The 54906-nt window shown below is 56.6% G+C and carries 59 protein-coding genes and 1 tRNA gene; 30 read left to right on the plus strand and 30 right to left on the minus strand.

Features of this window, described 5'->3' with window-relative positions:
• Positions 1-241 precede the first annotated feature (241 nt).
• The 6 genes from AC5EFR_RS10405 to AC5EFR_RS10430 all read left to right on the plus strand — a co-directional run bounded on the left by AC5EFR_RS10405 (position 242) and on the right by AC5EFR_RS10430 (position 4469).
• Positions 242-649 carry a DUF3859 domain-containing protein gene (locus AC5EFR_RS10405; protein ID WP_493575762.1) on the plus strand — a complete coding sequence of 136 codons (408 nt, stop codon included), beginning with the start codon at positions 242-244 and terminating at the stop codon, positions 647-649.
• Between the two features lie 85 nt (positions 650-734).
• Entirely contained in the window at positions 735-1259 is a 525-nt protein-coding gene (locus tag AC5EFR_RS10410; RefSeq protein ID WP_493575763.1) for a DUF3859 domain-containing protein, read from the plus strand.
• Positions 1260-1479: 220 nt separating this feature from the next.
• The gene (locus tag AC5EFR_RS10415) at positions 1480-1980 is read left to right on the plus strand and encodes a type III secretion system chaperone family protein (RefSeq protein ID WP_493575764.1); all 501 of its coding nucleotides are present in this window, start codon (positions 1480-1482) and stop codon (positions 1978-1980) included.
• Between the two features lie 148 nt (positions 1981-2128).
• Positions 2129-2944 carry a pyrroline-5-carboxylate reductase gene (proC, locus tag AC5EFR_RS10420; protein WP_493575765.1) on the plus strand — a complete coding sequence of 272 codons (816 nt, stop codon included), beginning with the start codon at positions 2129-2131 and terminating at the stop codon, positions 2942-2944.
• Positions 2937-3275: a tRNA-binding protein gene (locus tag AC5EFR_RS10425; protein WP_493575766.1), complete on the plus strand. Its 339-nt coding sequence runs from the start codon at positions 2937-2939 to the stop codon at positions 3273-3275. The genes proC and AC5EFR_RS10425 overlap by 8 nt, the downstream gene beginning before the upstream one ends.
• 75 nt (positions 3276-3350) lie before the next feature.
• Entirely contained in the window at positions 3351-4469 is a 1119-nt protein-coding gene (locus AC5EFR_RS10430) for a beta-ketoacyl-ACP synthase III (protein ID WP_493575767.1), read from the plus strand.
• Positions 4470-4475: 6 nt separating this feature from the next.
• Here AC5EFR_RS10430 and AC5EFR_RS10435 read toward each other — a convergent pair whose 3' ends face one another.
• Complete coding sequence (locus AC5EFR_RS10435) at positions 4476-5645, minus strand: benzoate/H(+) symporter BenE family transporter (RefSeq protein WP_493575768.1); 1170 nt, start codon at positions 5643-5645, stop codon at positions 4476-4478.
• Positions 5646-5651: 6 nt separating this feature from the next.
• A complete protein-coding gene (locus tag AC5EFR_RS10440) occupies positions 5652-6236 on the minus strand; it encodes a thymidine kinase (RefSeq protein ID WP_493575769.1) in 585 nt (194 codons plus the stop codon).
• A gap of 331 nt (positions 6237-6567) precedes the next feature.
• Between AC5EFR_RS10440 and AC5EFR_RS10445 the strand changes: the two genes are divergently transcribed.
• Entirely contained in the window at positions 6568-7026 is a 459-nt protein-coding gene (locus tag AC5EFR_RS10445) for a hypothetical protein (RefSeq protein WP_299929746.1), read from the plus strand.
• On the opposite strand, the gene AC5EFR_RS10450 is transcribed toward AC5EFR_RS10445, so the two are convergent.
• The 3 genes from AC5EFR_RS10450 to AC5EFR_RS10460 form a co-directional block, all read right to left on the minus strand.
• Complete coding sequence (locus AC5EFR_RS10450; RefSeq protein WP_493575770.1) at positions 7023-7871, minus strand: hypothetical protein; 849 nt, start codon at positions 7869-7871, stop codon at positions 7023-7025. The two genes, AC5EFR_RS10445 and AC5EFR_RS10450, sit on opposite strands and share 4 nt — an antisense overlap.
• A 128-nt stretch (positions 7872-7999) precedes the next feature.
• Positions 8000-9370 (minus strand): 30S ribosomal protein S12 methylthiotransferase RimO, encoded by a 1371-nt coding sequence (gene rimO / locus AC5EFR_RS10455; protein WP_493575771.1) that lies wholly within the window; start codon positions 9368-9370, stop codon positions 8000-8002.
• Positions 9371-9412: 42 nt separating this feature from the next.
• The gene (locus AC5EFR_RS10460; protein ID WP_493575772.1) at positions 9413-10009 is read right to left on the minus strand and encodes a LysE family translocator; all 597 of its coding nucleotides are present in this window, start codon (positions 10007-10009) and stop codon (positions 9413-9415) included.
• Between the two features lie 93 nt (positions 10010-10102).
• Between AC5EFR_RS10460 and AC5EFR_RS10465 the strand changes: the two genes are divergently transcribed.
• Positions 10103-10996, plus strand: coding sequence for a LysR family transcriptional regulator (locus AC5EFR_RS10465; RefSeq protein ID WP_493575773.1), 894 nt, complete (start codon positions 10103-10105; stop codon positions 10994-10996).
• A gap of 51 nt (positions 10997-11047) precedes the next feature.
• On the opposite strand, the gene AC5EFR_RS10470 is transcribed toward AC5EFR_RS10465, so the two are convergent.
• The gene (locus AC5EFR_RS10470; RefSeq protein WP_493575774.1) at positions 11048-11644 is read right to left on the minus strand and encodes a GcrA family cell cycle regulator; all 597 of its coding nucleotides are present in this window, start codon (positions 11642-11644) and stop codon (positions 11048-11050) included.
• Positions 11645-11759: 115 nt separating this feature from the next.
• Here AC5EFR_RS10470 and AC5EFR_RS10475 point away from each other — a divergent pair, with 115 nt between their 5' ends.
• Positions 11760-12581: an ABC transporter permease gene (locus AC5EFR_RS10475; protein WP_493575775.1), complete on the plus strand. Its 822-nt coding sequence runs from the start codon at positions 11760-11762 to the stop codon at positions 12579-12581.
• Here AC5EFR_RS10475 and AC5EFR_RS10480 read toward each other — a convergent pair.
• The gene (locus AC5EFR_RS10480; protein ID WP_493575776.1) at positions 12571-13455 is read right to left on the minus strand and encodes a LysR family transcriptional regulator; all 885 of its coding nucleotides are present in this window, start codon (positions 13453-13455) and stop codon (positions 12571-12573) included. The two genes, AC5EFR_RS10475 and AC5EFR_RS10480, sit on opposite strands and share 11 nt — an antisense overlap.
• Positions 13456-13555: 100 nt before the next feature.
• Between AC5EFR_RS10480 and AC5EFR_RS10485 the strand changes: the two genes are divergently transcribed.
• Positions 13556-14770, plus strand: coding sequence for an acyl-CoA dehydrogenase (locus AC5EFR_RS10485; protein ID WP_493575777.1), 1215 nt, complete (start codon positions 13556-13558; stop codon positions 14768-14770).
• A gap of 116 nt (positions 14771-14886) precedes the next feature.
• On the opposite strand, the gene AC5EFR_RS10490 is transcribed toward AC5EFR_RS10485, so the two are convergent.
• From AC5EFR_RS10490 to AC5EFR_RS10510, 5 genes are all read right to left on the minus strand, one after another.
• Positions 14887-16182, minus strand: coding sequence for an amylo-alpha-1,6-glucosidase (locus AC5EFR_RS10490; protein WP_493575778.1), 1296 nt, complete (start codon positions 16180-16182; stop codon positions 14887-14889).
• Positions 16179-17219 (minus strand): ABC transporter ATP-binding protein, encoded by a 1041-nt coding sequence (locus AC5EFR_RS10495; protein ID WP_493575779.1) that lies wholly within the window; start codon positions 17217-17219, stop codon positions 16179-16181. The genes AC5EFR_RS10490 and AC5EFR_RS10495 overlap by 4 nt, the downstream gene beginning before the upstream one ends.
• A 25-nt stretch (positions 17220-17244) precedes the next feature.
• Positions 17245-18060, minus strand: coding sequence for a carbohydrate ABC transporter permease (locus AC5EFR_RS10500; protein WP_493575780.1), 816 nt, complete (start codon positions 18058-18060; stop codon positions 17245-17247).
• Positions 18057-18902 carry a carbohydrate ABC transporter permease gene (locus AC5EFR_RS10505; RefSeq protein WP_493575781.1) on the minus strand — a complete coding sequence of 282 codons (846 nt, stop codon included), beginning with the start codon at positions 18900-18902 and terminating at the stop codon, positions 18057-18059. Before AC5EFR_RS10505 ends, AC5EFR_RS10500 begins: the two co-directional genes overlap by 4 nt.
• An 80-nt stretch (positions 18903-18982) precedes the next feature.
• On the minus strand, positions 18983-20248 hold the full coding sequence (locus tag AC5EFR_RS10510) for an ABC transporter substrate-binding protein (protein WP_493575782.1): 1266 nt from the start codon (positions 20246-20248) through the stop codon (positions 18983-18985).
• A 233-nt stretch (positions 20249-20481) separates the two neighbouring features.
• Here AC5EFR_RS10510 and AC5EFR_RS10515 point away from each other — a divergent pair, with 233 nt between their 5' ends.
• Complete coding sequence (locus tag AC5EFR_RS10515; protein WP_493575783.1) at positions 20482-21495, plus strand: LacI family DNA-binding transcriptional regulator; 1014 nt, start codon at positions 20482-20484, stop codon at positions 21493-21495.
• On the opposite strand, the gene AC5EFR_RS10520 is transcribed toward AC5EFR_RS10515, so the two are convergent.
• Complete coding sequence (locus tag AC5EFR_RS10520; RefSeq protein ID WP_493575784.1) at positions 21492-22514, minus strand: AraC family transcriptional regulator; 1023 nt, start codon at positions 22512-22514, stop codon at positions 21492-21494. The genes AC5EFR_RS10515 and AC5EFR_RS10520 overlap by 4 nt on opposite strands.
• Positions 22515-22630: 116 nt before the next feature.
• Here AC5EFR_RS10520 and AC5EFR_RS10525 point away from each other — a divergent pair, with 116 nt between their 5' ends.
• Together AC5EFR_RS10525 and AC5EFR_RS10530 are read left to right on the plus strand one after the other, a co-directional pair.
• Positions 22631-24388: an acyl-CoA dehydrogenase gene (locus AC5EFR_RS10525; RefSeq protein ID WP_493575785.1), complete on the plus strand. Its 1758-nt coding sequence runs from the start codon at positions 22631-22633 to the stop codon at positions 24386-24388.
• A 19-nt stretch (positions 24389-24407) separates the two neighbouring features.
• The gene (locus AC5EFR_RS10530) at positions 24408-25214 is read left to right on the plus strand and encodes a crotonase/enoyl-CoA hydratase family protein (RefSeq protein WP_299929695.1); all 807 of its coding nucleotides are present in this window, start codon (positions 24408-24410) and stop codon (positions 25212-25214) included.
• Between the two features lie 16 nt (positions 25215-25230).
• On the opposite strand, the gene AC5EFR_RS10535 is transcribed toward AC5EFR_RS10530, so the two are convergent.
• The 11 genes from AC5EFR_RS10535 to AC5EFR_RS10585 form a co-directional block, all read right to left on the minus strand.
• On the minus strand, positions 25231-26142 hold the full coding sequence (locus tag AC5EFR_RS10535) for a LysR family transcriptional regulator (protein WP_299929692.1): 912 nt from the start codon (positions 26140-26142) through the stop codon (positions 25231-25233).
• 85 nt (positions 26143-26227) lie between these two features.
• Entirely contained in the window at positions 26228-27268 is a 1041-nt protein-coding gene (locus AC5EFR_RS10540) for an ABC transporter ATP-binding protein (RefSeq protein WP_493575786.1), read from the minus strand.
• Entirely contained in the window at positions 27265-28257 is a 993-nt protein-coding gene (locus AC5EFR_RS10545; RefSeq protein WP_299929686.1) for an ABC transporter ATP-binding protein, read from the minus strand. The genes AC5EFR_RS10540 and AC5EFR_RS10545 overlap by 4 nt, the downstream gene beginning before the upstream one ends.
• A 5-nt stretch (positions 28258-28262) precedes the next feature.
• On the minus strand, positions 28263-29207 hold the full coding sequence (locus tag AC5EFR_RS10550) for an ABC transporter permease (RefSeq protein ID WP_493575787.1): 945 nt from the start codon (positions 29205-29207) through the stop codon (positions 28263-28265).
• The gene (locus tag AC5EFR_RS10555; protein WP_493575788.1) at positions 29204-30184 is read right to left on the minus strand and encodes an ABC transporter permease; all 981 of its coding nucleotides are present in this window, start codon (positions 30182-30184) and stop codon (positions 29204-29206) included. The genes AC5EFR_RS10550 and AC5EFR_RS10555 overlap by 4 nt, the downstream gene beginning before the upstream one ends.
• A 158-nt stretch (positions 30185-30342) precedes the next feature.
• Positions 30343-31899, minus strand: a complete 1557-nt coding sequence (locus AC5EFR_RS10560; protein ID WP_493575789.1) for an ABC transporter substrate-binding protein — start codon at positions 31897-31899, stop codon at positions 30343-30345.
• 1109 nt (positions 31900-33008) lie between these two features.
• Positions 33009-33470, minus strand: a complete 462-nt coding sequence (queF, locus tag AC5EFR_RS10565; protein ID WP_493575790.1) for a preQ(1) synthase — start codon at positions 33468-33470, stop codon at positions 33009-33011.
• A gap of 19 nt (positions 33471-33489) precedes the next feature.
• Positions 33490-34200 (minus strand): 7-carboxy-7-deazaguanine synthase QueE, encoded by a 711-nt coding sequence (gene queE, locus AC5EFR_RS10570; RefSeq protein WP_493575791.1) that lies wholly within the window; start codon positions 34198-34200, stop codon positions 33490-33492.
• A complete protein-coding gene (gene queD, locus AC5EFR_RS10575; protein ID WP_493575792.1) occupies positions 34197-34550 on the minus strand; it encodes a 6-carboxytetrahydropterin synthase QueD in 354 nt (117 codons plus the stop codon). Before queD ends, queE begins: the two co-directional genes overlap by 4 nt.
• Positions 34550-35251 carry a 7-cyano-7-deazaguanine synthase QueC gene (gene queC / locus AC5EFR_RS10580; protein WP_493575793.1) on the minus strand — a complete coding sequence of 234 codons (702 nt, stop codon included), beginning with the start codon at positions 35249-35251 and terminating at the stop codon, positions 34550-34552. The genes queD and queC overlap by 1 nt, the downstream gene beginning before the upstream one ends.
• A 986-nt stretch (positions 35252-36237) precedes the next feature.
• Positions 36238-36313 (minus strand) — tRNA-Lys (locus tag AC5EFR_RS10585).
• A 180-nt stretch (positions 36314-36493) separates the two neighbouring features.
• On the opposite strand from AC5EFR_RS10585, the gene dapF reads away from it, so the two are divergent.
• The 5 genes from dapF to AC5EFR_RS10610 all read left to right on the plus strand — a co-directional run bounded on the left by dapF (position 36494) and on the right by AC5EFR_RS10610 (position 40742).
• Complete coding sequence (gene dapF, locus AC5EFR_RS10590) at positions 36494-37294, plus strand: diaminopimelate epimerase (protein ID WP_493575794.1); 801 nt, start codon at positions 36494-36496, stop codon at positions 37292-37294.
• 11 nt (positions 37295-37305) lie between these two features.
• Positions 37306-38559, plus strand: coding sequence for a tRNA (N(6)-L-threonylcarbamoyladenosine(37)-C(2))-methylthiotransferase MtaB (mtaB, locus tag AC5EFR_RS10595; protein WP_493575814.1), 1254 nt, complete (start codon positions 37306-37308; stop codon positions 38557-38559).
• Positions 38560-38598: 39 nt separating this feature from the next.
• Positions 38599-39291, plus strand: a complete 693-nt coding sequence (locus AC5EFR_RS10600) for a CDP-alcohol phosphatidyltransferase family protein (RefSeq protein WP_493575795.1) — start codon at positions 38599-38601, stop codon at positions 39289-39291.
• Between the two features lie 25 nt (positions 39292-39316).
• On the plus strand, positions 39317-39757 hold the full coding sequence (rpiB, locus tag AC5EFR_RS10605; protein ID WP_493575796.1) for a ribose 5-phosphate isomerase B: 441 nt from the start codon (positions 39317-39319) through the stop codon (positions 39755-39757).
• 79 nt (positions 39758-39836) lie between these two features.
• The gene (locus AC5EFR_RS10610) at positions 39837-40742 is read left to right on the plus strand and encodes an EamA family transporter (protein ID WP_493575797.1); all 906 of its coding nucleotides are present in this window, start codon (positions 39837-39839) and stop codon (positions 40740-40742) included.
• 65 nt (positions 40743-40807) lie between these two features.
• Here the strand turns inward: AC5EFR_RS10610 and AC5EFR_RS10615 are convergent, their stop codons facing one another.
• Positions 40808-41053: an accessory factor UbiK family protein gene (locus AC5EFR_RS10615; RefSeq protein ID WP_493575798.1), complete on the minus strand. Its 246-nt coding sequence runs from the start codon at positions 41051-41053 to the stop codon at positions 40808-40810.
• Positions 41054-41249: 196 nt separating this feature from the next.
• Here AC5EFR_RS10615 and lgt point away from each other — a divergent pair, with 196 nt between their 5' ends.
• From lgt to AC5EFR_RS10645, 6 genes are all read left to right on the plus strand, one after another.
• Complete coding sequence (lgt, locus tag AC5EFR_RS10620) at positions 41250-42137, plus strand: prolipoprotein diacylglyceryl transferase (protein WP_493575799.1); 888 nt, start codon at positions 41250-41252, stop codon at positions 42135-42137.
• Positions 42134-43198 (plus strand): class I SAM-dependent methyltransferase, encoded by a 1065-nt coding sequence (locus AC5EFR_RS10625; RefSeq protein WP_493575800.1) that lies wholly within the window; start codon positions 42134-42136, stop codon positions 43196-43198. The genes lgt and AC5EFR_RS10625 overlap by 4 nt, the downstream gene beginning before the upstream one ends.
• On the plus strand, positions 43195-43947 hold the full coding sequence (gene pgeF / locus AC5EFR_RS10630) for a peptidoglycan editing factor PgeF (RefSeq protein ID WP_493575801.1): 753 nt from the start codon (positions 43195-43197) through the stop codon (positions 43945-43947). The genes AC5EFR_RS10625 and pgeF overlap by 4 nt, the downstream gene beginning before the upstream one ends.
• 135 nt (positions 43948-44082) lie before the next feature.
• A complete protein-coding gene (locus tag AC5EFR_RS10635) occupies positions 44083-44241 on the plus strand; it encodes a hypothetical protein (RefSeq protein WP_299935593.1) in 159 nt (52 codons plus the stop codon).
• Positions 44242-44602: 361 nt separating this feature from the next.
• A complete protein-coding gene (locus AC5EFR_RS10640) occupies positions 44603-45283 on the plus strand; it encodes a Hint domain-containing protein (RefSeq protein WP_493575802.1) in 681 nt (226 codons plus the stop codon).
• 67 nt (positions 45284-45350) lie between these two features.
• Entirely contained in the window at positions 45351-46097 is a 747-nt protein-coding gene (locus AC5EFR_RS10645; RefSeq protein ID WP_493575803.1) for a class I SAM-dependent methyltransferase, read from the plus strand.
• 149 nt (positions 46098-46246) lie between these two features.
• Here AC5EFR_RS10645 and AC5EFR_RS10650 read toward each other — a convergent pair whose 3' ends face one another.
• Positions 46247-46672 (minus strand): hypothetical protein, encoded by a 426-nt coding sequence (locus tag AC5EFR_RS10650; RefSeq protein ID WP_493575804.1) that lies wholly within the window; start codon positions 46670-46672, stop codon positions 46247-46249.
• Positions 46673-46923: 251 nt separating this feature from the next.
• Here AC5EFR_RS10650 and AC5EFR_RS10655 point away from each other — a divergent pair, with 251 nt between their 5' ends.
• Positions 46924-47826, plus strand: coding sequence for a glutaminase (locus AC5EFR_RS10655; RefSeq protein ID WP_493575805.1), 903 nt, complete (start codon positions 46924-46926; stop codon positions 47824-47826).
• A 67-nt stretch (positions 47827-47893) separates the two neighbouring features.
• Here AC5EFR_RS10655 and AC5EFR_RS10660 read toward each other — a convergent pair whose 3' ends face one another.
• The 3 genes from AC5EFR_RS10660 to AC5EFR_RS10670 form a co-directional block, all read right to left on the minus strand.
• Entirely contained in the window at positions 47894-48394 is a 501-nt protein-coding gene (locus AC5EFR_RS10660) for an Lrp/AsnC family transcriptional regulator (protein WP_493575806.1), read from the minus strand.
• A 206-nt stretch (positions 48395-48600) separates the two neighbouring features.
• A complete protein-coding gene (locus AC5EFR_RS10665; RefSeq protein WP_493575807.1) occupies positions 48601-48957 on the minus strand; it encodes an antibiotic biosynthesis monooxygenase family protein in 357 nt (118 codons plus the stop codon).
• Positions 48954-49292: an NIPSNAP family protein gene (locus tag AC5EFR_RS10670; RefSeq protein ID WP_493575808.1), complete on the minus strand. Its 339-nt coding sequence runs from the start codon at positions 49290-49292 to the stop codon at positions 48954-48956. Before AC5EFR_RS10670 ends, AC5EFR_RS10665 begins: the two co-directional genes overlap by 4 nt.
• 71 nt (positions 49293-49363) lie before the next feature.
• On the opposite strand from AC5EFR_RS10670, the gene AC5EFR_RS10675 reads away from it, so the two are divergent.
• From AC5EFR_RS10675 to AC5EFR_RS10690, 4 genes are all read left to right on the plus strand, one after another.
• Entirely contained in the window at positions 49364-50044 is a 681-nt protein-coding gene (locus tag AC5EFR_RS10675; protein ID WP_493575809.1) for an ArsR/SmtB family transcription factor, read from the plus strand.
• Between the two features lie 86 nt (positions 50045-50130).
• On the plus strand, positions 50131-51072 hold the full coding sequence (gene trxB, locus AC5EFR_RS10680; RefSeq protein ID WP_493575810.1) for a thioredoxin-disulfide reductase: 942 nt from the start codon (positions 50131-50133) through the stop codon (positions 51070-51072).
• A complete protein-coding gene (locus tag AC5EFR_RS10685; RefSeq protein WP_493575811.1) occupies positions 51069-51569 on the plus strand; it encodes an RES family NAD+ phosphorylase in 501 nt (166 codons plus the stop codon). Before trxB ends, AC5EFR_RS10685 begins: the two co-directional genes overlap by 4 nt.
• A gap of 78 nt (positions 51570-51647) precedes the next feature.
• Entirely contained in the window at positions 51648-51980 is a 333-nt protein-coding gene (locus AC5EFR_RS10690) for a ribonuclease E inhibitor RraB (protein ID WP_299926414.1), read from the plus strand.
• A gap of 35 nt (positions 51981-52015) precedes the next feature.
• On the opposite strand, the gene AC5EFR_RS10695 is transcribed toward AC5EFR_RS10690, so the two are convergent.
• Complete coding sequence (locus AC5EFR_RS10695; RefSeq protein ID WP_493575812.1) at positions 52016-52522, minus strand: GNAT family N-acetyltransferase; 507 nt, start codon at positions 52520-52522, stop codon at positions 52016-52018.
• 193 nt (positions 52523-52715) lie between these two features.
• On the opposite strand from AC5EFR_RS10695, the gene AC5EFR_RS10700 reads away from it, so the two are divergent.
• Positions 52716-54791 carry a bifunctional sulfate adenylyltransferase/adenylylsulfate kinase gene (locus AC5EFR_RS10700; protein ID WP_493575813.1) on the plus strand — a complete coding sequence of 692 codons (2076 nt, stop codon included), beginning with the start codon at positions 52716-52718 and terminating at the stop codon, positions 54789-54791.
• Positions 54792-54906: the final 115 nt, after the last annotated feature.

Here is a 54906-nt window from a genome sequence, read left to right on the forward strand (position 1 = left end):
ACCCACGCAAGACGTGGGACGACAAAGAAGCCTATGACGCGCAGGCCGCCAAGCTGGTTGAGATGTTCTCCAACAACTTCGAGCAGTATGTTCCCTACATCGACGAAGATGTAAAAGCAGTGGCTATTGGTTAATGCGTAAAGCAGTTTTGATGTTTGTAGCGGCCTTCCCTGCCTATGCAGGGTAGGTCGATTTCGTTTTCCCCTATGTCAAAGAAGTAAGTCACGGGGTGGTCTGCGACATGGGACCGGGTGTGTTGGAATCCGGCCATGACACAATTGACGGTGAAGTGATCTCACGCACCACAATGCCAGATTTTAATGTTGCAACCCGCACCATCCCGGCCGAAATCCCCCGCACCTTTGGCGCAATTGTCGAGGTTTCGGCACCACCCACGAGCGGGTTATATCTTGCCAGCGTCACACATCCGCCTATGGGGGCCAAAGGGCGAACGGTGCAGACCTGGCCAAGTTTGCAGACACACGGCCTTACCCTGGTTGGATACACATTTGAGGACAGCTTCGAACTGGTGCCCGGCACATGGATATTTCGGCTTACCGATGGCGACCTTGTTGTCTATCAACAAAGCTATAGTGTGGTAGACGCCCAGCAAGCCACAGAGGTCTCCGCTGCCTGCGCATTGAAGTAAGGTTTTGTTGCTCCTAGCGGTCTTGGGCTTATAAACTCCCTTTCCCATGCTTATATCATGGGAACGCGTTTCCAAGGGGCGGGCCATGTTCAAGCTTGCACTACCGTTTATTGTTCTCGTACCGCTCTCGGCATGGGCAGAGACGACTTCTCCTATCGAGTTGATGGATCACGGGGTGATTTGCGATGTGACCTTGACCGGCACCGAGGCCGCGCCTGAAACCGCGTCGGGGGTGATCAACCTGATTGATCAGACCCGCGTGATAGACGTGACCACCCAATTCGTGCCTGCCCATATCGGGTTAAGCTTTGGTCTTCGCACTAAAATGAGCGACAATGTGGTGCTCGATGGCGCACGGATGCGGGTTATTCATCCGCCGATGGGCGCGAGCGGGATCACCGAACAAAGCTGGGCCGCGCCGATGCAAACTGGCGAAGCCGCGCTGAACCTTTATACGTTCGAACAAGACGACGAACTGCTTTTGGGTGTTTGGACGTTTCAGGTGATCTTTGCGGACAAGGTCTTGATCGAACAGCGTTTTGAGGTTGTACCCCAAGGAACCGTGCCGGTGGTTCAGCAGGTTTGTTTTGGGGCAAGCCTCACGTCCTGAACCCTTGTGCTCTCAAGCTGTGGATAACTCTATATTCTGTGGACAAGTCCAATCCATCCACAACTTACTGTGTGGACACGTAAAATATTGCTTTACTTACCCCCCTCGGCACATGCACCATATCTGGTAAGGGTCGCGGGCTACAACGCAGACCCTAGAGCAGTCAGCAAGCGTTGGCAGAAATCGGCCCCTGTAACGCTATAACAAAAGAGGTGACGGCATGTCCCTGTCCGAGCATTACCTTGAAGAAGACCTGCACCCGATCGATATTGTTGAGCACATCGCGGTTCACAATGACTGGGAATTTGAGCGTTTGGCGGATGACCAAATCGCCATGGCAGTCGAAGGGCAATGGCGCACCTATTCGATCACACTGGCGTGGTCGGGTGGCGATGAAACACTGCGGATGATCTGTACTTTCGATATGGACCCGCCGTCGGACAAGGTGGATGTGCTGCACGAGGGGTTGAACCTTGTGAATGACCAATGCTGGGCCGGATCGTTCAGCTATTGGGCCGCGCAAAAGCTGATGGTTTACAAATACGGGTTGGTGCTCGCGGGTGGCAATGTTGCTTCGCCCGAACAAATCGACACGATGATCAACGCCGCCGTGATGAGCGCCGAACGCTATTACCCGGCCTTTCAATTGATGGTCTGGACCGACAAAAGCGCCAAGGCCGCGATGCAGGTGGCCATTGCCGAGGCCTATGGTCGGGCCTGACACAGGGGCCTGAACCGGGTTTGGGGGCGCTGCCCCCGTTGCCACGGCGACTCCCCCGCGATACTTTCGGAAAGAAGAAACCAAGGGTGCCATTGCGGTACCCTTTTTCTTTGCGTAGCTGTTGGGAAGTTTGATTTTGGGGGATGTGATGCAAGACAGCGAAATCGCGAAACGTGGGTTGGTGTTGTTGGGATGCGGCAAAATGGGCTCGGCCATGTTGGAAGGATGGCTGGCGCGGGGATTGCCCAGCGGGTCGGTCTGGGTCACAGACCCTTACCCATCGGAATGGTTGAGCGCGCAAGGCGTGCATTTGAACGAGGCCCTGCCCGCCAATCCGGCGATTGTTTTGGTCGCCGTCAAGCCACAGATGATGACCGAGGCATTGCCGTCGCTACAGGCGCTTGGCAACGGTGAGACCTTGTTCCTGTCGGTGGCCGCCGGGGTGACCATTGCCAATTACGAGGCGATTTTGGGCGCTGAGACCCCGATCATTCGCGCCATGCCCAACACGCCCGCCGCCATTGGTCAGGGGATCACGGCCATAGCAGGCAACGCCCGCGCCACATCCCACCACATGGATATGTCGCAAGATTTGCTATCGGCGGTTGGCGAAGTTGTGCGTTTGGACAACGAAGGCCAGATTGATGCGGTGACCGGGGTGAGCGGCTCTGGGCCGGCCTATGTGTTTCACATGATTGAATGCCTTGCCGCCGCCGGAGAAGCACAGGGCCTTGCGCCCGAGATGGCGATGCAACTGGCCCAAGCGACCGTCGCCGGAGCGGGCGCATTAGCGCAACAAAGCGATGAAAGCGCCGCGCAACTACGCCGCAATGTGACCTCGCCCAATGGTACAACGCAGGCCGGGCTTGAGGTTTTGATGAAGGACGAGGGCGGTTTACCCGGCCTGATCAAAGCAACAGTGGCCGCCGCAACGGATCGATCTAAGGAGTTGGCCAATGGCTGAGATCACATTTGACGATTTCCTGTCCGTGGATATTCGAGTGGGCACGGTTGCCCGCGCCGAACCCTTTCCTGAGGCCCGCAAACCCGCCATCAAACTTTGGATCGATTTCGGCCAAGAGATTGGCGAAAAGAAATCATCGGCTCAGATCACCGTGCATTATGCGCCCGAGGACCTTGTTGGAAAACAGGTGATGGCCGTGGTCAATTTCCCACCACGTCAAATCGGGCCGTTTATGTCCGAGGTTCTGGTGCTTGGCTACTCCGACGACAACGGCGATATCGTTCTGGCCCGCCCCGATAAGCCGGTTCCCGCCGGTTCACGCCTGCATTAAAGGCACCTTACCCTGCGGCAAAGCTTGACCTCTGCGCGTGGTTGGGGTTCGGTCTTGGCCCAAAGGAGACCACCGATGTATCAGCCAGCCATCACCGGACATGGGGTGTTCACCCCGTCGCAATCGATCAGCAACGACGAATTGGTGGTGGCGTTCAACGCCTATGCAGACCGGTGGAACGCCGCGCATCAGGCCGAGATTGACGCCGGTGAGGCCGAGGCGATTGGCCATTCAAGCTCGGAATTCATCTTTAGCGCCTCGGGGATTGAGCGGCGTTACGTGATGAATAAATCCGGGATTCTGGACCCGGATCGCATGTATCCACAGTTGCCCGCCCGTGCCGATGACACCCCCGGTATTATGGCCGAAATGGGCGTGGATGCCGCCAACAAAGCGCTTGAAATGACCGGGCTAAGTGGGGGCGATATTGATCTGGTGATTTGTGCCGCATCCAACCACGAACGCGCCTACCCGGCGATTGCCATTGAGATTCAGAATCTTTTGGGCGCTGGCGGCTTTGCCTTTGACATGAATGTCGCCTGCTCCTCGGCCACATTTGGCATTCAGGCCGCGGCGGACATGGTCCGCTCAGGCTCGGTTCGCCGTGCTTTGGTCATTTGCCCTGAGATTTGTTCGGGGCATTTGGAATGGCGCGACCGTGATTGCCACTTCATCTTTGGCGACGTGGCCACGGCGGTGGTGATCCAACGCGACGACGAGGCGACTGGGCCGCATTTCACCATCCAAGCGACCAGCTGCGCCACCAAGTTCTCAAACAACATCCGCAACAACCACGGTTTCTTGCGCAATGCCCATGATCAGATGGAAGACCGCCGCGACATGCAGTTCATGCAGAACGGTCGCAGGGTCTTCAAAGAGGTGTTGCCGATGGTCTCGGCACATATTCTAACCCATCTGGCCGATACTGGTTGGGAGGCAAGCGACCTACGTCGGCTTTGGCTGCATCAAGCCAACAAGACCATGAACGATTTCATCGGGAAAAAGGTGCTGGGCCGCGTACCGGAAGAGGGTGAGCAACCCAACATCTTGCAAGACTATGCCAACACGTCTTCGGCCGGGTCGATCATTGCCTTTTCGCAGAATTCCGAAGATATGCAGCCCGGTGATCGCGGCGTGATTTGTTCCTTTGGGGCGGGCTATTCGGTTGGCTCGGTTCTGGTCGAACGGGCCTAATTGCAATCACCGCGCGCGGGTTGTCTTGAGTTTGATCAGGTGAACCGCGCAACCAATCAACAGCCCCCATACCGCCGCCCCTAGCCCAAGCATCGTCACCCCCGACGCCGTCATGACAAAGGTCAAAGCCGCGGCTTCGCGAGTGTCTTCGTTGCCTAGCGCGACCGATGCAGAGTTGGCAAAGACATTGAAGAGCGCCACACCGGCAAGGGTGGCCATGGCCATGGGCGGTGCAAGCCCGGCGACAAAAGTCACGCCCGCCGCCAAGACCCCGAAGAGACAATAAAACAAGCCAGCCCAGACCGCCGCCATATAGCGTTGCGCGGGATCAGGATGGGCGTTTTCATCACAACACATCGCCGCCGTGATCGCGGCGACGCAGGTCGAAATGGCCCCAAAGGGCGCGCTAAGGATGCTAAACACCCCGACCGTCGCAAAGAGAGACCCCGAGGGCGGTTCGTAGCCATTGGCCTTTAGCACCGAGACACCGGGAATGTTTTGCGTCGCGGTGGTGACAAGAAACAACGGCAGGCCCAGACTTAGTATCGCGGAGAGAGAAAACACCGGCACCACGACCACGGGGTCGGTCAAGATATCGGGTGGCACCGGAAATCCATCATTTTGGATGACGACAAGGACCACCAGCGCAATGACCGAAGCAGGCACAGCGAAGAGACGTGAGAACCGCCCAACCACAAACCATGTCAGCATGATCGGCACGGCAATGGCCGGTGCCTCGGCCAAGGTGCGAAACGGCGCGAGGCAGATTGAGAACAACACGCCGGACAACATCGCCATAGTGATCGGCGCAGGGATTGCGGCGGCCAAACGGGCCAAGGGCCGCCAGAAGCCAGAGACAACACCCAAGACGCCTGCAAAGACAAATGCCCCCACCGCCCCGGCAAACCCGGCGGCATCCGGTACAGAGACCGCCAAGAGAGCCGCCCCCGGCGTCGACCATGCGACACTGGCGGGCATTTTGTAGCGCAGGCTTAAGAAGATCGCTGCGATGCCCATGGCCACGGACCCGGCCATAACCGCCGATGAGGCCTGGGCGGGGCTGGCCCCCATGGCTTCGACACCTTGAAGGAAAATCGGGAAAGAGCTGAAAAATCCGACAATCGCGACGACAAGGCCGGTCCAAAAGGTTTGAGCGTTCAGTGGAAGCCCAAACATCAGCGTTTAACCCTTGTCGCCGACGGCCGCGCGCCAATGGCGTCGGCATAGGCTAACGTAGGTTTCATTGCCGCCGATTTGCACCTGTTCACCATCTACCAACGCCCTGCCCTGATCGTCTTGTCGGATGACCATAGTCGCCTTGCGTCCGCAATGGCAAATGGTGCGCACCTCGCGCATTTCATCGGCCAGAGCCAAGAGCGCAGCGGAGCCGGGGAACAGCTCGCCCCGGAAATCGACCCGCAGCCCATAGGCCATGACCGGCACATCCAAATCATCGACCACACGCGCCAATTGCCAGACTTGGTCGCGGGTCAGAAACTGGGCTTCGTCCACAAAAATGCAGGCCACGGGCCCTTGATCGAGACGTGTTTTGATCTTGGAAAACAGGTCGGCCTTGCTGTCAAACAAATCAGCCTCGCGTGACAGACCAATCCGCGAGCCAATCTTGCCCGCACCCGCACGATCATCAAAGGAGGCGGTCAACAGATAGGTCTGCATCCCGCGTTCATTGTAGTTGTGCGCGGCTTGCAACAGCAAAGTCGATTTGCCGGCGTTCATGGTGGAGTATTGAAAGTGCAGTTTGGCCATGGCGCATCATGTGCCGCAGCTGGGCAAAATGGGCAAGGTAAGAGCCGGAAAAAACCTATTCGCTCAGGTCAGGATTCTGGGGAGTATCCCCCGGGGGTCACGGGACCCTGAACCTGAGCAAACTGGGTAATTGAGAAGGGGCGGATAACCAAAGCACCCCCAGAGACCATTCAAAGCCTTCCCTTCTCGTCACCAAATCCGGTCTGGGAACCGGAAACTCGTACACCCCAACACACGCAGGGACGTTTTCTACATGACATTTCTGGCAGATAGCGGTAATGGGAATGAAGTTTGAAAGTTCCCCGGGAGGTCCCGGGCACGAGGACAAGACATGGCATCTGTCGGGCGCTACCTGAAAAAACACATCGAAGCTCTGGTCAAGGACGTCGGCATCGAAGCCGCCTGTGAGTTGACTGGCAAATCCAAAGCAACGCTTGGGCGCTACTATTCCGACTATCCGGAACATGAAGATCGTTACATGCCAGTAGATGCCGTGGCCGCTTTGGAAGAGGCCGCGTCCTACCCGCATGTTACGGCCGCTTTGGCGGAACTTAAGGGAATAACCCTGAACTTCGACGAGTCGCGGAGAAATTCACAGAGCGAAGGCGGCGTGAATTCAGACGTCATCGCCCTCTCGCAGCGGTTCGGGATGTTGATGGCCGAATACCACCAATCCATCGAAGACGGCATTATTACCGCCAACGAAGCCAAGCGATTGCTCAAAGAAACGCTCGCGATTCAAAAGGTGCTCATTGATATGAAGCTGCACCTTGAAGATGAACAGGCCTAAGGCACATCCGAATATGTTGAACGTTCTTCGACGGCCCTCATAAGGGCTTGTTTTTGAACCGGGTTGGCCTGCGCGACGCATAAATCCGCAACTTTGTGTAGCGCACGCTGCCGATCCGGACCTAGCCGACTGTGGCGGGCTTCTTCCAATGCAAACACCCGCCGCATTGTATTGAGATGCGACCCAAAGCCAGCCCGCGGCTTTACCTCTGTCATATGTGACGGAGCGCGAAACCGGCTGAAAAACCACCAGAAAACCGGGTTGTTGATCTCAATTCCATATGACACCAGCTTTAGCGAAATGTCGTGGATCCGATCCACGTCTTCGGGGTATGACAACGCCGCAAGGCCGAGCGCTTTGATGACGTTGCTATTGCTGTTGAACAAATAGGGCGTCATTTGACGCGGATTGAGCTTCTCAACCTCTTGCAGCACGATTTCAGTCCACTGGTTTGAACGGCGCCCTCCGGACAAAATACCAAGATTCATAGCGACGTTGAGATAGGAAAACACCAAATGGGTCCGATCTTTGCGCAACCCGTAGCCAACAGGCATTGACCTAACATTTGGCCAATACAGCCACATTTTCTCGGCGCGCTCTTTGGCGCGTGGCATGTCGACCTGTTCACAAATCTTATGGGCACCGGCGATCAACGCATAAAAGTGGTCAAAACTGGTGAGCGCTTCATCCGTTTCCAAAGCCTCCAACACCAAAAGCTGTTCGGCCAAATCTTTGGGGCGAATGCCCTTCTTGTAGATAAAACGACGCGCCATTTCGCGACGGTTGCGGCGCGTCATATTTGAGAATTCTGCTAAAACAGATCGTCCACTTTGATCAGTATACATGGCTGTCTCACAGTTGAAAAATTTTCTTCAACATGGGAGCGACGAGAGACCATTTCAACACCGGCGGGATGGTCAAGCGGTGCCTTGCCGACACAGTTACCAGTATGAGCAAATCACCGCTGAAAGCCCTAAACCAAGCGCCCCCAAAGATCGTATTCCCCGGCTTCGTCCACCTCAACGGACACAATTTGACCCGGTGCCAGATCACCGGTGCCTTCGTCGATGAACAGGTTGCCATCAATCTCAGGCGCATCCGCCTTGGTGCGACAAGTGGCAATGCCATCTTCGTCAACGTCATCAACGATCACATCCATGACCTTACCCACCTTGGCGGCTAGCTTGGCTTCGGAAATCGCCTGTGCCTTTTCCATAAACCGGTCCCAGCGCTCTTGCTTGACCTCATCGGGCACATGATCGGGCAAGTCGTTGGAACGCGCACCGTCGACGTTTTCATATTGAAAGCACCCGACACGGTCCAATTGCGCCTCGTCCATCCAATCCAAAAGCGTTTGGAATTCGGCCTCGGTTTCTCCGGGATAGCCAACGATAAACGTACTACGCAGGGTAATGTCGGGGCAAATGCCGCGCCATTCTGCGATCCGGTCCAAGGTGCGCTCCGCCGCCGCCGGACGCGCCATGCGTTTGAGCGTGTCAGGGTGCGCGTGTTGGAATGGCACGTCCAGATAGGGCAAGATCAAGCCGTCCGCCATCAGCGGGATCAGCTCGCGCACATGCGGGTAGGGATAGATATAATGCAGGCGCACCCACGCCCCGAGGCTGCCAAGGTCACGCGCCAAAGTTGTGATATGCTTTTCCGCGCCCCGCTCTGCATCCTTCCAGTCGACCCCGTAGGCGCTGGTGTCTTGGCTGATCACCAAAAGCTCCTGAACACCTGCCTCGACAAGCTTTTCGGCCTCACGCAGCACCGCCTTGTGGGGTCGTGATTGCAGCTTGCCGCGCATATCCGGGATGATGCAGAATTTGCACTTGTGATTGCAGCCCTCAGAAATCTTCAGATAGCTAAAATGGCGCGGGGTTAGGCTGATGCCACGGGCCGGCAACAGGTCAATAAACGGGTCGGGCGACGGCGGCACAACCCCATGCACAGCATCCAAAACCTGTTCGTATTGGTGCGGGCCGGTGACCGCCATAACCTTGGGATGCACACCGGTGATATACTCCGGGTCCGCACCAAGACAGCCGGTCACGATGACCTTGCCGTTCTCCTGCAAAGCCTCACCAATCGCCTCAAGGCTTTCGGCCTTGGCGCTATCAAGAAACCCACAGGTGTTCACAATCACCGCATCCGCGCCACTATAGTCGGGCGAAATCCCGTACCCTTCGGCGCGCAGCCGGGTCAGGATGCGTTCGCTATCGACCAAGGCTTTGGGGCAACCAAGCGACACCATGCCAACAGTCGGCTGGCCATCGCGGCGCGTGTCACCAAATTGCGCACGCGGCGCAAGATCGGGGCGGATATCTGGGGGATTCTGAACCATGCGGGCGTATAGCCTGCCCCCGGCCTTGTGGGAAGGGGGTCGTCAGGATTGCGCCCAGCGCCAAAGAAGGATGCCCACTAGGAGGAGCAGAACACTGCCCATCACACGGCACATTATTGTCATGTAGGCGGGGTTGCGCAAAAGGCGCTGCATCTGCGCACCAAACACCGCCCAAACTCCAACCCCGATGAAACACAAAACGCTCCACACCGCGATCACCAAGACAAGGTCGAGTGATCCGGGCCGCAGATTGAACAATGAGAGCGCCGCAAAGATCGCGCCCCACGCTTTTGGGTTTAACCATTGCAACAACGCGCCCTGCGCAAAGGTCGGGATCGGTTGTTTCTGGGATGTGCCCAAGGCGTTTGGCCGAAAAAGCGGCATCGCAATATAAACGATCAACCCGGCCCCGACCCAGGTCATCACATCCAAGATCACCCCACCTGTCTCTGGTAATTCCGCCATTCCAACACCAATGACCGCCAACAACGCAGCAAACCCAAACGTGGCCCCAGTCACAAAGCCAAGCGTCGGCCTGACACCATTTTGCAAGCCCGAGGCAAGGGTGATGATATTCACCGGGCCGGGCAAGAACGACATGGTAAACGCAAAGAAAGCGATGGGTATCAGTGATGGCATGGAAGGTCCTCGGTTAACCTAACCAACCTATTGCTGGGACTTCTTGTACAAAATATAGTAACAATTAAACGCACTGATCAAAAATTTATAGCAATGAGCATCGAACATCTCAAATCTCTCGGAATCTTTGCCGAGGTCGCGCAACAAGGCTCCTTTCGCGGGGCAGCGCGTGTTTTGGGCATGACACCGGCTGCGGTCACCTACCATGTCCAACTGCTTGAACAGGCCGTTGGCGGCCCGCTGATCTATCGCTCGACCCGCAAACTGACCCTGACCGAAACCGGTGAACGTTTGCGCGACGCAGCAAGTAACATGCGCGACATGGCCGAAACCGGGTTAGAAGAGGCAATCAACGGCGATGGGACATTGCGGGGTCGATTGCGGATCACGCTGACTGTTTCCCTGTTGCGATCTCCGGTCTCAAACGCATTGGCACAATTCCAACGTGACCACCCAAACGTGGACTTGGATCTTTGCTACTCCGACACCGCACATGACCTAATCGCAGGTCAAATTGATCTGGCATTGCGGGCTGGGGTCTTGCAAGATTCGTCGTTGAAGTGCACCCACGTCTGGGAAATGCCTCGCGTAATAGTGGCCGCCCCAAGATTTTTAGCAGGACACGGCAAGATCGAAACCCTCGACGATCTAGCCCAAGCGCCTTGGATCAAGCACAGCCATCTTGGCACGCGTCGACGGCTCACCCATATCTCAGGCACATCTCAAGATATTGAACAGGCCGGCAACCTCAGCGTCGACAACATCGAAGCCATGGTTGATTTGGCGTCACATGGTATGGCCGTCGCTTCACCGCCCCGTCATTATGTGGCGACCCAAATTTCTGATGGCTCGCTTGTTGAAATCTTGCCCGACTGGTCCCTTCCTACCATTCCCGTTCACGCGGTTTGGCCCGGATCCAAAGTCGAAAGACCAATGACCAAGGCCTTTCTGGCGCTGCTGTCGCACCATACCAAAGCGCAGAAATGAAAACGCCCCGCCGATGTCGGCAGGGCGCTTTTCAGGAATGTCTAAACGGGCTTAGCGACGGCGGTCGCGGCGCGAGCTCATTGGCTGGAACGCGACGCCAACATGGGCTTCGCAATAGGGTTTGCCCTGTTGAACAGGCAGACCGCAGAACCAGAAATCATCGGTCGCAGGGTCGCCAACCGGCCATTTGCAGGTCCGTTCGGTTAACTCCATCAAGGTCAGCTTCTTGGCCTTCTTTTCAACTTCGCTCACACGGGCCAGGGCCTCGGGCGAGATTTCGTTGGCCGAAGGTTGCGGTGGCAATGGCTGACCGGCCGGAATGATCTGCTTGCGCGCTGGCAAAACAGCCGGGGTTGTCGCCACGGGGGCCGCCGCAGCGGGCTTGGGCTCTGGTGCGGGCTTGGGCTTGGGCGCGGCCTCGGCTGCCTTGGGCTTGGGCGCTGGCTTGGCTTTTGGCTCTGCCTTGGCTTTGGCCTTGGCATCGGCCGATCCCCCAGAACCGGCCCGGTTCGAAAGGCCCAGACGGTGCACCTTGCCGATCACGGCATTTCGGGTCACCCCGCCGAGTTCTTTGGCAATCTGACTAGCGGATTGGCCTTCGCCCCACATCTTTTTGAGCGTCTCGACGCGTTCATCGGTCCAGGACATCGTGTATTCCCACTGAAAAAGCGGCCCCCAAGGGACCGCCTGTCGTTTCTGAGTTGGCCCTATTCTAATCATTGCGAAACAAGATACAAGGCGGGCAAGGAAACGAGGGGCACCAATGTCACAGACGAATCTACAAAATCCGAGCTTTCACCCCGGAGATCGACGCTTTGGCGCGGTAAATTGGCTGGGTCTCAAGACACTGGCCCTGCGCGAAATCCTGCGATTCTTGAATGTCTGGACGCAAACCTTGCTGGCCCCTCTGGTGACCGCCGGCCTATTCATGTTGATTTTCACCATCGCCATTGGGTCCAAACGCGGCGATGTGATGGGGGTTAGCTTTTCCACATTTATTGCGCCGGGCATTTTGATGATGACCGTGATCCAAAACGCATTTGCCAACACGTCAAGCTCGCTGGTGATTTCAAAGGTACAGGGGAATATCGTCGACACGCTCATGCCGCCGCTTTCGGCCTTTGAGTTGGTGGTTGGGTACATGGCGGGTGGCGTGGTGCGCGGCGTCATCGTGGCCTTGGCGATCGGAACGGCCCAGTGGTTGGTTTTAGGCATTGTTCCCGAACATCCGCTTGTCGCGCTTTGCTTTGTCATTTTGGGCGCTGCGTTTTTGTCGGCCTTAGGCATTTTGGCCGGGATCATCGCCAATAAATTCGACCAAATGGCCGCCATCACCAACTTTATCGTGACGCCCTTGGCCTTCTTGTCTGGCACCTTTTATTCCGTCGAAGCGTTGCCGCCGGTCTTGTACCAAATCACCCACTTCAACCCGGTGTTCTACTTGATTGACGGGGCCCGCTGGGGTGTGATTGGCGTCTCTGACAGCAATCCGGCCTTTGGCTTTGCTGTTGCATTTGTGGCGACCTTGGCGATTAGCGGTTTGGCGTGGTACTGGTTCAAAAACGGATATCGTCTCAAAGCGTAAGCCGACGCGCGCTGGCGGTTTGCAACCAATCCCGGAACGCGACCAAGGCGGGATAGTCCCCTCCGCGTTCCGGCCAGATCAAGAAGTACGACCCGATGCTCACCGGGCGGGCATGGGGCAATTCGATCAAGGAGCCCGCCTGAATCTCTTGCGCCACAAGATAATCCGGCATCAAGGCAACCCCCAAACCGGCCTGCGCCGCCCGTAACATCGTGCCAAATTGATCAACCACCATCGCCGGTTTGCCCGGCTGCGGTAGATTATGGGCGCCAAACCAGTCCGCCCAAGCGTTAGGGCGGGTTTCCAATTGCAAACGCGGCAAGTCGGTCACAGCGCCTTGCGTCAAAAGCTCCGGCGCGGCCACGGCCAACATCTGTTCATCCCACAATTTCAATTGCCCGGTGCGCGGCCAATTGCCCTGTCCATGAACAATGGCCGCGTGAAAGTTTTCGTCCGCGAAATCAAAGGCCACCAAACGGGTCGACATATTCAAGGTGATCCCCGGATGCGCCGATAGAAACCCCGGCAACCGTGGCGCCAGCCAATGGGTGCCAAAGCTTGGCAAACTCGCAAGGTTTAGGGCCCCGCCATCGGGATTTGTCTGAAGCGCAATTGTTGCGGTTTGGATTTGAGAGAGGGCAGCCCGTATCTCTCGGGCATAGGACGCGCCTTGTGCCGTGAGATGCAACCGCTTGCGATCACGCTCAAACAACACCCCGCCGACCTGCGCCTCAAGCTTTTGGATCTGCCGGGACACGGCGCTTTGGGTTAGGTCCAACTCTCGCGCTGCGTCTGTCACCGATCCGTGACGCGCCACCGCTTCGAAGGCGGTTAAATAAGCCAAAGGTGGTGTGAAACGTCGAGATGCGGCCATATCATTCCCTTCTGGAATGTTTTCATGCCGGAAATTTGCTTTGCGGGCAAGGTTCTTGCCCTTATGTCATGATGAAACCCCGTCTTGAAAGGCTTTGCCCATGTCATCGCATCTGTCCCCTCAGTCCCAACCCGGCTTGTCCAGCTTTTCTTGGGAAGACCCGTTTTTGATGGAAAACCAACTGGACGAAGACGAACGCATGATCCGCGACAGCGCCAAGGCCTATGCGCAAGACAAGCTGATGTCGCGGGTAACTGATGCCTTTGCCAATGAGCATACCGACCCGGAAATTTTCCGCGAGATGGGGGATATGGGTCTGCTTGGCACCACAATCCCCGAGGAATACGGCGGGCTTGGCGCGGGCTATGTGGCCTACGGCCTTGTCGCGCGTGAGGTTGAGCGCGTGGATAGTGGCTATCGCTCGATGATGTCGGTTCAGTCCTCTTTGGTGATGTATCCGATCTATGCCTACGGCACCGCCGAACAGCGCCAGAAGTTCCTGCCAAAACTGGCCAGCGGCGAATATATCGGCTGTTTCGGCCTAACCGAACCCGACGCGGGGAGCGATCCCGGGAGCCTCAAAACCACCGCCAAAAAGGTTGATGGCGGCTATGTGTTGAATGGCTCCAAAATGTGGATTTCCAACGCGCCAATTGCCGATGTCTTTGTCGTCTGGGCCAAATCCGAGGCGCATGATGGCAAGATCAAAGGTTTTGTTCTTGAAAAGGGAACCAAGGGTCTTAGCGCACCCAAGATTGAAGGCAAACAAAGCCTGCGCGCCTCGATCACCGGTGAAATTGTCATGGACAATGTTGAGGTCGGCGAGGACGCCTTGCTGCCCAATGTGTCCGGGCTAAAGGGGCCGTTTGGCTGTTTGAACCGCGCACGTTACGGCATTAGCTGGGGCGCGATGGGGGCCGCCGAGGCCTGTTGGCACGCCGCTCTGCAATATGGGTTGGACCGCAAGCAGTTTGGCAAGCCATTGGCGCAGACACAGCTGTTTCAATTGAAGCTGGCAAATATGCAGACCGAGATTGCATTGGGCCTTCAGGCCTCTTTGCGTGTCGGGCGTTTGATGGACGAGGCCCAAGCCGCGCCAGAGATGATTTCGATCATCAAGCGCAACAACTGTGGCAAAGCCCTAGAAATCGCCCGCCATGCCCGCGACATGCACGGTGGCAACGGCATCAGCCAAGATTTCCACGTTATCCGACACATGGTGAACCTCGAAACCGTGAACACCTATGAAGGCACACATGACGTTCACGCGTTGATCTTGGGGCGGGCGCAAACCGGATTGCAGGCGTTTTTCTAATTCGCGACGCGATTTTTTGGAGAAAAGTCGAGGGGGCGGTCTGCCCCCTCTTAGCCTAGCGGCCAATTCACCCCCGAGGAAATTTCGGGAAAGAAGAAACATGGCCCCCTGTTTGGTCAGCCTTTCTCAGATTGTGCGATGAATTCAATCACCATGGCGGCGGTCCAAGTGAACCGCGTTCCGCCACAGGGTTCGCCAGTTTTGGGATCGTAGTATTCGGCGAAACCGCTTTTTTCGATCAGTTGCACCGAGGATGTAGCAATCCGGTTGGCCACCTCAATTTGACCGGCACGGCGCAAGCCGTCGCTGATCAGATAGTTGACAATGAGCCATGCCGGACCGCGCCAATAGCGTTTGCCGTCGTAGTCCGGCGCATCCGGGTCATGGCTTGGCACCAGATATGTAACCTTGTTCGCCATGGCTGTGACCTTGTCCGCCAATGCCTTGGCCCGTGCCGCCGGAATGGGGGCGAAACCGGCGATAAGACCGCCAACGGACGGGCTCTCGATCAGCTGATTGAGGCGGCGATCTTGGCACAGGTATTGGCCATGTTCCTCGCTCCACAGGGTCTCCATCGCGGCGATCCCTTTGACGGCTTGGGCGCGGGATTTATCGGCAACATCGGTTTCCCCAAGCGCATCGGCCAGATCGGCGACATCCATGCAAGACCGCAGCAAAATGCCATTAAAACCCGGGTCGACAACCTGAAACGGCGACGCATCGTGCAATTTCGCGTTATCCCAGTTCAGACTGCGGAACAGTTGGACCAACCAAATGTAGCGCTCATATTGCGCTTGGGTTGGGCGATGTTCAGGGTTGGCATGTTGGGTGTCACGACGGGTGAAGGGCAAGACGCCCTCGGTTGGGACCCGTTCAAACGCATCGTCCCAGTCGATCGAATTGTCACGCCCGGATTCCCACGGATGCAGGATCGCGACCAAGCCAGTTCCCTCTGGATCCCGATTGGCAAAGAACCATTCGTGCCAAGCGAGCACCTTGGGCAACAAAGCCCGCGCCATTTTGGCGGCAAGCTCCTTGTCTTTTGCGCGGTCAAATAGCCGTTTAATCGCAAAACCAGCAACGGCCGGCTGGGTGATGCCCGAGGTCGGCACATCGCGCCCGGTTGCCCAGACATCGGGACCGGGGAAATAGCCGTCATCTTCTTTGTGAAAGATGATATGAGGGACCATGCCGTCTTCCCATTGATGGGCCAGCAGGGTTTCGATCTCGCGCCACGCGCGGGCCTCATCAAAATGGGCCTGACCAAGGGCGGTCAGGCAACTGTCCCAGTTCCATTGAAACGGATAGAGGCCATGGGTCGGCACGGTGTAAGTGCCAAGATCGTTCTCGCGGAGAATGTCCGAGGCGTTTTGCACAAGCGTTTGCATTGTCTGTTTGTCCTTATGCGTCATTGGACGGCATGGTGTGATTTTGGGTCAAACCAGCGGATGCGGTCTGGTGTTGGGGCGAGGGTCAACGTATCGCCGGGCGATACTTTGAGGTCGCTATCTAAGACGGCGCGGAACAGGGTTCCGTCGACTTCGGCGGTGACCAAAAGATGCGCGCCAAGCGGTTCAACGACTTTTGCTTTGGCCTCTAATCCAGCGTCCGACAGGGTCATATCTTCGGGTCGAATTGCAAATTCCAGCGGCTGGTCACGTTCGGGTCCCGCAAGGGTTTGTCCGGCAACGCGCCATTGACCTTGCCCGGCTGGTTCCGCCGGAAGAAAGTTCATCGGCGGATTGCCAATGAAGCCGGCGACAAAACGTTCGGCGGGGTCGCGGTACACTTCGATGGGTGAGGCCGCCTGAACAATGCGTCCTTCGTGCATGACGCTAATCCGATCCGCCATCGACATGGCTTCGACTTGGTCATGGGTGACGTAGATCGCGGTTGTGTTGCTTTCGGCCAAAACCCCTTTGAGCTCGGCGCGCATCTCCATGCGCAATAGCGCATCAAGGTTGGAGAGCGGCTCATCCATCAGGATCACATCCGGTTCCATCGCCAAGGCGCGCGCCACGGCGACGCGTTGGCGCTGCCCACCCGAAAGCTCACCGGAATAGCGGCTGAGCAATTGTTCGATATGCATCAGCTCGGCGGTGCGTTCGACACGGCGCTTAACCTCATCATTTGGCAGTTTTTGCATCCGCAGGCCAAAGCCGATGTTTTCGAACACCGTCAAATGCGGGAACACCGCATAGTTTTGAAACACCATCGCAATGCCACGATCTTTGGGTGGCAAATGGTCGATCCGCCGTCCCCCGATCCAGACTTCGCCGGTGGTCTGGGTTTCCAACCCGGCAATGATCCGCAGCAAGGTGGATTTCCCACAGCCCGATGCGCCGAGCAGGACCATAAATTCTTGATCGTCGATGGTCAGGTTGATGTCGTGAAGCGCCTGATAAGACCCAAACCGCTTGGCGACATTTTTGATTTCGATAACAGCCATTTTCAGTTTCCAATCAGCGGTTGGCTTAACGGTTAGCGATGCCCCACATCGCAAACAGGTATTTGCGGACGGCAAAGATGAAGATCAGCGCAGGCACGACAAGGATGAAGCCACCGGCGAATTTCAGATGCAGCGGTGAGGTGTCGAGGTTCTGCAAAAGGAACGCCGTGAGGGTTCGGTTTTCGATTGTGAGAACCGCGGCAGCAAAGACTTCGTTCCACGAGATCACAAAGGCAAAAATCGCACTGGCGGTTATCCCAGGAAGGATCAGGGGCAAGACAACCTTGGTAAAGGCGGTCAGGCGTGTACACCCCAAGGTCCAAGCGGCTTCTTCTAGCTCAATCGGGATGCCCGAGAAGAGCGAGAAGGTGATCAGCACCGAAAACGGGATTGCCAATGTCGTATGGACCAAGGCCAAGCCAAACACAGTGTCGTCCAACCCTGTGCGGATGAACATCACCGCCAAAGGCAAGGCCAGCAACGGCAAGGGAAAGGCGCGGGTCAGCAGGATCAACAGCCGAAACAGCCCCTTGCCCGGAAAGTCGAACCGCGACAGCGCATAACCAGCCGGGGCACCGATCACGATAGACATGACCATCGTCATCGCGGCAACAAGGATCGAGTTTTTCAGCGCGGTCAGCATCCCGTCGAACCCGGCGAAGAAGCTTATGCTGCCAAGGTCAAACTCTGGCAAAAAGGGCTTTGGAAAGCTGTTGACCGTTTCCGGCGAGCTGAGCGTGTTGATCAGCAAAAGGTAGAGCGGAACGATCACCCACGCGCAAAGCAGGACAACCGAGGCGGTGTATAGGAACCGCCCGCTGGAACGCGTTTCGGCATTCATATCGTTGCTCCTTTCGGAACGCGCAGGGCGCGCATGATGATCAAAGTAAAGGCGATGGAGATCGCAAGGATGATCAAGGCCATCGCCGCCGCCGCGCCGCCGTTCAGCAGGTCAAATTGGTAGGCGTAGGTCTCGCCCATAAGGACCGGGAACAAGGTGCCGCCCAGCGCCGCAACCACGGCAAAGATTTCAAAGGCCAGGATGACACGTAACACCAGAGCGGTTTGCAAAGACGGGCGCAGCAGAGGAAGGGTGATACGGGTAAACCGTTTCCACGGGCTGGCACCAAACACTTCGGCGGCCTCGTAATACTCTTTGGGGATCAACCCAATACCCGCCACCAAAATCACCAACATGATCGCCGTCGCACGCCAAATCTCGGCCAAGGCAATGGCGAGGAAAACAATGCCGGGGTGCTGATAGCTCAGGAAATTCACCGGGCGATCAACAATACCCAAGCCGCTCATCATCGAGTTGAGGAAGCCGGATTGTTCAAAGATCGCAAGCCAGATGATACCCGCTGCCAGATCTGAAATCCCAAGCGGGATTGTCCAGACGTAAAGAATAAGGTCGCGACCCTTTTGCATACGGCTCACCATTGTGGCCATCAAAAGCGCCAGCGCAAGTTGCACCGGCACAACAGCGGCCGCAAGCAACATAGTGTTCTTGAAGGAGATCGGGAATTTCCAATAGCTTGTCACGTCTTGGAAATTCTTCAAGCTCCAGCCGCCATCAACGTAGAATGCCTGCTGTGCCACCAGAATAAACGGGTACAAGAAGAAAAGGCACAGAAACAACGTGACCGGCAGGATCAATAAATAAGGGAGGTACCGCGCGTTCATGGCGCTGCTCCTGTGTGTCAGTTAACATGGATTAGGGATGGGGTGTCCGGGCCCACAAGTGACCCGGACTATGCGCGGGCTTATTCGACCGGGCAAGCACCTTCGGAGGGTGCATCCGGGGCCCAGCAGGGCGCGCCGGTTTCATTCATGATCGCCTCAAGCGCAGCTTTCTGGTCGTCAAGAACCATACGGATGTCTTGGTTGGCCAGAACGATCCGCTCAAACGTGTCGACAAAGACGCGGTTAAAGTCTCCCCCCTTGGCACCAAGGCCAGCAGGCAAAAGACCGGGGTTGGCATCAGCCGAACCGCTCATCTTGGCAACGGCCCCACCGGCGGCCTGAACAGCAGGCGGCAGATCACCGGGAAGCTCTACATCAACAACCGGGAAGAAGTTGGTGGCGCGCAGAGTCGCCAGCTGAGTTTCAGGCTTGAGCATATGCGCCACCAGAGCCTTGGCCGCGTCCATATCAGGTGCGGTTTTCGGGATACCAACACCGGCGATCACAGGCATGAAACCACGACCGGTTGGACCAGCAGGTGCCGGGAAGGCGACGAAATCATCGGGACGTTCGTTAAACGCCTGTGCCAGACGCGAGGTGTGATCAAAGGCAATCCAAACGTCTTCGTTCAACAACTGTTCCTGAAGGAAGCTGAAGTTGGTCGAGGCTGGGTTGGTATGCGCCCAAAGCTTCTTGAAATCTTCCCATGCTGTAACCGCCGCATCCGAGGCAAAGGTACGCACCACACCGTCGGTGTAGGATGGGTACAGGTAACCTTGGAAGAAGCGGTGCTTAAGCCCCTTGGGTCCCGCAGGGAAACCAAACTTGGCCTCACCGGTTGCCTCATGGACATTGGCGGCCCATGCGATCAGTTGCTCATAGGTCAACGCATCAATGTCTGCGCCCTCTGGCAGATGCTCTAGCGCCTTTTTATTGGCCGCCATGATATAGCTCGCCTGCATCCAAGGGATGTATTGCGCACTATCGGTGCCCAATTTGGCCAATTCGTTAAAAGTGTCAGAGGCCGACATCACGCCAATATCGCTCAAATCAACCAGATCGTCGGCGTTCATCGCCGAGAAATCACCGTGTAGCGCCCCCAGAACACCAATTGTTCCGGTTCCGGCCTGCAATTCCGCCTGCAGACGGGTCAGCCAAGGGCCGCCGTCGTTTGGCTGGTAGTCAACTTTGTCCTGAAAATTGCCGAGAACCTGTTCGCGCATCGCCTGCGCTTCTTCAACTGGTTTGGCTTGTGTCGACCAAAACAGAACATCCGCCTGCGCGGCACCTGTTGTCATGGTAACGGCCAAGGCGGCTGCCCCGGCAAATTTGTATCCGAACGTCATGTCATCCTCCCGAGATGCACTTCATCAATGCGGACTCACTTCCCCCGGCGTAACCGCCGGGCCTCCGAAACTGAGTCTCTGCATCAAGTTTGGTATAACGTTATACCATCTGTCAATTCCCTTTTTTCGCCTCCACAGGAGCATGCGCTAACATTTCGGTTGATATCTGCCTATAAAATCGCCAATTCTTGTCGCTATTGGTAAAACGCTGCACCACGAAAGCCCGCTCACGCATGTCGCAAAAACCCAAACTCTCAACCGTTGCACGCGAAGCTGGGGTGTCGACCGCGACCGCCAGCCAAGTGATGCGCGGGGCCGGGCGAATATCGGACGCGACGCGTAAAAAGGTGCTCGAGGCGGCGCATAAGCTACACTATGTACCCGACGGCCGGGCGGCCTCGATGCGATCAGGCGTCAATCGTGAGATCGGATTTGTCATCCACCAAATCGCCAACCCGTTTAACGCCGAAGTCATCAGCGGCGTCAGCGATCTCTTGGAATCCGAAGGGTTTTTGGTCTCGGTTCTTGATAGCCGTGACGACACCGAACGCCAACGCCGCAACATTCAGGCCTTTATTCGCAATGCACGCGGCGGCCTACTTTGGGTTCCTGCGGATGACACCGATGATAGCACCTATGACCTCTTGCGCACTCACGGCATTCCAACCGTAACCTTCCTGCGCCACCTGCCCTCGGAACCCTTTGACCATGTGGGCATTCGCGACGCCGACGCGACCCAAACCGCAACTACGCATTTGGCTGATCTTGGCCACCACCATATTGCCTTTCTGGGCGGCAAATCCCGGTCCTTCGTGCGTACTGAACGGATCGCAGGCTATACCCGCGTGATGCAAGACCGCGGCTTGGGCGACCCAATCGTCTGGGACACCGATGATGACAAGCTGGCTGGAATGGAGGCGATGGTGGCCCTGCGCGACGCCTATCCAGAGGTCACGGCCTTGGTCTGCAACGGCGACATGGTGGCGATTGGGGCGTCTTTGGCGCTGCAATCCATGGGCTTACAGCCAGGCAAGGACATCTCAATTGTCGGCTTCGATGACGTCCAAGACGCGGCCGTCGCCATTCCGCCGCTCACCACCATGGCCGTTTCCCCCTATCAACTTGGCCGCAAACTCGCGCAAATCATGCTCGACCGGCTAGAGGCCCCCGATATGCCGCCAACCGTGACACAAGTTGCCGCCACCCTTGTCGTGCGTGACACAACGGGTGCGCCAAACCGGCGCTAGGTACAGATGTCATCACGGTATTGGCGCGGGGTTTGCCCGGTCCATCCACGAAACGCCCGGTAAAAGCTTGCCGGCGTGGCAAACCCGGTGTCCTGAGAAATCGCCTCTATTGGTTTGCCCGTCGCCAAATCGCGCAAGGCCATGTCCCGCCGCACCCCGTCCTTGATGGCCTGAAACGACGTCCCTTCGGATTTCAAACGCCGGATCAAGGTGCGCGGTGTGACATGCAAATGCCGCGCCGCGCCCTCAAGATCACAGTCCATGCGCGAAGATAGAACAAGCAGCTCTCGAATGCGCAAAGGTAAAGCGTGTTCACGAGAATTCGTGAAAATCCAATCTCGCGGGGCACGTCGGAGAAAGCTGGTCATATCGGCTTCGCTCCGCGATACGGGCAAATCCCCCAGCGCTTTGTCAAAACCGATCCAAGACGTGGCTTCGCCAAACACAATCGGACCGGGGAACAAAATCGGATAATCCTGAGCAAAACCCGGCCTGGGAAAGGTGAACCCAACCCCGGTCAAGGGCAGCTCGCGAAGCGCCAACCAAGACGCGACCCCATGCGCCAATTTCAACATAAGCATATGCCCGAACCGGGACGGGTTTGCGCCAGCAATCGGACGGATATGCAAGATCAGCGAGCTGTCGGTTTCCGACAGGCTCAAGTGGTGATCATCCAACACGAGGTTCCAAAAGGTCGAAAACCGGTACAAAGCCGCGGCAAGCGATGACGCCCCAAGCACAGAAGCGCATAGGTGTTTGAGTGCTCCGGGGCGAATAATGCGGCTCCAAAGCCCCATCATCTCATCTCCTGTTTCAGACACAACAATCTGATAAAGCTTTACAATTTGATCATGCGTCACCCGTCCACGTCCGTCGATTCTCTCCTGTCGCAAGCCACTTCGATACAGCATGTCGTCGACCTGATCCGGTGGGCACATGCGTTGAAGCGACTCGATCCAATCTTGGACAAAGGCGCGTGAAACGGTGGGCAAAACCGGAGGGGAGGCGGGTAAAGGCATGATGGCAGTTTCTCTGAAAATGTCACTTTTTGCAAATATTGTGTCCACAACGGAGATAGCTCGCCCTTCTGCGCGGCGCTACACCCCCTTCAACCCAATTATTGACGGAGCCCGCCATGACCTTCCGCGCACCGGTGCAGGACATCACTTTTAACATCGAACATCTGAGCGGATGGCCCGAGCTGACCACCCTACCCGCCTATGCGGATTTCGAACTCGATGACGTGCAGGCGGTTTTGGAAGAATTTGGCCGCTTTTGCAGCGAAGAGATCGCCCCGCTCAACGCCCCTGGCGATGAAGTCGGATCAAACTATGCCAATGGCACGGTTGTGCTGCCCGATGGCTTTGCCGAGGCCTATGGCAAATGTGTCGAGATGGGTTGGCCCGGTTTGCCACATCCGGCGGAACATGGTGGTCAGGGTCTTCCTCGCGTTGTGGGGGCGGCCGCAACCGAGATCCTGAACGCCGCCAATATGAGCTTTGCCCTCTGCCAATTGCTTACCGATGGCGCGGTCGAGGCCTTGCTAACTGCCGGATCAGATCAGCAAAAAGCCACCTATCTGGACAAGCTGATCACCGGGCAATGGACCGGGACGATGAACCTTACCGAGCCTCAGGCCGGAAGCGACCTTGCCCTGCTGCGCACCCGTGCCGAACCACAAGACAACGGCAGCTACGCCATCACCGGCACTAAGATTTTCATCACCTACGGCGAACACGACATGGCCGAAAACACCGTGCATTTGGTGTTGGCCCGCCTGCCTGATGCGCCCAAGGGTGTCAAAGGTATCAGCCTGTTCTTGGTGCCCAAGTTCATGGTCGATCAAGGCGGTGCTTTGGGTGATCGCAACGCCGTGCGCTGTGTCAGTGTCGAACACAAGCTTGGCATCAAAGCCAGCCCAACGGCGGTTTTGGAATTCGAAGGGGCCACCGGGTTCTTGATCGGCAAGGAACACGCCGGGCTGGAATATATGTTCACGATGATGAACGCCGCGCGGTTTGCCGTGGGCGTTCAGGGCATCGCCATTTCCGAACGCGCCTATCAACAAGCGCTTGCCTATGCCCAAGACCGGGTGCAAAGCCGTCCGGTTGATGGCTCTTCGCGTGAGGCGGTGCCAATCATCAACCACCCCGATGTTCGCCGTTTGTTAATGCGGATGAAGGCCTTGACCGAAGGCACCCGCGCCATGGCCTGCGCGGCCGCCGCGTGGCAGGATTTGGGCCATCACACCGACGACAAAACCTTGTCTGACCTGTCCGAATTTCTGACCCCGCTTGTCAAAGGCTATAGCACCGAGATGGGTGTCGAAGTGGCGTCATGCGGTGTGCAAGTGCATGGCGGAATGGGGTTTATCGAGGAAACCGGAGCAGCCCAGCATTACCGAGACGCCCGCATTTTGCCGATCTACGAAGGTACCACCGCCATTCAGGCCAATGACCTTGTGGGGCGCAAAACCCTGCGCGATGGTGGTGTGACGGCGATGCGTCTAGCGGCGATGATTGGCGAGACCGAAGCCTTGCTCGCGGCGGGGTCCAACGAGGCCTGCGCCGTGGCCAAACGTCTGGCCGAATCTCGTAGCGATTTCGAAGACGTCGTGGCCTATATGCTCGACACCGCCAAAACGGACCCAAATGCCGCCTTTGGGGCCGGTGTGCCCTATCTGATGTTGGCGGGGAACTTGGTTGCCGGTTGGCAGCTTGGTCGCGCCCTTTTGGCGGCTGAAACGGCCAAAGACCAGGGCGGCGATCCCGCGTTTCTATCCGCCAAAATCACCACAGCTCGGTTCTATGCCGATCACATCCTTGTAGACACCCAATCCCAACGCACCCGCATCCTTGAGGGGGCTGACGCCCTTCTCTCGGCGGTATTTTGATCCCTGAAAGGACACGGATATGCCCGTTACTCTAGACCAGAGCAATTTCAAAAACCTCGACTTTGATGCACAGGATGATGGCGTCTGGGTTGTCACCATGAACCGTGCACACAAGCGCAATGCCCTCGACCTTGATACCATCGAGGAACTGGTTGATTTCTTTTCCGCCGCGCCGCGCGCCGGGGTCAAGGCCGTGGTTTTGGCCGGGTCTGGCGATCATTTCTGTGCCGGTCTAGACCTGATCGAACATCACGATGCCGATCGCAGCCCCGCCGATTTCATGCATGTCTGCCTGCGCTGGCACGAGGCCTTTAACAAGATGGAATATGGCGGGGTTCCGGTGATCGCCGCCTGTCAGGGGGCCGTTGTTGGCGGTGGTCTTGAGCTGGCCAGCTCGGCCCATATTCGGGTGATGAACGAAACCACCTATTTCGCTTTGCCCGAGGGACAGCGCGGCTTGTTCACCGGTGGCGGCGCGACAATTCGGGTAGCCGATCTTGTTGGCAAGGACCGAATGATCGACATGATGCTCACCGGCCGCGTTTATCATGGCCAAGAGGCGATGGACCTGCACCTTGCGCAATATATGGTCGAAGGTTCTGTGATGGACAAAGCGCTCGAAATCGCGCGCCGTGCCGCTGAAAACCTGCCGTTGACCAATTTCGCCATCTGCTCAGCCATTAGCCACATGCAAAACATGTCGCCACTTGATGCGGCCTACGCGGAATCCGTGGTGGCGGGTGTGGTCAATACCCAAGCTCCGGCGCGCGAACGCCTTGCCGCATTCGCCGATAAATCCGCGGCTCGGGTCCGCAAAGACGCGTAACGCCTTTGGCGCCGCTTCAAGCAGAGGCGGCGCTTATCTGATCCCATAGCTTTTTGAGCGACGGTTTGGTGTTTTCCACGCTGCGATACAGACGCACTTCGAGTTGCTCGACATAAGTATCGTCGCCGATAATCTGCAGCCGACCGTCCTCAAGCTCCTCCCGGCACAATTGGCGCGGAAGCCAGCCCATGCCGAACCCTTCCAAGATCATCGCCTTGACCGAAATCGCCAGTACATTGCGGTTCATCACAAGGATTTTTGGCCCATCCAAATGTTTGCGCAACAGCGCATCAACAACCGTGCGCAGCGCCGATGCCGTTCCATAAGACAGCAATGGAACAGGCTTGTTTTGACCTTTGCCCATGTGAAAGGCCGGGCCGTCATTGTCCGCCTTGGCAACAGGAATGAAGTCATCGCGGGTCAGGGTGACGTAATCACATTGGCTGGCCTCAAGCGGGGCCAAAAAATCCATGGTTGGATGCCAGTAGGTCAGGATCACATCACAATACCCTTGCTGAAGCGCGGACACGAATTGATCTGCCGCCCAAGAGGTTGAATTCAAATCAATATCAAGCCCACCCTCTTCGACCAGAGGGGCAATGTGGGTTTTGTAATGCGTCATATAGAGCGACTGGGACGTCGCAAATCGGATGACGTTTTCGCCCGCCGCATCAATGATCTGACAGCGCTCAATCGTTTCTTCATAGGTGCGCAACATCACCCGCGCTTGGCTCAAAAATACCTCGCCCGCCGGGGTTAACGACAAAGGAAGAGTTTGGCGATTGATCAGTTTGACGCCAACCGTATCCTCAAGCGCGCGAATGCGCCGTGAAAAGGCCGGCTGAGAGACATTGCGCTCTTCGGCAGCGCGCGAGAAATTCTTCTGCGCGACCAAAGCCTCAAAGTCTCTGAGCCAAATGATGTCCAAATGTCGGTACCCGTGTTGCCAGATCTAAATATGGGCCATGTAGCCCGTGAACAAAGCCAGTGTCTTGATCGACGTCAGATGGGACTTAGCCCGTTAGCCGCCCTTCTTCCACTGCGTGGCACGCTACCATCGCGCCATCAGGTTGTGCCAAGGGCCGCGGTTTTTCCGACAGACACCGATTGTCCGCCGAGGCACAGCGCGACGCAAAGGGACAGCCGGTCGGAAGGTTGATCGGCGTCGGGATTTCCCCCTTGAGCCGGATATGGTTGGGCTTGTCGTCTTTGAGCTGGGGAACCGCCGACAAAAGCGCCTTGGTGTAGGGGTGTTTGGGGTTGTTAAACAACGTCGCCGTATCGGACAGTTCACAAACCGATCCGAGATACAAAACCACCACCCGCGTGCCGAAATGTTGCACCACCGAAAGGTCATGGGTGATGAACAGGTAGGTCAACCCACGCTCATCCTTGGCCTCTAGCATCAGGTTCAAAACCTGTGCTTGGATTGACACATCCAGCGCCGAAATCGGCTCATCGGCGATGATAAACTCAGGGTCCACGGTTAGGGCGCGGGCAATGGCGATCCGCTGACGCTGACCACCTGAAAACTCGTGCGGATAGCGCGACGCCCATGTTGGATCGACCCCAACCGATTGCATGACGTCTGCCACCTTGGCCCGCACATCGCTGCGCGACATACCGGGATTGTGATAGCGCACCGGCTCTTCGAGAGCTTGCTGGATCGTCATACGCGGGTTCAAGGACGCATAAGGATTTTGGAAAATCATCTGCATCTTTTTACGCATGCTCATCAACTCGCGGCGCGACTTGTTGTCGATCCGGGTGCCATCATAGTGGATTTCACCGCCAGATGGATCAAGCAACCCGGCAACCAAACGCGCCACCGTTGACTTCCCGCAACCCGATTCCCCAACAACGCAAAGCGCTTCACCCCGTTTCACCTCAAGCGAGACGTTGTTAACGGCGTGAACGGCGCGCTCTTCGGTGGTGAACTTGCCGTTTTTGAACCTCAGTTTCTCAAGGAACCCCTTGTCCAGCTCAAAGCGTTTTTCCAGATTCTTCAGTTCAAGGATGGTGTCCTGAGCGGTCTCGTTCACGATGTCCTTCATGCGCTTTGATCCTCAAGCACGGTGTTGTGCAACCGGTTCACCTCATGGCAGGCGACCTCGACATTGGCATAAGAAACGGTTTCGGGCCGGGTGCGACGACAATTGTCGATCGCGTATTGGCACCGCGGCGCAAAGGGGCAGCCATCCGGAATGGCCGTCAGACCGGGCATATTGCCGGGGATCTGTTTCAACCGCTGACCGGGCAATGTTTGCTGGGGCAGCGCGTTGATCAACCCTTGGGTATAGGGGTGCTGTGGGTCGTTGATAATCTCACGGGTTTTACCCGCCTCGATGATCCGACCGGCATACATCACCAATGTGCGTTCGGTCATTTGGCTAACCACACCCAGATCGTGGGTGATTAGGATCAGACCGACCATATTCGACGTACAAAGTTCGAGCAGAAGCTCCATAATGTCGGCCTGAATGGTCACATCCAAGGCCGTCGTCGGTTCGTCCGCGATGATCAGTTCCGGCTCAAGCAACAGTGCCATGGCGATAACGATCCGCTGGCGCATCCCACCCGAAAGCTCATGCGGGTATTGCCCAAGGCGGTCTTCTGGCGAGGGGATGTAAACCTCGCGCAGTTTCATGATCGAAATCTGCTCGGCGTCGGCTTTGGACAGCTTACGGTGCGCCTGAAGCGTCTCAACCATCTGTTGGCCGATGGTCAGAACCGGGTTCAGCGTGACCATCGGGTCTTGAAAAATCATCGCCATGCGGTTGCCGCGAATGGGGCGCATCTCTTTGTCGGACAGGCCGGCAATCTCGCGTCCTTCGAAATTGATCGACCCGCTATCAATAAATCCGGGGCGGCTTAGTAGGTTCATCAAGGCAAACCCGGTGATGGATTTACCCGCACCCGATTCCCCAACGATACCAAGACGTTCGCCTTTGCCAAGGTCAAAGCTGATCTGATCAAGGGCGGTAACCGTCTGATCGCGCATCGCGAATTTAACGGTCAGGTCACGTACGGAAAGCAAAGACATGCCGCTTATCCTTTGTACAGTTTCGGGTTCAGGACGTCGCGCATCCAATCGCCCAAAAGGTTGATCACCAGCACCAGAACCACCAGCACCACACCGGGAATGGCGGTGATCCACCAGCTCCCGGAAAAGATATAGTCAAAGCCCGATGAAATCAGCGAGCCAAGCGATGGTTGGCTTGGCGGCATGCCAAGACCAAGGAAGCTAAGCGAGGCCTCGGAAATGATCGCGTTGGCGACCTGAACGGTCGAGATCACAAAGATTGGCGAGAGCGAGTTGGGCAGGATGTGCCGCACCATGATGCGAAGCGGGCCAAAGCCCAAAACGCGGGCGCTATCGACATATTCTTTTTTCTTCTCGGCCAAAACCGTGGCCCGCACGGTGCGCGCATATTGCGGCCACTCGGCGACGCCGATGACGGCAATCAAAAAGAACACGGCGTATTGGTTGAAGGTTTCCGAGCCAAACATCGCCTGCGTCACCGCGAGGAAGATAATTGCCACCATCAAGGTGGAAAACGACAACTGAATATCCGCCAGACGCATCAAAAGGCTATCGAGGCGGCCACCGATGTAACCGGCAATCAGGCCGATCGAGATGCCCAAGAACGCCTGCAAGCCAACGGCACATAGGCCAATGAGCAACGACAAACGGGTTCCATAAAGGATCGTCGACCAAAGATCGCGTCCTTGATCATCGGTGCCCAAAATGAACTCGGGCTCAGACCCATCGACCCAGACAGGGGGGTATTCGCTATTCATGATGTCGATCTGTGCCGGATCATAGGGATCAAACGGCGCGATCACCGGGGCCAACAAGGACATAATCGCAATGGCGAGAAAGATCGCCAGTGAGACAACAGCCACCGGATTGCGGCGAAAGCTATAGGCCATGTTGGAGTTCCAGATGCGCTCAAGGCGGCTGGGTTCGGGGTTGGTTGCAACAGTGCTCATGCGCCCATCCTCGCCAAGTTTACGGTTGGATTCACAAGGCCATAGATCAGATCGACGATGGTGTTTGTGACAACAAAGATAAAGCCGACCACAATCAGGTAGGCCACGATCAACGGGGTATCGACGCGGTTCACCGCCTCAAGGAACATGAAGCCCATGCCCGGCCACTGAAACACGGTTTCGGTCAGAATAGTGTAAGCGACCATCGTCCCAATCTGTACGCCCCCCACGGTAATCACCGGCAACAACGTGTTTTTCAGCGCGTGCACGAAATAGATACGGCCGGGGTGAATACCCTTGGCCTTGGCGTATTTGACATATTCGGATTGCAAGACTTCCATCATCTCGGCGCGGATCAGACGCACAAAGAGCGGCAACATGATCGAGGCAAGCGCAATGGACGGCAATAGGATATGCGCCCAGCCATCCACATTGGCAAAGTTCGTATCCCAATATCCAAACACATGCACAACGTCGCCGCGCCCATAGCTTGGCAGCCAGTGCAGTTCGACCGAGAACACATAGATCATCAGGATCGCAGTTAGGAACACCGGGATCGAGATGCCGACAATCGACGCGCCCATGATGATTTTCGATGGGATGCTATTGGGTTTGATGGCGGTGTAGACGCCAAGCGGAACAGACAGGCCAACAATGATCAGCGTCGCGCCCAACACCAGCTCAAGCGTGGCGGGCAGCTTTTTCATGATCACGTCAAGCGCGGGTTCCTTAAAGAAATAGGACGTGCCCAAATCACCCTGAACGGCATTGCCAAGAAACCGGACATACTGGGTTAAAAAACTGTCGTTCAGCCCCAGCTCATCGCGCAACTGTTGGCGGGTTTCTTCGGAAACCGACTGACCGACCAGCTCGCGCAGCGGGTCGCCAAGGTTGTCCTGAATGGCAAAGCCAATAAACGAGATGGCGAGCATCACCGCGATGGCTTGGAATAGTCGTTTGACGAGGTAGGCGAGCATACCACCACCTTTGCTATGGTTCACTGTTAGCTGAGCACAGGAGATCAATAGCGCAAAAACCGCGCGGCGTGATCAGGTAAAAATGAACGAGGTTTCGACCAATGAGAGCCGGGAGGAAAAAGCCGGGGCGGGAAAGGGCCCGCCCCGACAAAGGAGCCTTACTCGACGACGAGGTCACCAAAGTAAGGGAAGTTCAGCGCGTTAACGATTTCGCCTGCTTTGACGTTGGATTTCGCTCCCCACGCCAGGTTCTGCCAATGCAGCGGGATAAACGCCGCTTCTTCGTACAAAATACCTTCGAGCTTTTGCAGCATCTCGGCACGTTTGGCTGCGTCGGTCTCGGAGTTCGAGTCCATCATCAGCTTGTCGGCTTCGGCGTTGCAATAGGCGCCGGAGTTGTACTGACCGATACCGGTTGCCTCATCGGGGCAAGCCGACAGGAACTGGTGGAAGTTAGCGGAATCTTCGGTATCCGCGTGCCAGCCGATCATCATCATGTCCGCAGCGCGTTCATCAAACTTGGGCCAGTACTGGGCCTTTGGCATGGTCTGAAGGTCAACTTTGATATTGATCTTGGAGAGCATGGACGCAACAGCCTGAGCGATCTTGTCGTCGTTCACATAGCGGTTGTTTGGCGCCATCATTGTGATCGAAAACCCATCGGCATAACCGGCTTCGGCCATCAATGCCTTGGCTTTTTCCACGTCGAAACGTGGTGTCAGAGCTTCGTCATAGCCAAGGTAGCCAGCAGGCGACGCCTGAGCACCAACAGTGCCAAAGCCACGCATGATTTTCTTAACGATTGCGTCGTTGTTGACGGCAAAATCAATCGCCTGACGGACGCGGGCATCTTTGAACGCTTCGACACGGTTCTGGTTCATCTGGAATGTGATGATCCGGGTGCCGGGCATGGTGATCAGGTCAACACCGTCTGCACCATCAACGCGCTTTAGGTCGGTTGGCGGTACGGGCGCGATGAAATCAACATCACCAGACAAAAGCGCCGCGACGCGGGTCGGGTCTTCTTTGATCGGGGTCAGAACGATCTTGTCAACGTTGCCGGGGCTTGCCGCATCCCAATAACCGTCGAAACGATCGAACACGACTTTGACGCCCTGCTCACGCTCTGAAACCACAAATGGGCCGGTGCCGGACACATTGCGCGAGGCAAAGCTATCGCCGTGCTTGACCAGCTCGGCTTTGTCTTTGCCGTCATCTGTCTGGCCGGTGTAAAACGCGCTGTCCATCGGGAAGATGTAGGTCGCGGTGTGGAGAACCAGCGGGTACGGCTCGGATGTTTTGAGGTCGAATGTCATGTCATCGACAACTTCAACATCGGTGAAAAGCGCAAAGATACCCTTGAAGTCGGGGCTTTCTTTCAGGCGATCAAACGTCCAATCGACGTCCTTCGCGGTAAGCGCGTTGCCGGAATGGAACGTCACGCCGCTGCGCAGCTTAAAGCGCGTGGTCGTCGCGTCGATCTGCTCCCAGCTTTCGGCCAGACGGGCTTCGAACTGCAGGTTTTGGGTCCAGCGCACCAGCGGGTCAAACACCATGTGCGACAGCTGCAATGTGCCACCGGACAGTTGCTCATGCGGGTCCAGCGATACCGGATCCGCGTCATACGCCACCTTAACGGTTGTTTCTGCATTGGCCGCGAAACCGCACATAACGGTCATCACACCAGCCGCAGCAATGCGGATGAATTGATTCATTAGTCTCTCCCTCCGTGTCAGAGGCCGCAACTGGCCCCGTCAAACGATGGCGAGAGTCCTACGTTAGTCGCAGGGCGATAAACCAATGCTTATTTTGAATTGCCTATGCGCGAGGCGAACCTACACCACGCAACACCCTGAATTCAATATAAACTTCCCACACACCCTCCTTGAATTTTGAACTCAGGCGGCGACGATCTGTTTTGACTTCCTCCTCACCACCCGTCACCGCGGACGATCCAGACCTCTTTCCGGCCAGACCGCTCTAGGGGCAAGTTGATGTGTTTGGAATGTAAGTTCACACGCAAGATTCCCCGCAAAGCCGGGCACGAAGCTATGACTTGCAATGGTAGGTTTCTGCCTCGTTGTACCAATAGCTGTGACGCATGATCCCAATGATTGATTGTACCAGAATTGGGTCCAGTGGCACGGCAGGCATAGGCTCGTCGGAAGGCCCACCTGTTCCAGAAGGTGCCCTTTTCGGACCCAGATGCACGTTACATTTGCGGCCGCACGGGAGATGTCCCTCGCGGGAACAGAAAACATAACCAGCCCTGTTGCAGAAGAAAACGGTATGCCGATGGTCGTTCTTTATTCGATCACGCGTTGGACCGGCTTGCCGCTTGACAGAACGGCGGAATCGAAGTGTCGGCACCCACTTTACGTATGTCGACCACTCAATCGCTCAGGGCCGCCAAGGTCTGCGACGCGCCTGGTTCCCCCCCCTGTCATACTGGCCCCCTTGCCTGTGGCGAGTGTCGAGGATGCGTGAGACTACAAATGCCGAAATGACAGCGCCCTTCACTTCTTTGCGCATTCAGACGAGGCCGAGTCGTGTTGTGAGCAATTCTGCTTCGTTGCTGTGGTGTGATAGCGGCGCGCTAGCCTCAGCACTCAGATTCGCGGCCGCTGAAACGGGTCTCACTAAGGTCATTCTTGGTAGAGGTGACACCAATATTACGAGACCAGCCTACAAGACCAGCCGGGCTTAATATCCCGTATCTGGACTGCGGAGCCGTACACATCGGAACCTGTCGCAATCCATCAAGTCACAACGACGGGCGGTGAGAGGAAAACACCACCCGCGGTGAAATCAGTTTCGATACTGCTTATCCTCTGCCGCGATAGGGCGGGACACCTTGGTCGGGGATCCACACGCCTTCGGGCATTGCACCGGTTTGCCAAAAGACGTCGATTGGAATGCCTCCCCGCGGATACCAATACCCGCCAATCCGCAGCCATTGCGGGTTCAGAAAATCAACCAAACGGCGCGCGATAGAAATGGTGCAGTCTTCATGGAAAGCGCCGTGATTGCGAAAGGACCCAAGGAACAGCTTGAGCGACTTGGATTCGACTAAAAACTCACCCGGAACATAATCCAGCACCAAATGGGCAAAATCAGGTTGGCCTGTCATGGGACAAAGTGACGTGAACTCGGGGGCAGTGAACCGCACGCAATAGGCCACGTCAGCTTGCGGATTTGACACGCGCTCAAGCACTGCATCTTCGGGCGATGTTGGAAGGTCGGTTTGGCCGCCCAGCTGTTTCAGATCACTGTAAATCGTTTCCATCTCTGTCTCCTTGAGCGGGTCAAACCCCGCGCTTGTTTCCCCAAAGCAAGACGTGCAATTGCGGCAAAATTCGTGGCGCAAACCAGCTATCTTGCATCGTTTTATCGACAAGCCACAGCACCTTGTCCGCCAAAACCTGCGGATCAATCGCGACATCAGGGTCGACTTCTAGATTGCCGGGTTGCAGGAACAATGGCAGGTCCGGATATTTGCCGGCCGCCTGTTGTGCCCACACATAATCGACCTCATCGAAGATCACGATCTTCATGACGGTGCTGCCCGCGCCCTTGGCCGCTTGCAAACACCTATCAAAGGCGTCCCAGTCAACCTCTTCTCCGCTTGACGGTGGTTTGGGGCTAAGAACCAGCGTGTCGAGATCAGCAAACCAAGGTTTGGAAATCGACCCTTGGGTTTCGCAGGCGAAGCGGTATCCGGCTGCTTGACCAAGCGAGATCAGCTGCGTGAAATCTTGGATCGCGGGATTGCCGCCCGACAACGACACGGTCAGCGGTTTGCCTTTGGATAGGCGGTGTACTTCGGCCCAAACGGCGTCGACCTCCATTGCCTGCCACGTATGACGGAAGGCTGTATCAACGGCGTGTAAGCTGTCACACCACGAACAACGGTAATCGCAGCCGCCTGTCCGCACAAAAACGGTTGGCTCCCCAATCAACGCGCCCTCGCCTTGGATCGTTGGGCCGAAGATTTCTGCGACGCGAATTTGGCTCATGGACGGTACTCGGCCCATGTCTTGGGCGTCTCGCTTACTTTCACTGCGGTTGTTTCCGGCCAAATGGCCGCACACCAATCATAGAAATGGCGTGCCATGTTTTCTCCTGTCGACGGCACATCCATCACGTCATTTAGATGGCGATGGTCAAAGGTACCGTCGATATAGGCTTTGAGCTCTTTCAGCTCTCCATAGTCACGCACAAACCCGTCGCTATTGAGCGTTTCTGACGCCAATTCGACAACGACTATGTAGTTGTGCCCATGAAGACGCGCGCATTGATGATCATCGGGCAAGTGCAGCAGTTGATGCGACGCGGAAAAGTGGAACTCTTTCGTAATTCGATACATCAATCACACACCTCCTGCGCGACAGCCGCGACCCAGAAATCAGGGTCTGCATAGGTCGTCGGGTCTGTGACCTTGGCAAGATGGAAGGCCTCGCGCCGTTCCACGCAGGTGCCGCAACGTCCGCAATGGGTGTCGCCGCCTTTGTAACAGGACCAAGTCTCGGCGAAGGGCGTTTTGTGGCGCGCGCCCTCAATCACGATGTCAGCCTTAGACCGATGCACGAAGGGCGTATAAAGCGACACATCCGCATAGCCATCAAGGGCCGCTTTTTGCATGGTTTCAAAGGCTTCGGTAAAGGCAGGACGGCAATCGGGATAGATAAAGTGATCCCCCCCATGCACTGCGGTTGCCACCGCATGATCGTCATTCGCAGCAGCAATGCCAAAGGCCACAGTCAGCATGATCGCGTTACGGTTTGGCACGACGGTGACGCGCATACTTTCTTCGGCATAATGCCCGTCAGGCACATCAATATCGTCCGTCAAAGCAGAGCCGGTCAGCGCAGCACCAATCCCGCGCAGATTTATAATGTCATGTGGGACATCAAGCCGCTTTGCGCACATCGCGGCATAGTCAAGTTCCTTGCGGTGGCGTTGGCCATAGTCGAAGGACACAAGGCGACTCAGTTCTCGTTCTTGCGCAACCATATGCGCAAGTGACACAGAATCGAGGCCGCCGGAGCAGATAACAATCGTTTTCATTTTGTAACCCTTGTTTTGATATCCGGGTAGGCTGCGACCGGAATGCTGTCGTGTAGATTGAATTTAGGGTGGAGCCAAGTGGCGATCGTCAACCAACTGCAAAACCCAACAAGCCAGAGAGTGGTGTTTCAAATAAGCGAGAACATCTCTTGGGCGAATGTGTGAATCAGACCCTAGGATAGGGTCCTGCATACCAAGGGAGCTATTGAGTTCATTTCAAGACAACTGATCTGCATGGCACTTCGTGGATGCTGGTATTGATTTAGCGCTGCGCTCGGTCTCTGAGACCATCGCCAGTGACATTCCTAACGCCTTCACCATGCCCATTTGCGAAGACCGCCCATTAAAAACGGCTAGGCGTGGGCGCTTGGTTGATCATTGCGTGTCTTCGCAAGGCATCGACCAATCCTAGGGCTGCAAAGGGGGCACCACCACCATTTGGAATGGTTTCTTGCGATGCCGCCACTGATGCTAAACTGTTTTCTTTCGCATGGTTTTACTCCTCGATCCCGGCCTTACATGCCCCCGCAGGAGTGAGGACGACAATCAACGACGTTTGCCCCGTGACTTGCCGCACCCGGTTCCGGATCGGAGCGGCACTCGGCCAGCACCCATGTCGAGCCCGGATGAGAGCCGAAGGACTACGCCGTCACAAGGCCTCCGGCACAATAGAAAATAATGCTGTTAGTGATATTCTACTCTTTGCAACACAGAAGACAGCACCGTCCGCAAAAGGTGCAAAATTTCGAAACCATCAAACAAGTGTTCCCGGCCTATCTGATGTCGGTGTGGGGTAAAACTAACAACTTACAAGACCCTCATGGCAAAACCGATCGTCAGCTACCGTAAATTTGGCCACAAGATTCGTGACCTCTGCGCTCATCCAACTCATGGAAATTGTTCACGTATTCGCAATGCTAACGCATACAAGCTACCGGCTTGTCGAAAAAGACAAGTTCAGGTGTATTTCATCAATAAGGACGAAGTGGTGAGCCGTGCAGGATTCGAACCTGCGGCCAACTGATTAAAAGTCAGTTGCTCTACCAACTGAGCTAACGGCCCACTCTGTTGTGTGGCGGGTTCTAGAAACAAGGTGGGTTAGGGTCAACCCCGAAACCTCACCTTTTTGAACGTTTTTCGTTTTTCTTTCGAAACGCGGATGTGGCGTTGCTTTCTTTTAGCTGATCTTGCGCCTATATGGCCCTTATGACCCAAGAGAATCCCCATACCAGCTTGCCTTTCATGAAGATGCACGGCCTCGGCAACGACTTTGTCGTGATCGATTCCCGAAAACGCACGCATGAGTTGTCGCCCAAGCTTGTGACCGCCATTGGCGACCGCCATCGCGGTGTGGGATTCGATCAGCTGGCTGAAATCACCCTGCGGGATGGTGTTCCGCATCTGACATTTTACAATTCTGATGGCTCGACCTCGGCGGCTTGTGGCAATGCGACCCGCTGTATTGCCCGCTACTTGATGGACGAAACGGGCGCGCGTGACCTGACCCTGACGACCGATCGTGGCACCTTGCCGACGCGGGATGCGGGCAATGGGCTGGTGTCTGTGAACATGGGCCATCCGCAACTTCGCTGGGATGACGTCCCCCTAGCGCAGGAAATGGACACGCTCGAACTCCCGATTGATGGCGCGCCAAGTGCCACCGGAATGGGCAATCCGCATTGCACCTTTTTCGTCGATGATGCCGACACGGTTGATCTCGAAACACGCGGTGCGGAAATCGAACATCACCCGCTCTACCCTCAACGGACCAACGTGCAATTCGCAAGTGTGATTGGCGAAAATCACCTGCGTATGCGGGTTTGGGAACGCGGCGTTGGCCCGACATTGGCCTCCGGGTCGTCGTCCTGTGCCACTGCTGTGGCGGCGGCACGGCGCGGTCTGACCGGTCGTTCGGTCAAGATCGACCTTGATGGCGGCACGCTTCAGATCGATTGGAAAGACGACGGCGTTTGGATGACCGGCGGCACCGCCTATGTGTTTGACGGTGTCTTCACCGCTGCATGGCTTGAGGCAAACCAATGAGCATCCCAAACATCAAGCCGCCCAAATTCACCACGCTTGGCTGCCGTCTCAACGCCTATGAAACCGAGGCGATGAAAGATTTGGCCGCCAAGGCCGGCGTCGACAACGCCGTGGTGATCAACACCTGCGCCGTCACCCAAGAGGCCGTCCGCAAAGCCCGGCAAGAAATTCGCCGCCTGCGTCGCGAAAACCCGGATGCCAAGCTGATTGTCACCGGCTGTGCCGCCCAGATTGACCCCGATAGCTTTGCCGCGATGGACGAAGTCGACACCGTCATCGGCAACACCGAAAAGATGTCACCCGAGACGTGGAACGGTCTCGGCCCGAATTTTATCGGCGACACCGAAAGCGTTCAGGTCAACGACATCATGTCAGTCACCGAAACCGCCGGTCATTTGATCGACGGCTTTGGCACTCGCTCGCGCGCCTATGTTCAGGTCCAGAATGGCTGTGATCACCGCTGTACGTTTTGCATTATCCCCTATGGCCGTGGCAACTCCCGCTCGGTCCCGGCGGGTGTTGTGGTTGATCAAATCAAGCGCCTTGTTCAGCAGGGCTATAACGAAGTTGTGCTCACCGGTGTTGATCTCACATCCTGGGGCGCGGACCTTCCGGGGGAGCCGCGCCTTGGCGATCTTGTCATGCGCATCCTACGCCTCACCGACGTGCCGCGCCTACGGATTAGTTCGATTGATTCCATCGAAGCCGATGACAACCTGATGCTCGCCATCGCGTCCGAGCCTCGTTTGATGCCGCATCTGCATCTGTCGCTTCAGCATGGCGATGATCTGATTCTGAAACGGATGAAACGCCGCCATCTGCGCGACGATGCCATCAAATTCTGCGAAGACGCCCGCAAACTGCGCCCCGAGATCACCTTTGGGGCCGACATCATCGCCGGTTTCCCAACCGAGACCGAGGCGCATTTCGACAATTCGGTGAAACTGGTCACCGATTGTGATCTGACATGGCTGCATGTGTTCCCCTATTCGGTGCGCGAAGGCACCCCCGCCGCCAAGATCCCCAACAAGGTCAATGGCAAGGTGATCAAAGAGCGCGCCGCCCGGCTGCGCGCCGCCGGTGATGTTCAAGTGCAACGCCACCTCAAGGCCCAGATCGGTGCCCAGCATAGCGTTTTGATGGAATCACCAACCATGGGCCGGACCGAGCAATTCACCGAAGTGACCTTTGAAACCGAACACCCGGTCGGGCAAATCATCGGCGCAAAAATCACCGGCGCGCGTGGCACTCAGCTAAGCGCCTGAGTATTTGCGCATTGATGCAAATTGGTTCATGACAGGCCCATGACTATTCAGACCCGCGCCCTGCTTGTTCATCTCTTTACCGCCACCGGTGCGGTTTTTGCCATGCTTGCCATGTTGGCAGCTGCACGCGAAGAATGGTCGCTTATGTTTCTCTGGCTGGTTGTGGCCTTTGCCGTTGACGGCATCGACGGCCCGCTGGCACGTAAATATGATGTCAAAACCAACGCACCGCGGTTTGACGGTGTGTTGCTTGACCTGATCATCGACTACCTGACCTATGTGTTCATCCCGGCCTTTGCGTTGTTTCAATCCGGGCTGTTACCGGGTTGGACCGGCTGGTTTGCGATCATCGTAATCACCTTTGCCAGCGCCATGTATTTCTGCGACAGCCGGATGAAGACCTCGGACAATTCGTTCCAAGGGTTCCCGGGCTGTTGGAACATGCTTGTCATTGTGCTTTTTGCCCTGACACCGGACTTCTGGACCATTCTGGCGCTGGTCACAGTTCTCGCCGTTGCTATGTTCCTGCCGTTGAAATTCATCCACCCGGTGCGCACGGAACGGTGGCGCAATATCTCTTTGCCAATGGCCTTGGCTTGGACGTTCTTTGCCGGATGGGCCGCTTGGGTTGATTTCCATCCCCAAAGCTGGGCGCATTGGGGCCTCAACATCACGTCCATCTATCTGCTCTTTGCTGGCATCGCCCAGCAACTCATACCCGAGAAACCCTGACTTCCCTCCAAAACGGACCTTTGTCATGACCGCCAACAAACGCATCGCCCTTTCTAGCGACCACGCCGCCATCGACCTGCGCCAAACCATCGCCGCCCATATCAAAGCGGCGGGCTGGGAACCGGTCGACATCGGCCCAACCAGCACCGAAAGCACCCATTACCCCAAACATGGCAAGGCAGCGGCGGAACTGGTGGCATCGGGCGATTGCGCGCTTGGCATCATCCTGTGCGGCACTGGCCAGGGCATCATGATGGCCGCCAACAAGGTCCCCGGCATCCGCTGTGGTGTCTGCTCCGACACGTTTTCCGCCGGCATGATCCGCGCCCATAACAACGCCAACATCCTATCCATCGGTGCCCGCGTGGTTGGCGAGGGCCTCGCGCTTGACATCGTTGACGCCTATCTCAACACCGAATTCGAAGGCGGCCGTCACGCCACCCGCGTGGATATGATCGAGGCGTGATCGCCAAACCCGTCTACCGGCCCGTCTACCGGCCTAACCACCGGAACCTACGGGCCCAACCGTCGGACAACGCCGCCTGATGGACCTTTGGATAACAATCACGATCGCAGCGGCATTCTTGCAAAACCTGCGATCGACCCTCCAAAAACACCTCAAAGGGGTCATGGGCACAACCGGGGCAACCTTTGTCCGGTTCGGCTTTGGTCTTCCTTTTGCGGCTCTCTATTGGTCCATCCTCATATGGGGTTTTGGGTTCAAGCCCCCGGACCTCTCGGCAAAATTTGCGCTGTGGGTGATCATCGGGGCCTTGGCCCAAATCGCCGCCACCTTCTTATTGGTTCACCTGTTCTCGCTGCGTAATTTTGCCGTTGGCAACGCCTATTCGCGCACCGAACCGATGCAAACCGCCATCTTCGCCTTTGTTTTGTTTGGAACCGAATTCTCGGCCGGGGCGATCATCGCCATTTGTATCGCCGTCATGGGCGTCATGCTAATCTCTGTTGCTCAAACCAAGATCACACCGCGCAACTTGCTGCTGTCGGTCACAAGCCCAACCGCACTGATCGGGATTGGTGCTGGCACGCTCTTTGGCCTCGCCGCCATCGGCTTTCAAACGGCTGCGCGAAGCGTCGGCTCTGACGTCTTTGTTGTTCAGGCCGCGACCACGCTTTTGGTCGGAATTTCCTTCCAGACCGCTGTGATGCTTCTGTATATGCTGCTCAAAGACCCCGGCGAACTTGTCAAAATTAGACGCGCATGGAAACCGGCCTTCGCGGTGGGTTTTGTCGGGGCCACGGCCACCTTTGGCTGGTTCGCGGCCTTCACCCTGCAACAAGCCGCGCTTGTCAAAGTGGTGGCTCAGATTGAAATGCTGTTTAGCTTTGGGTCTAGCATCTTTGTGTTCAAAGAAATCCCAAACCGCACCGAAACAATCGGCTGCCTGTTCATTGTCGCAAGCATCATCTGCCTGCTGCTATGGGCCTGAAGGCGCCCCCCTAGCGGGATGGTGGGTGGGGTGATGTCCAAAGGACGAACGTCACCCTCCATTCCTTACTTAGACGCGTTCTCCAACGCATCCAGCCGCGCCTTTAGCGCTTCATTTTCTTCGCGGGCCTTTTGCGCCATGGCGCGTACGGCATCGAACTCTTCACGCGTGACAAAATCACGATCCGCCAACCAACGGTCCATCATCGAACTCATGGCGTTTTCGGCTTCGGTTTTCGCCCCCTGCGCCACGCCCATGGCGTTGGTCATCAGTTGGCCAATATCTTCAAATACCTTGTTGCGGCTTTGCATAGGTCACTCCGGCATTACGTTTTGAACGTTCCGCAAAACACACCCTGAATCAATCCCCCTTTGGCGCACTGAAATCTCGTATTTCTGGCCGCGGCAAGTGATTCACGTTTTTCCGACAACGCTTTGCACCTATATGGGGCTCAATACCCCGGTTCACAAGCTTGACTTCCCCCCAAATCCAGAGGCAACAGGACGCATGTTGGCAGCAATCCCCTTCCCGCCCCTTTCGCCCGAACTGTTCGCAATCGACATTTTCGGCTTTCATCTCGCCCTGCGCTGGTACGCCCTCGCCTATATCGCTGGCATCCTGTTGGGCTGGCGCTTTTCGGTGATGACGGTCAACCGCGCCGCCCTTTGGCGCGACGATCAGCCCCCCATGACCCGCGACCAGATCGAAGACCTGCTGACTTGGATCATCCTCGGCGTGATTATTGGCGGGCGGTTTGGTTATGTGCTGTTTTACCAACCCGGTTACTACCTCGCCAACCCCTCAGAAATCCCCATCATCTGGCAGGGTGGCATGTCCTTTCATGGCGGTTTCCTTGGCACCGTGATCGGGGCATGGATCTTTTGTGCCCGTCACAACATTCCCAAACTGCCTACCGCTGATATGCTTGCCTTGGCCGCCCCGGCGGGCTTGTTCTTTGGCCGGATCGCCAACTTCATCAACGCCGAACTCTGGGGGCGTCAAACCGACGTTCCTTGGGGGGTCATCTTTCCCGGTGATCACGCACAAAACTGTGGCCAGCCTCTCGGCGAATTCTGCGCCCGCCACCCGTCCCAGCTTTACGAAGCCGGCCTCGAAGGTCTCGCCCTTGGCCTCATCATATTCGTCTTGATCCGACGCGGCGCACTCAAAAAACCCGGTCTCATCGCGGGCACTTTCTTTGCCGGTTATGGGGCCGCGCGCTTCTTTGTCGAATTTTTCCGTCAGCCCGATGCGCAATTCCAATCGCCCGGAAATCCGCTTGGCCTCGCGTGGCACATCAACGGCTATGGCTTGACCATGGGCCAAATCCTGACGCTGCCGATGATCGCGGTTGGCATCTGGTTCATTCTCCGCGCCAAACGGGCCGCCAAATGACCACGCTGCATGACATCCTCATCCGTCAGATCGCCACCACCGGGCCGATCACGCTTGCGGACTATATGACACAATGCCTGCTCCATCCCGAGCACGGCTATTACACCACCCGCGATCCACTTGGTTCGGCGGGGGATTTCACCACCGCCCCCGAGATCAGCCAGATGTTTGGCGAACTCATCGGGTTATGCCTTGCCCAGACCTGGCTTGACCAAGGCGCGCCCGGCGCCTTTACCCTTGCTGAAATCGGCCCCGGTCGCGGCACGCTTATGGCCGACATCCTACGCGCCACCCGCGCCGTGCCCGGTTTTCACGCCGCCGCCGACCTTCATTTGATCGAGGCCTCACCAACGCTACGCAAAGCACAGGCCGACCGCCTAACCGACCACGCCCCGACATGGCACGACAGCATCACCACCCTCCCCGAGGCCCCGCTCCTCCTTGTTGCCAACGAATTCTTTGACGCCCTGCCGATCCGCCAATTCACCCGCGATGACAAGGGATGGCGCGAAACCATGGTGGCCGTCCAAGACACCACTTTAATTGCGGGCCTTTCCGACCCGGCCCCAATCGAAATGCTCGACCACCGCCTAGCGGACACCGAAACGGGGCAGATCGTCGAAACCTGCGCCCCCGCCGCGCCTATCACCGCCGAGATCGCCCGGCGCATTGATGCCTATGGTGGGGCCGCGCTGATCTTTGACTATGGTGATTGGCGTTCGCGCGGCGACACCTTCCAAGCCCTGCAAAACCATCACCCCGTTGATCCCTTTGCCACCCCCGGTGCCGCCGATCTCACCGCACATGTTGATTTTGAGGCGCTGGCCCTTGCGGCCACTGGCGTCACCCATAGCGCCATCACGACACAAGGAGTCTTTCTCGAACGGCTTGGTATCACGGCACGGGCGCAAACCCTTGCCGCGTCTCTCACCGGTGCGGCGCTTGAATCGCATATTCAGGCACATCGCCGGTTGACGCACCCCCAAGAAATGGGTTCGTTGTTCAAGACACTGGCGCTCGTTCCGACGGGTGCCCCGCTGCCACCGGGATATGATCAATGACTTTGGAAATCATCACCTCTGATGCTTTGACCCCGTTTCGTCACGGGTTCTTTACCCGCAAGGGCGGTGCTTCTTCTGGTGTGTTTGGCGGGCTGAACTGTGGTTCCGGCTCGACCGATCAGGCCGAAATCGTTGCCATCAACCGCGCCCGCGTTGCCGACGCGATGGACGTCGACGCCCTCGCCTCCGTTCATCAGGTGCATTCCCCCGACGTGATCACCGTCACCGAAACCGCCCAACCAAATGACAAACCCAAGGCCGACGCTCTCGTCACCGCGACCCCCGGCGTGGCCCTGTCGATTCTCACCGCCGACTGTCAGCCGGTTTTGTTTGCCGATGCCGAGGCCGAGGTTATTGGTGCCGCCCATGCCGGGTGGAAAGGCGCAATGGGCGGGGTTCTGGAAACAACCATCGACGCGATGATCGCCCTAGGCGCCACGCGCGAAAACATCTCGGCCGTGATTGGCCCCTCGATCAGTCAACGCGCCTATGAGGTCGGCCCGGAATTCCTAGATAGCTTTCTAAACGAAGACCCAGAGAACAGCCGTTTCTTTGCGGATGGTCAGGGCGACAAAGCCCAATTCGACCTGCCGTCCTATGGCTTGCACAAATTGCGCAACGCCGGGGTCAACGCCGAATGGACCCGGCATTGCACCTATTCCGATCCCGACCGGTTCTTTTCCTATCGCCGTGCCACCCATGCCGGTGATGCGGACTATGGCCGCCTCATTTCGGTGATCCGTATCTGATTGGAAACAATCACCGCGTTGTCGCGGTATTATCCCACCTTAGTCACATGTCTGCCCCAATTCAGGGTCAAAACAATTTTAACAAAGGCGCAAACGCCCCCCCTGATAAGACCCGAGCAGACACGGAGACGACCCATGAAAACGCAGATGAAACCAAAGACCCGCTTCATCAAGTCCATCGTTGCCACCGCCAAGGAAACTCAGACCCAGATGCCTTGGGAACGTGGGGCAACCCGCATGGCCAGCATCGCGCGCCGCCGCGCCGCGCTAATGGGCAATCTGCGGACCGCCTGATTCTCTTCAAATTTTCCACACTTCGGCACCCTCCCTGCCGAAATGTGGCATTTTCGTTGATGTATTCGTGACAATCTTTTCGATTTCCGCGGGATTGATCCCGCCCCATCTGCCAAAACCAACCCAATCTTGACGATCTGCGGTAATTGCGGCCTATTCGTGTTCAACGAAACGCGAAACGCAATCGTCCATTTGTCGTTGTTGGTGGGGGCCAGCACGAATGTGACCGACCTGAGTAAAGGGTGATCACATGTCCAGCCTCCGTCATGGCACTTCCAGTATGCAACATGCTCTCTCCGCACCCATTCCGGCTGACCGGAATGCGCGTCTGGAACCGCAACCTCAACGCGCAACCTCTCTCATGCGTAAATACGAGTGTGCGGCTCTGCTGCCTGACTTGACTGTCTCGTTTCGCCAACATGTGGCCCCTGCGTCCCCTCTGTTCGAGGATAGTGCGAGTGCTTTCGCCCGTGGCACGCTGATCCAAACGGTGCGCGGCCCTGTCGCCATCGAAGATCTGCTGCCCGGCGATTATATCGAAACCGCCAATGGGGCCGAACCGGTCACTTGGATCGGCTCAACCACCTATGTGCCCGGTCGTGACGACGCATCGACCTCGCTCACCCATTTGACCCGCATCACAACCGACGCCTTTGGCCTTGGCAAACCCGCCTTTGATTTGATGGTTGGCCCCGGCGCGCGCATGGTTGTGCGTCATGACAAACTGCGGACCATGCTTGGCCAAGACTCGGTTCTTGCCCCGGTCCAAGACTATACCGATGGTGATCGTTTTCTGGAAATCACCCCGGCAGGCACCGTTCAGATGTATCACCTGATGGTGCGCGAACACACGACGATCACCGTTGGCGGCATCGAGATGGAAACCTACCACCCCGGTAAATCCATCGGTCAGGACCTCGGCCAAAACATGCGCGCCCTGTTCCTCTCGATGTTCCCCAACCTGACCGACCTGAACGATTTCGGCCAAGTCAGCCTAACCCGCTCGACCCGCAGGGTGATTGAACAACTGCTGGATAGCTAACGGCGTTGGTTCTTGCTTCTAGGCTCATGTAGGCTAGAAAATCCAGAGTGCGCAAAGTGGGTTCGGTATGGACAATCAAAGCAACGATCAAGACATCTACAACCCGAAATTTGTGGCTGACCTCTTTGACCGTTGCTCATCAAACTATAGATGGTGGAGCGCCATAAGCTCCTTTGGCTTCACCTTTATTTGGCGTCGCCAATGCGTGAACCGCTTGCCATCCAAATTGAACGACGATGCCATCGCTGTTGACCTCATGGCGGGCACTGGTGAGGTGTGGCCATATCTTTTGCACCGGCTTCCGAGCTTGGGGACAATCACTGCAATAGATATTTCGCATCGGATGCATCTCGAAGCCGTCGAAAAGCTGCACGGACCCTATGCTGACAAAATCACCCATTTGGAAGCCAATGCCCTACAAACGGATTTGCCCTCTGAATACGCTGATCTCGTGGTGTCGACCTTCGGCCTCAAAACCTTCGACACTGATCAGCAAACAATTTTAGCCAAGCAAATCGAGCGAATTCTAAAACCCGGTGGTCGCTTTTCATTGATCGAAGCTTCTGATCCCAAAGGGTGGGTTTTGCGCCCTGTCTACAGGTTCTATCTGGATCAAATATTGCCTAAAATTGAACGTTTCTTTCTCAAAGGTGCGAATGACTTCAGCATGATCGGCACCTACACCCGCAATTACCAAAGCAGTGCCCATATGGCGGATGCGCTCCGCGACGCGGGCCTTTCTGTCACGCTCCAAAAGCACTTTTTTGGCTGCGCAACAAGCGTTGCTGGCAAGAAACCAACCTCATCAACTTAGGCCACCTGAGCAAACCAGCCCTCGTACTGCCGCATCAAAACCGATCATTGGTCGACTTTGCAGCGAAACCTTGGGGTGAATGACGGATTTGCGGACAAAGCATCATTTCGCTGCGGTTGCGCCAATGACGGCTTTGGAAAACAAGTCCTTTATTTGCCCGCTTTGACCACTGAAACCCAAAGCGCAAGCGTGTTGCGGTCTTCCAATTGAACCATGCGCTGGTGGAGTTCCCGTTCCCAAGACCCCGTCTTTGTTCGCGCGTTGTGCAAGGCTTCCTCAAAGGCTTCAACCGCTTTGTCCGGTTCTCCTATCTGAGAAAGCGCGATCCCTCTTTCGAGTTCGATGCGGCTCCGCTTTGCTCGTTCGAGAGATGAGAAATTCATCCAAGCACCAGCGGCGATTGAAATGTTGCAGAACCGAAGCTTTTTGGTACCGTCATATCGATCATTCCGGCACGCTCCGGCCATCAGTCCCGCAGTCATTCCGCTCAGCCACACAAACAGGAAGGCCAATATGAAAAGGGCGTAAGCCCAAGTCCTAAATTTTGATTTTTTTGCTTCTGCTGGCTTTTCCATTCTTCTTGTTACCAAATGCCCAACAAATGGAAAGACCTTAGCAAGCGGCCATTCGTTCAAAGTGCCGCATCGGTGACTTCGGGCTCTAAGCTGTCTAACTGACAAGTTCTGCTGGAAAAGCCACCGTAACCGTAGCCGCAGGACGGCAGAGCGGGCAAAGTTGCCGTTGGCCCAAGGTCGAATTTAGGATAGGTCCGACGCATATTTCAAGGCGACCTTGGATATTGGGCAGGTTTGGATTCGGGGACGCAATGGAAGACCTACTACGCAACATTGTCGACGACATTTTCAGTGAAGATGACTGGGGCATACCGGCGCAATACATCCCGGAACTGGCGAATATCGAGAAAAAGCAGTTCGCGATAAGCGTTTGCACCAACGATGGTGTGCTCTTTAGCGCTGGGGACTCACACAAACCCTTTTCCATTCAAAGCATTTCAAAAGTGTTTGCCTTGGTTGCTTCGCTTGGACGCGTTGGTGACCAATTATGGCAACGTGTCGGGCGGGAACCATCGGGAACCTCCTTTGACTCCGTTGTCTTATTGGAAAAAGAACAAGGGCATCCTCGCAACCCATTTGTTAATGCAGGGGCGATCGTGACAACGGACGCACTGCTCGCAGGTCGAGAGCCAAAACTGGCTCTTTCTGAAGTCCTCGGGCTCGTCCGGCAAATGGCTGGGCGAGACGACATCTGCATCAATGAAAATGTTGCAAACTCAGAGATGATTACAGGCTCAAGAAACAAGGCTTTGGCCTACTATCTTCAGTCACACGGGAATTTGGAAAACCCAGTTGATTTCACTCTCGGCACCTATTTTCATCAATGCGCGATCGAGATGTCGACAGACGAACTTGCATTGGCCGGCAGGGCGTTGGCCGGACTAAAGGGGGCCCCGAAAGTCATAACCCAAAAGCATGCGCGCCGGATCAATGCTTTGATGATGACTTGTGGTCACTATGATGGCTCTGGGGATTTCGCTTTTCAGGTTGGCCTGCCGGGGAAAAGTGGCGTCGGCGGTGGAATTCTCATTGTCGCGCCAAAGGTTGCATCAATTGCAATCTGGTCACCGGGGTTGAACCACTATGGGAACTCGGCCGCAGGAACACGAGCCGCAGCCAAGCTCTCCACAGCCACAAACTGGTCTGTCTTTTAGTGGGAAGTACGACCCAAGCTTCCTTTGGCGGGACCCCTAACCCCAACTAAAACCCGTGCCCAAAGCCTCAGGCATTGCGACTTAGCCGCTCTTCCAAGACATCAAAGGGCACGCCCGGTTCGTCTTTGGCACCGCGAATGACAAGCGATGTTTTCACGCTGGCCACATTCGGCGCGGTTAGAAGGTCGCCGGTCAAAAACGATTGAAACGTCGAGAGGTCCGGCGCGGCGCATTTCAGGATGAAATCGACCTCACCGTTCAACATATGGCATTCGCGCACCAGCGGCCAATCGCGGCAACGTTCCTCGAAGGCCCGCAGGTCGCTTTCGGCTTGGCTCTGCAATCCGACGCTGGCGAACACTTGGACCTCAAAGCCAAGCTCGCGCGCATCCACCTCGGCATGATAGCCTTTGATGAACCCTTGCTCCTCAAGCGTACGGACCCGGCGCAAACAGGGTGGCGCAGAAATCCCAACCCGGCGGGCCAGTTCTACGTTTGTCATCCGCCCATCGGCCTGCAATTCAGCCAGAATCATACGGTCAATCGGATCGAGCCGGTGCGTTGGCATAGTCTTCCCCTGCAATTCGCGATTGTTATAGCATCCCGCCGCGCTCGCGCAATAATATTTCGCAAAAGCGCAACAAAGTTCCGGATTTCAAAACCGGACGGCAACCCGGCCTCGCGGTGAAGCCGGATTTATCGCGCAGAGGGGCTCTGAATCACGCCCACTTCGCAAGGTCAAGGGAGGACCCGACTTACCCGTCGTCAGCCCGCTTACTCGGCACTGCGATCATGGGCCTGCAAACTGTCCTTTGGGGCCTCGTCCCGGTCGGTCATGCCGTAATCCCGGATCACGCTGGCAACCCGAAGCCGATAGCCCTCAAACACGTCTGAGCGGCCCAACGCCTGCGCCTGCCGGTGCTCTTCCAATTGACGCCAGCGGAGCACCGCATCCTCATCCCGGAAAAACGACAGCGATAGCAGTTTCTCGGGGTTGGTGAGGCTTTGAAACCGTTCGACCGAAAGAAACCCGTCAACCTGCTCTAGGCGCTGTTTCAAATCGGCCGCGATGGCAAGGTAGCGATCCTTTTCACCCCCCTTGATCTTCACCTCAAATATCACCGCAATCATGATGTCCCCTTTGGTTGAAACGCGCCATGCGGGTCCGATACCCGACAAAGCCATGTTCGGTCTTCGCGCAGCAAAAACCGTTCCTTTTGCGCAAACTCATAGTTTTCGCGCCCCAATGGGTCCGCCGATAACCGGGCGCGATAGGCTTCATACTCTGCAAGGCTCTCGACGTTGTAAATGCCATAGGCCAGCGTCGAAGACCCTTCGTGCGGGGCATAATATCCGATCAAATCCGCCCCACAGCGTGGAATCGCTTGCCCCCAGTTTCGGGCATATTGGACGAATTGATCGCGTTTGGTAGGATCGATGTGATAGCGAATAACGCAGGTTAGCATGGGGGTCTCCTCTTGTGACCTTGCCGTCCTAGCGTATTGCGCGCGCTCAACGCTTCGACTACGGTCGAACTATGAAAGAAGGCCCCGACATCGCCCATATCGCCGCGCTGATCGGTGATCCGGCCCGCGCCAATATGCTCACCGCCTTGATGAGCGGCAAAGCCCTGACCGCCACCGAACTGGCGACCGAGGCCGGGATCACCGTGCAAACCGCCAGCACCCATTTGGCAAAACTCGCCGAGGGTGGTCTGGTCGAGACGCGCAAACAGGGGCGGCACAAATATAGCTCGCTTGCCAATGATGACATTGCGACCCTGCTTGAAAACCTGATGGGGGTGGCGGCCAAAACCGGACATCTGCGCACACGAACCGGCCCCAAAGACGCCGCTTTGCGCAAGGCCCGCGTCTGTTACAACCATCTGGCGGGCGACATGGGCACCCAAATGTACGACAGTTTGCGCGCCCGCGACATGCTTCGCCACTCTGGCGAAACCCTACATCTTTCCCCCTCCGGAGAAAGCTTTGTCACCGCATTGGGAATTGACCTTCCCCATTTGCAACACCAACGCGCGCCACTCTGTCGGGATTGTCTCGATTGGAGCGAACGGCGCTCGCACCTCGCCGGGAGCCTCGGCCGCGCACTCCTGTCCCGATTTATCGAACTTGGCTGGGCCAAACCTGTGCCTGATAGCCGGGTGATCCGCTTTTCGTCCCTTGGCTCAACGAAATTCGCAAAGCATTTCCCGCTCTGACCTCACATTCGTGAGACGCCACGCGGCCCCTCTTTAAACCCGTGACCGCGCCCGTTATATCACCCTTGCATTCAAGGAGAGGCCATATGTCCGAGACCCGTCACACCAAAGTTCTGATCATCGGTTCCGGCCCGGCGGGCTATACCGCCGCCGTTTACGCCGCGCGCGCCATGATCGAGCCGATCCTTGTACAAGGCCTAGAGCCCGGCGGCCAGTTGACCACCACAACCGAGGTCGAAAATTACCCGTCTTTCATCGACATCCAAGGCCCCGAGCTGATGATGAAAATGGAAGAACACGCCCGCGCCATGGGCACCGAAATCATCGGCGACATCATCACCTCGATCGATTTTGACCAACGCCCCTTTGTCGCCCAATCCGATAGCGGCACGGTCTACACCGCCGATTCGATCATTCTTGCCACTGGTGCGCGTGCCAAATGGCTGGGTCTCGAAAGCGAAGAAGCGTTCAAAGGCTTTGGCGTCTCGGCCTGTGCCACCTGCGACGGCTTCTTTTATCGTGGCAAAGAGATTGTGGTGATCGGTGGCGGCAACACCGCCGTCGAAGAGGCGCTGTTTCTGACCAACTTTGCCTCCAAAGTGACCTTGATCCACCGTCGTGACGAATTGCGGTCCGAAAAGATTCTTCAGGATCGCCTGTTCAAGAACCCCAAGATTGAACCGCTTTGGTTCCATGAGGTCGAAGAAGTCCTTGGCGATGACAATCCCAAAGGCGTCACCGGCGTGCGTGTCAAACACACCCAAACCGGCGAAACACAGGTCATCGACTGCGCCGGTGTTTTTGTTGCCATCGGCCACGCGCCCGCCAACGAGTTGGTCAAAGACGTGCTCGACACCCACATGGGCGGCTATGTGGTGACCCAACCGGATTCCACCGCGACCTCGATCCCCGGCGTCTTCGCCGCTGGCGATTTGACCGACCATAAATACCGTCAGGCGGTGACCAGCGCCGGAATGGGCTGTATGGCCGCGCTTGAGGCCGAACGTTTCTTGGCCGAGCAAGAGTGATCGACCCACGCCAAACCCTGCCCCTATCGGGGAGGTTTTGGCGATCAGCATTTTCGGGGCAGGAGGACACTCTTCTTGCCCCGGCCCAAGCCCCAAACGGGCGCTGGCATCATGACGGGCAAAAGGCCCTATACGTGTCGCAAACGCCCGAAGGTTGCCGCGTTGCCCTGCGGGTCTATGTCAAAGACGGCGACCCCGCGCGGCAAATCTACCCGATCCAAGTCACCCATGCCCGCATCGTCGACCTGCGTGACCCAAAGGTTCGCGAGGCCTTCGACACAGGTCTCTCTGACCTGCATGTCTTTTGGTCCGATCTCATGGCCTCGGGCGACCCCGTTCCGACCTGGAACCTTTCCGACCGCCTGCGCAAGATCGGAGCGGACGGCATCTTGACCCCATCTAGAAGCCGCCCCGACCTCACCCATCTCACCCTGTTTCGGTGGAACATCACCGGCGGCCCCACCGTTCAACAACATGGCGACCCGTTGATCTTTTGACCCGTGACAGAATGGCGTGACACCATCGCCCATCTAAGTTAGGTCAGCGCCAGACACCCGCCGCGTAAGGACAGCCCAATGACCCATGATTTTGCCGCCCAAAAGGCTGAAACCTTCGCCACCTACTCCGAGTTGCAGGACAAACATGGCCTGCCCGATGTTGCCGATGTCGACTATTTCTTTGTTCCATCGTCTGAGGAGTCCGATTGGCGCCCGCTGGCCGACGCCCTAAGCCGCGCCGACTACACCTGCGAATACATCGAACCCGAAGATGACGAGGCCCCCTACCTTGTGGCCACCTTGATGGATCAAGTCGTCTCTGCTGATGGCATCTGGATCGGCGAAGACGTCGCCACCCGCGCCGCCCTTGACCACGGGTTCACCCCGGACGGCTGGGGCCTTGAGGGCTAGACACAGCCCCGAAGCCAAACTGAAAACCGGCTTTGTTATCCTGTCTCAAGCCTGAATTTGCGAAATGTTTCGCCCTCATAGTCGATGTCACCCACATAGGTAGCGCCCATTTTGGTTAGCGCTCCTAAATTCTTGCGCGAGGGTGGCAAGAGAAAGGTGACATAGGGAATCCGGTCGTCAGACTTTGCAAAATCAATTGCTTTCCTAGCGATCCGCACGCCCAATCCAAAGGCCGCAGGCGCAAGGACCAAACCAAAGTCCCACTCGTCCCCTTCTTTTTGGAAACCACCCCAACCGACATAGCCTGCGTCACAAAGAATCGCCCAATGCCCAAGGCCATCGCGCTGCCAACAGGCCTCTTTAGACTCCACAAATCGCGCAACGGTGGCGCTGTCCCATTGGAACGTCACCAGCGGCATATGCTCGGCGACCCGCTCATCGGACATATGCGCAAGGATTTCTGCCTGATCAATATCCGACAGTCTGGCAAAGGTGATAACGCGCGGCAAACCAATGTCCCCTTGTTCGAGGTTGTCAGGCACCCTACCCGCCCCGCGCCCGATCACAATGCGCAAGCCCCAGTCGCGCCATCAGATGACGACATCTTGAACCCGCAGCATCGGATGTGACCAATGTGCCGCAATTCGCCGACCGACAAAGGGGGCCCAAGTTTTTGCTTTGCTGCAGCTGCAAACTGTGCAATTCGTTCACGCGTGAACACACTTTGAGTCTGAGATGCCGACTGATATTCAAAAACTGGCTGTGGAAGAGGACCTTCTCTTTCGACTGCTGCGCCAACTCGAGGCCGCGCCTGACGCGTCTCAGCGCGCAACAGCAGCGGCCGTTGGCGTATCGCTTGGCAAGCTGAACGCACAACTGCGCGCCGCGGCCCAAGCCGGTTTTGTCAAAATCACCGACCGCGACGGCCCCGACAAACGCCAACGTTTCGCCTATGCGATCACCGTGCGCGGAGCCGCAGAACAGATCCGTCTCAGAGACCATTTTCTAGCCCGCAAATTCGCAGAATATGACGCTCTGCATGCGGAGTTGACTGGAACGACTAGCGGGCTTGAGCCCTTTAAACACAGGACCAAAATCATGCAAAATAACCTTGCACCCATTCCTGAGCTGTATGTGTCGTATGACAGCGCACAAAAGCTCAAGGTTGAAGCGGCAGAGCTGACCTCTCACGACCTGTCTCCCCGTCAGATTTGCGATCTGGAACTGTTGATGAACGGCGGTTTCAACCCGCTCAAGGGGTTCCTGAGCGAAGAAGACTACAACGGTGTTGTCGAAAACATGCGTTTGGCCGATGGCACCTTGTGGCCCATGCCAATCACGCTCGATGTCTCCGAAGACTTCGCCGCGTCGATCGAAGTTGGTCAGGACATCGCGCTTCGTGACCAAGAGGGCGTGATCCTGGCGACCATGACCGTCACCGACCGTTGGGAACCCAACAAAGCAAACGAAGCCGAAAAGGTTTTCGGGGCCGATGACGATGCGCATCCGGCCGTCAACTATCTGCACAACACCGCTGGCAAAATCTATCTCGGTGGCCCGATCACTGGCATCCAGCAGCCTGTTCACTATGACTTCCGCGGTCGCCGTGACACGCCCAATGAATTGCGCGCCTATTTCCGTAAGCTGGGCTGGCGCAAGGTGGTTGCGTTCCAAACACGTAACCCGCTGCACCGTGCGCATCAGGAACTGACTTTCCGTGCCGCCAAGGAAGCTCAGGCCAACCTGTTGATCCACCCAATCGTTGGCATGACCAAGCCCGGCGACGTTGATCACTTTACCCGCGTGCGTTGCTACGAAGCGGTTCTCGACAAATATCCTGCCTCGACCACTTCCATGTCGCTGCTCAACCTTGCGATGCGTATGGCCGGCCCCCGCGAGGCGGTTTGGCATGGTCTGATCCGCGCCAACCACGGCTGCACCCACTTCATCGTTGGCCGCGACCACGCTGGCCCCGGCAAAAACTCGGCTGGCGAAGATTTCTACGGCCCCTATGACGCCCAGGACCTTTACCGTGCCAACCAGTCCGAAATCGGCTGTGAAATGGTTGATTTCAAACACATGGTTTGGGTGCAGGAACGCGCCCAGTACGAAGCGATTGACGAGATCGAAGACAAGGATGACATCACCATTCTCAACATCTCGGGCACCGAACTGCGCCGCCGTTTGGCCGAAGGTCTTGAAATCCCTGAGTGGTTCTCCTTCCCTGAGGTTGTCAAAGAGCTGCGCAAAACCAAACCGCCACGCTCGCAGCAAGGCTTCACCGTGTTCTTCACCGGCTTCTCCGGGTCCGGCAAATCCACCATTGCCAACGCTCTGATGGTCAAGCTGATGGAAATGGGTGGTCGCCCAGTGACCTTGCTCGATGGTGACATCGTTCGCAAAAACCTGTCGTCGGAGCTTGGCTTCTCCAAAGAGCACCGCGATCTCAACATCCGTCGTATCGGCTATGTGGCTTCCGAAATCACCAAAAACGGCGGTATCGCGATCTGTGCGCCCATCGCGCCTTATGCCACCACCCGCCGCGCCGTGCGTGAAGATGTCGAACAGTTCGGTGCCTTTATCGAAATCCACGTCGCAACCACGATCGAAGAATGCGAACGTCGTGACCGCAAAGGCCTCTATAAGCTGGCGCGCGAAGGCAAGATCAAAGAGTTCACCGGCATTTCTGACCCATACGATGTGCCTGCCAACCCAGAGCTCAGCGTTGAGACCGAGAATGTCGAAGTCGACAACTGCGCGCATCAGGTGATCCTAAAGCTCGAAAGCATGGGCCTAATCGCGGCTCAGTAAAGGGAACAAGCAGTTTTAAAACAGATCAAAGGCCGGGGTTTTCCCGGCCTTTTTTTGATCGGGTCTCAGTAAATCGCTATGTTCAAAAAGAGCACAACGTCCGGTTAGAGCCCAC

This window comes from Pelagimonas sp. (genome assembly GCF_058892305.1).

What these genes read in the sequence shown, in the direction of transcription:
- AC5EFR_RS10485 (WP_493575777.1), top strand. Translation starts at nt 13,556, where the DNA reads ATGTCATCGCATCTGTCCCCTCAGTCCCAACCCGGCTTGTCCAGCTTT.
- AC5EFR_RS10520 (WP_493575784.1), bottom strand. Translation starts at nt 22,514, where the DNA reads ATGCCTTTACCCGCCTCCCCTCCGGTTTTGCCCACCGTTTCACGCGCC.
- AC5EFR_RS10655 (WP_493575805.1), top strand. Translation starts at nt 46,924, where the DNA reads ATGGAAGACCTACTACGCAACATTGTCGACGACATTTTCAGTGAAGAT.
- dapF (WP_493575794.1), top strand. Translation starts at nt 36,494, where the DNA reads ATGAAGATGCACGGCCTCGGCAACGACTTTGTCGTGATCGATTCCCGA.
- AC5EFR_RS10645 (WP_493575803.1), top strand. Translation starts at nt 45,351, where the DNA reads ATGGACAATCAAAGCAACGATCAAGACATCTACAACCCGAAATTTGTG.
- AC5EFR_RS10435 (WP_493575768.1), bottom strand. Translation starts at nt 5,645, where the DNA reads ATGTTTGGGCTTCCACTGAACGCTCAAACCTTTTGGACCGGCCTTGTC.
- rimO (WP_493575771.1), bottom strand. Translation starts at nt 9,370, where the DNA reads ATGGTTCAGAATCCCCCAGATATCCGCCCCGATCTTGCGCCGCGTGCG.
- queE (WP_493575791.1), bottom strand. Translation starts at nt 34,200, where the DNA reads ATGAGCCAAATTCGCGTCGCAGAAATCTTCGGCCCAACGATCCAAGGC.
- queD (WP_493575792.1), bottom strand. Translation starts at nt 34,550, where the DNA reads ATGTATCGAATTACGAAAGAGTTCCACTTTTCCGCGTCGCATCAACTG.
- proC (WP_493575765.1), top strand. Translation starts at nt 2,129, where the DNA reads ATGCAAGACAGCGAAATCGCGAAACGTGGGTTGGTGTTGTTGGGATGC.
- AC5EFR_RS10430 (WP_493575767.1), top strand. Translation starts at nt 3,351, where the DNA reads ATGTATCAGCCAGCCATCACCGGACATGGGGTGTTCACCCCGTCGCAA.
- AC5EFR_RS10635 (WP_299935593.1), top strand. Translation starts at nt 44,083, where the DNA reads ATGAAAACGCAGATGAAACCAAAGACCCGCTTCATCAAGTCCATCGTT.
- AC5EFR_RS10510 (WP_493575782.1), bottom strand. Translation starts at nt 20,248, where the DNA reads ATGACGTTCGGATACAAATTTGCCGGGGCAGCCGCCTTGGCCGTTACC.
- AC5EFR_RS10480 (WP_493575776.1), bottom strand. Translation starts at nt 13,455, where the DNA reads ATGGCCGCATCTCGACGTTTCACACCACCTTTGGCTTATTTAACCGCC.
- AC5EFR_RS10415 (WP_493575764.1), top strand. Translation starts at nt 1,480, where the DNA reads ATGTCCCTGTCCGAGCATTACCTTGAAGAAGACCTGCACCCGATCGAT.
- AC5EFR_RS10615 (WP_493575798.1), bottom strand. Translation starts at nt 41,053, where the DNA reads ATGCAAAGCCGCAACAAGGTATTTGAAGATATTGGCCAACTGATGACC.
- AC5EFR_RS10545 (WP_299929686.1), bottom strand. Translation starts at nt 28,257, where the DNA reads ATGTCTTTGCTTTCCGTACGTGACCTGACCGTTAAATTCGCGATGCGC.
- AC5EFR_RS10515 (WP_493575783.1), top strand. Translation starts at nt 20,482, where the DNA reads ATGTCGCAAAAACCCAAACTCTCAACCGTTGCACGCGAAGCTGGGGTG.
- queC (WP_493575793.1), bottom strand. Translation starts at nt 35,251, where the DNA reads ATGAAAACGATTGTTATCTGCTCCGGCGGCCTCGATTCTGTGTCACTT.
- AC5EFR_RS10540 (WP_493575786.1), bottom strand. Translation starts at nt 27,268, where the DNA reads ATGAAGGACATCGTGAACGAGACCGCTCAGGACACCATCCTTGAACTG.
- AC5EFR_RS10405 (WP_493575762.1), top strand. Translation starts at nt 242, where the DNA reads ATGGGACCGGGTGTGTTGGAATCCGGCCATGACACAATTGACGGTGAA.
- AC5EFR_RS10675 (WP_493575809.1), top strand. Translation starts at nt 49,364, where the DNA reads ATGAAAGAAGGCCCCGACATCGCCCATATCGCCGCGCTGATCGGTGAT.
- AC5EFR_RS10560 (WP_493575789.1), bottom strand. Translation starts at nt 31,899, where the DNA reads ATGAATCAATTCATCCGCATTGCTGCGGCTGGTGTGATGACCGTTATG.
- AC5EFR_RS10500 (WP_493575780.1), bottom strand. Translation starts at nt 18,060, where the DNA reads ATGAATGCCGAAACGCGTTCCAGCGGGCGGTTCCTATACACCGCCTCG.
- trxB (WP_493575810.1), top strand. Translation starts at nt 50,131, where the DNA reads ATGTCCGAGACCCGTCACACCAAAGTTCTGATCATCGGTTCCGGCCCG.
- AC5EFR_RS10440 (WP_493575769.1), bottom strand. Translation starts at nt 6,236, where the DNA reads ATGGCCAAACTGCACTTTCAATACTCCACCATGAACGCCGGCAAATCG.
- lgt (WP_493575799.1), top strand. Translation starts at nt 41,250, where the DNA reads ATGTTGGCAGCAATCCCCTTCCCGCCCCTTTCGCCCGAACTGTTCGCA.
- AC5EFR_RS10625 (WP_493575800.1), top strand. Translation starts at nt 42,134, where the DNA reads ATGACCACGCTGCATGACATCCTCATCCGTCAGATCGCCACCACCGGG.
- AC5EFR_RS10525 (WP_493575785.1), top strand. Translation starts at nt 22,631, where the DNA reads ATGACCTTCCGCGCACCGGTGCAGGACATCACTTTTAACATCGAACAT.
- AC5EFR_RS10450 (WP_493575770.1), bottom strand. Translation starts at nt 7,871, where the DNA reads ATGTATACTGATCAAAGTGGACGATCTGTTTTAGCAGAATTCTCAAAT.
- AC5EFR_RS10505 (WP_493575781.1), bottom strand. Translation starts at nt 18,902, where the DNA reads ATGAACGCGCGGTACCTCCCTTATTTATTGATCCTGCCGGTCACGTTG.
- AC5EFR_RS10425 (WP_493575766.1), top strand. Translation starts at nt 2,937, where the DNA reads ATGGCTGAGATCACATTTGACGATTTCCTGTCCGTGGATATTCGAGTG.
- AC5EFR_RS10555 (WP_493575788.1), bottom strand. Translation starts at nt 30,184, where the DNA reads ATGCTCGCCTACCTCGTCAAACGACTATTCCAAGCCATCGCGGTGATG.
- AC5EFR_RS10465 (WP_493575773.1), top strand. Translation starts at nt 10,103, where the DNA reads ATGAGCATCGAACATCTCAAATCTCTCGGAATCTTTGCCGAGGTCGCG.
- AC5EFR_RS10490 (WP_493575778.1), bottom strand. Translation starts at nt 16,182, where the DNA reads ATGACGCATAAGGACAAACAGACAATGCAAACGCTTGTGCAAAACGCC.
- AC5EFR_RS10665 (WP_493575807.1), bottom strand. Translation starts at nt 48,957, where the DNA reads ATGATTGCGGTGATATTTGAGGTGAAGATCAAGGGGGGTGAAAAGGAT.
- AC5EFR_RS10410 (WP_493575763.1), top strand. Translation starts at nt 735, where the DNA reads ATGTTCAAGCTTGCACTACCGTTTATTGTTCTCGTACCGCTCTCGGCA.
- AC5EFR_RS10700 (WP_493575813.1), top strand. Translation starts at nt 52,716, where the DNA reads ATGCCGACTGATATTCAAAAACTGGCTGTGGAAGAGGACCTTCTCTTT.
- pgeF (WP_493575801.1), top strand. Translation starts at nt 43,195, where the DNA reads ATGACTTTGGAAATCATCACCTCTGATGCTTTGACCCCGTTTCGTCAC.
- AC5EFR_RS10690 (WP_299926414.1), top strand. Translation starts at nt 51,648, where the DNA reads ATGACCCATGATTTTGCCGCCCAAAAGGCTGAAACCTTCGCCACCTAC.
- AC5EFR_RS10445 (WP_299929746.1), top strand. Translation starts at nt 6,568, where the DNA reads ATGGCATCTGTCGGGCGCTACCTGAAAAAACACATCGAAGCTCTGGTC.
- AC5EFR_RS10460 (WP_493575772.1), bottom strand. Translation starts at nt 10,009, where the DNA reads ATGCCATCACTGATACCCATCGCTTTCTTTGCGTTTACCATGTCGTTC.
- AC5EFR_RS10610 (WP_493575797.1), top strand. Translation starts at nt 39,837, where the DNA reads ATGGACCTTTGGATAACAATCACGATCGCAGCGGCATTCTTGCAAAAC.
- AC5EFR_RS10530 (WP_299929695.1), top strand. Translation starts at nt 24,408, where the DNA reads ATGCCCGTTACTCTAGACCAGAGCAATTTCAAAAACCTCGACTTTGAT.
- AC5EFR_RS10650 (WP_493575804.1), bottom strand. Translation starts at nt 46,672, where the DNA reads ATGGAAAAGCCAGCAGAAGCAAAAAAATCAAAATTTAGGACTTGGGCT.
- AC5EFR_RS10470 (WP_493575774.1), bottom strand. Translation starts at nt 11,644, where the DNA reads ATGTCCTGGACCGATGAACGCGTCGAGACGCTCAAAAAGATGTGGGGC.
- AC5EFR_RS10495 (WP_493575779.1), bottom strand. Translation starts at nt 17,219, where the DNA reads ATGGCTGTTATCGAAATCAAAAATGTCGCCAAGCGGTTTGGGTCTTAT.
- AC5EFR_RS10660 (WP_493575806.1), bottom strand. Translation starts at nt 48,394, where the DNA reads ATGCCAACGCACCGGCTCGATCCGATTGACCGTATGATTCTGGCTGAA.
- AC5EFR_RS10640 (WP_493575802.1), top strand. Translation starts at nt 44,603, where the DNA reads ATGCGTAAATACGAGTGTGCGGCTCTGCTGCCTGACTTGACTGTCTCG.
- AC5EFR_RS10475 (WP_493575775.1), top strand. Translation starts at nt 11,760, where the DNA reads ATGTCACAGACGAATCTACAAAATCCGAGCTTTCACCCCGGAGATCGA.
- AC5EFR_RS10600 (WP_493575795.1), top strand. Translation starts at nt 38,599, where the DNA reads ATGACTATTCAGACCCGCGCCCTGCTTGTTCATCTCTTTACCGCCACC.
- AC5EFR_RS10670 (WP_493575808.1), bottom strand. Translation starts at nt 49,292, where the DNA reads ATGCTAACCTGCGTTATTCGCTATCACATCGATCCTACCAAACGCGAT.
- queF (WP_493575790.1), bottom strand. Translation starts at nt 33,470, where the DNA reads ATGGAAACGATTTACAGTGATCTGAAACAGCTGGGCGGCCAAACCGAC.
- AC5EFR_RS10550 (WP_493575787.1), bottom strand. Translation starts at nt 29,207, where the DNA reads ATGAGCACTGTTGCAACCAACCCCGAACCCAGCCGCCTTGAGCGCATC.
- rpiB (WP_493575796.1), top strand. Translation starts at nt 39,317, where the DNA reads ATGACCGCCAACAAACGCATCGCCCTTTCTAGCGACCACGCCGCCATC.